Source organism: Rhodophyticola sp. (assembly GCF_965284195.1).
Lineage (GTDB): Bacteria > Pseudomonadota > Alphaproteobacteria > Rhodobacterales > Rhodobacteraceae > Rhodophyticola.
Genome location: NZ_CBDIRM010000001.1, coordinates 2927501 through 2983373 on the forward strand (window position 1 = coordinate 2927501; position 55873 = coordinate 2983373).

The 55873-nt window shown below is 64.6% G+C and carries 56 protein-coding genes, 1 tRNA gene and 1 pseudogene (2 of these 58 cut by a window edge); 22 read left to right on the plus strand and 36 right to left on the minus strand.

Annotated elements, in window-relative coordinates; all coding sequences use genetic code 11:
- Nucleotides 1–263, minus strand: the start of a protein-coding gene (gene msrP / locus ACQ651_RS14700; protein WP_430449687.1) for a protein-methionine-sulfoxide reductase catalytic subunit MsrP. The gene continues 640 nt to the left of window position 1, outside the view; the window shows 263 of its 903 coding nt (coding positions 1–263); its start codon is at nt 261–263; the stop codon falls past the left edge of the window.
- A 71-nt stretch (nt 264–334) separates the two neighbouring features.
- Nucleotides 335–1822 carry an FMN-binding glutamate synthase family protein gene (locus ACQ651_RS14705; RefSeq protein ID WP_430449688.1) on the minus strand — a complete coding sequence of 496 codons (1488 nt, stop codon included), beginning with the start codon at nt 1820–1822 and terminating at the stop codon, nt 335–337.
- 255 nt (nt 1823–2077) lie between these two features.
- Here ACQ651_RS14705 and ACQ651_RS14710 point away from each other — a divergent pair, with 255 nt between their 5' ends.
- Together ACQ651_RS14710 and ACQ651_RS14715 are read left to right on the plus strand one after the other, a co-directional pair.
- Entirely contained in the window at nt 2078–2560 is a 483-nt protein-coding gene (locus ACQ651_RS14710; RefSeq protein WP_227285903.1) for a fasciclin domain-containing protein, read from the plus strand.
- Nucleotides 2561–2654: 94 nt separating this feature from the next.
- The gene (locus tag ACQ651_RS14715) at nt 2655–3164 is read left to right on the plus strand and encodes a fasciclin domain-containing protein (RefSeq protein ID WP_227285902.1); all 510 of its coding nucleotides are present in this window, start codon (nt 2655–2657) and stop codon (nt 3162–3164) included.
- Nucleotides 3165–3238: 74 nt separating this feature from the next.
- On the opposite strand, the gene clpB is transcribed toward ACQ651_RS14715, so the two are convergent.
- Nucleotides 3239–5854, minus strand: a complete 2616-nt coding sequence (gene clpB, locus ACQ651_RS14720) for an ATP-dependent chaperone ClpB (protein ID WP_227285901.1) — start codon at nt 5852–5854, stop codon at nt 3239–3241.
- Nucleotides 5855–5955: 101 nt separating this feature from the next.
- Nucleotides 5956–6474, minus strand: a complete 519-nt coding sequence (locus ACQ651_RS14725; RefSeq protein WP_375551342.1) for a hypothetical protein — start codon at nt 6472–6474, stop codon at nt 5956–5958.
- 6 nt (nt 6475–6480) lie between these two features.
- Here ACQ651_RS14725 and ACQ651_RS14730 point away from each other — a divergent pair, with 6 nt between their 5' ends.
- On the plus strand, nt 6481–6840 hold the full coding sequence (locus ACQ651_RS14730; protein WP_430449689.1) for a hypothetical protein: 360 nt from the start codon (nt 6481–6483) through the stop codon (nt 6838–6840).
- A 331-nt stretch (nt 6841–7171) separates the two neighbouring features.
- Complete coding sequence (pyrF, locus tag ACQ651_RS14735; RefSeq protein ID WP_227285898.1) at nt 7172–7888, plus strand: orotidine-5'-phosphate decarboxylase; 717 nt, start codon at nt 7172–7174, stop codon at nt 7886–7888.
- A gap of 57 nt (nt 7889–7945) precedes the next feature.
- On the opposite strand, the gene ACQ651_RS14740 is transcribed toward pyrF, so the two are convergent.
- Together ACQ651_RS14740 and ACQ651_RS14745 are read right to left on the minus strand one after the other, a co-directional pair.
- On the minus strand, nt 7946–8230 hold the full coding sequence (locus tag ACQ651_RS14740) for an NfeD family protein (RefSeq protein ID WP_227285897.1): 285 nt from the start codon (nt 8228–8230) through the stop codon (nt 7946–7948).
- Nucleotides 8230–9123: an SPFH domain-containing protein gene (locus ACQ651_RS14745; RefSeq protein WP_227285896.1), complete on the minus strand. Its 894-nt coding sequence runs from the start codon at nt 9121–9123 to the stop codon at nt 8230–8232. Before ACQ651_RS14745 ends, ACQ651_RS14740 begins: the two co-directional genes overlap by 1 nt.
- A gap of 94 nt (nt 9124–9217) precedes the next feature.
- On the opposite strand from ACQ651_RS14745, the gene ACQ651_RS14750 reads away from it, so the two are divergent.
- A complete protein-coding gene (locus ACQ651_RS14750; protein WP_227285895.1) occupies nt 9218–10471 on the plus strand; it encodes a DNA polymerase IV in 1254 nt (417 codons plus the stop codon).
- 36 nt (nt 10472–10507) lie between these two features.
- Here the strand turns inward: ACQ651_RS14750 and ACQ651_RS14755 are convergent, their stop codons facing one another.
- On the minus strand, nt 10508–11368 hold the full coding sequence (locus ACQ651_RS14755; RefSeq protein ID WP_227285894.1) for an N-formylglutamate amidohydrolase: 861 nt from the start codon (nt 11366–11368) through the stop codon (nt 10508–10510).
- 162 nt (nt 11369–11530) lie between these two features.
- On the opposite strand from ACQ651_RS14755, the gene ACQ651_RS14760 reads away from it, so the two are divergent.
- Together ACQ651_RS14760 and ykgO are read left to right on the plus strand one after the other, a co-directional pair.
- Nucleotides 11531–11605 (plus strand) — tRNA-Val (locus ACQ651_RS14760).
- A gap of 67 nt (nt 11606–11672) precedes the next feature.
- Nucleotides 11673–11798 (plus strand): type B 50S ribosomal protein L36, encoded by a 126-nt coding sequence (gene ykgO, locus ACQ651_RS14765; RefSeq protein WP_010141322.1) that lies wholly within the window; start codon nt 11673–11675, stop codon nt 11796–11798.
- 75 nt (nt 11799–11873) lie between these two features.
- On the opposite strand, the gene ACQ651_RS14770 is transcribed toward ykgO, so the two are convergent.
- From ACQ651_RS14770 to ACQ651_RS14780, 3 genes are read right to left on the minus strand one after another with little or no spacing between them, the layout of a single operon-like run.
- Complete coding sequence (locus tag ACQ651_RS14770) at nt 11874–13307, minus strand: cobyric acid synthase (RefSeq protein ID WP_430449690.1); 1434 nt, start codon at nt 13305–13307, stop codon at nt 11874–11876.
- Between the two features lie 35 nt (nt 13308–13342).
- A complete protein-coding gene (locus ACQ651_RS14775; protein WP_430449691.1) occupies nt 13343–13882 on the minus strand; it encodes a DUF4329 domain-containing protein in 540 nt (179 codons plus the stop codon).
- 27 nt (nt 13883–13909) lie between these two features.
- Entirely contained in the window at nt 13910–15598 is a 1689-nt protein-coding gene (locus ACQ651_RS14780; RefSeq protein WP_430449692.1) for a peptidoglycan-binding protein, read from the minus strand.
- Nucleotides 15599–15762: 164 nt separating this feature from the next.
- On the opposite strand from ACQ651_RS14780, the gene ACQ651_RS14785 reads away from it, so the two are divergent.
- Nucleotides 15763–16092: a hypothetical protein gene (locus ACQ651_RS14785; protein WP_227285890.1), complete on the plus strand. Its 330-nt coding sequence runs from the start codon at nt 15763–15765 to the stop codon at nt 16090–16092.
- A 2-nt stretch (nt 16093–16094) separates the two neighbouring features.
- Here the strand turns inward: ACQ651_RS14785 and ACQ651_RS14790 are convergent, their stop codons facing one another.
- The 10 genes and pseudogenes from ACQ651_RS14790 to ACQ651_RS14835 form a co-directional block, all read right to left on the minus strand.
- A complete protein-coding gene (locus tag ACQ651_RS14790) occupies nt 16095–17306 on the minus strand; it encodes a phenylacetate--CoA ligase family protein (protein WP_430449693.1) in 1212 nt (403 codons plus the stop codon).
- 2 nt (nt 17307–17308) lie between these two features.
- A complete protein-coding gene (locus ACQ651_RS14795; protein WP_430449694.1) occupies nt 17309–18238 on the minus strand; it encodes a phosphatase domain-containing protein in 930 nt (309 codons plus the stop codon).
- 86 nt (nt 18239–18324) lie between these two features.
- Complete coding sequence (locus tag ACQ651_RS14800; RefSeq protein ID WP_121897658.1) at nt 18325–19179, minus strand: ABC transporter ATP-binding protein; 855 nt, start codon at nt 19177–19179, stop codon at nt 18325–18327.
- Between the two features lie 101 nt (nt 19180–19280).
- The gene (locus tag ACQ651_RS14805) at nt 19281–20564 is read right to left on the minus strand and encodes an ABC transporter substrate-binding protein (RefSeq protein WP_430449695.1); all 1284 of its coding nucleotides are present in this window, start codon (nt 20562–20564) and stop codon (nt 19281–19283) included.
- Between the two features lie 74 nt (nt 20565–20638).
- Nucleotides 20639–21716 (minus strand): annotated as a pseudogene (locus ACQ651_RS14810) (branched-chain amino acid ABC transporter permease).
- Nucleotides 21716–21976, minus strand: coding sequence for a hypothetical protein (locus ACQ651_RS14815; protein ID WP_430449696.1), 261 nt, complete (start codon nt 21974–21976; stop codon nt 21716–21718). Before ACQ651_RS14815 ends, ACQ651_RS14810 begins: the two are co-directional and overlap by 1 nt.
- Before the next feature lie 151 nt (nt 21977–22127).
- Nucleotides 22128–23114, minus strand: a complete 987-nt coding sequence (locus ACQ651_RS14820) for a branched-chain amino acid ABC transporter permease (protein ID WP_121897659.1) — start codon at nt 23112–23114, stop codon at nt 22128–22130.
- A 131-nt stretch (nt 23115–23245) separates the two neighbouring features.
- Nucleotides 23246–24067, minus strand: coding sequence for an ABC transporter ATP-binding protein (locus ACQ651_RS14825; protein ID WP_430449697.1), 822 nt, complete (start codon nt 24065–24067; stop codon nt 23246–23248).
- On the minus strand, nt 24060–24503 hold the full coding sequence (locus tag ACQ651_RS14830) for a hypothetical protein (RefSeq protein ID WP_227285883.1): 444 nt from the start codon (nt 24501–24503) through the stop codon (nt 24060–24062). The genes ACQ651_RS14825 and ACQ651_RS14830 overlap by 8 nt, the downstream gene beginning before the upstream one ends.
- On the minus strand, nt 24500–26473 hold the full coding sequence (locus ACQ651_RS14835; protein WP_227285882.1) for an AMP-binding protein: 1974 nt from the start codon (nt 26471–26473) through the stop codon (nt 24500–24502). Before ACQ651_RS14835 ends, ACQ651_RS14830 begins: the two co-directional genes overlap by 4 nt.
- 206 nt (nt 26474–26679) lie before the next feature.
- Between ACQ651_RS14835 and ACQ651_RS14840 the strand changes: the two genes are divergently transcribed.
- On the plus strand, nt 26680–28605 hold the full coding sequence (locus tag ACQ651_RS14840; protein ID WP_430449698.1) for a PAS-domain containing protein: 1926 nt from the start codon (nt 26680–26682) through the stop codon (nt 28603–28605).
- On the plus strand, nt 28602–29300 hold the full coding sequence (locus tag ACQ651_RS14845; protein WP_227285880.1) for a response regulator transcription factor: 699 nt from the start codon (nt 28602–28604) through the stop codon (nt 29298–29300). The genes ACQ651_RS14840 and ACQ651_RS14845 overlap by 4 nt, the downstream gene beginning before the upstream one ends.
- 66 nt (nt 29301–29366) lie before the next feature.
- Here ACQ651_RS14845 and ACQ651_RS14850 read toward each other — a convergent pair whose 3' ends face one another.
- Together ACQ651_RS14850 and ACQ651_RS14855 are read right to left on the minus strand one after the other, a co-directional pair.
- Entirely contained in the window at nt 29367–29834 is a 468-nt protein-coding gene (locus ACQ651_RS14850) for a DUF2383 domain-containing protein (RefSeq protein WP_430449699.1), read from the minus strand.
- A gap of 126 nt (nt 29835–29960) precedes the next feature.
- Nucleotides 29961–31163, minus strand: a complete 1203-nt coding sequence (locus ACQ651_RS14855; protein WP_430449700.1) for a hydantoinase/carbamoylase family amidase — start codon at nt 31161–31163, stop codon at nt 29961–29963.
- Between the two features lie 65 nt (nt 31164–31228).
- Here ACQ651_RS14855 and ACQ651_RS14860 point away from each other — a divergent pair, with 65 nt between their 5' ends.
- Nucleotides 31229–31390, plus strand: coding sequence for a hypothetical protein (locus ACQ651_RS14860; protein WP_227285877.1), 162 nt, complete (start codon nt 31229–31231; stop codon nt 31388–31390).
- A gap of 75 nt (nt 31391–31465) precedes the next feature.
- Here the strand turns inward: ACQ651_RS14860 and ACQ651_RS14865 are convergent, their stop codons facing one another.
- Entirely contained in the window at nt 31466–32296 is an 831-nt protein-coding gene (locus ACQ651_RS14865) for a DUF481 domain-containing protein (protein ID WP_375551327.1), read from the minus strand.
- A 268-nt stretch (nt 32297–32564) separates the two neighbouring features.
- Nucleotides 32565–35348, minus strand: a complete 2784-nt coding sequence (gene fdhF / locus ACQ651_RS14870) for a formate dehydrogenase subunit alpha (protein WP_430449701.1) — start codon at nt 35346–35348, stop codon at nt 32565–32567.
- A 255-nt stretch (nt 35349–35603) separates the two neighbouring features.
- Here fdhF and ACQ651_RS14875 point away from each other — a divergent pair, with 255 nt between their 5' ends.
- Complete coding sequence (locus tag ACQ651_RS14875) at nt 35604–36653, plus strand: saccharopine dehydrogenase (RefSeq protein ID WP_430449702.1); 1050 nt, start codon at nt 35604–35606, stop codon at nt 36651–36653.
- Nucleotides 36654–36681: 28 nt separating this feature from the next.
- Here ACQ651_RS14875 and ACQ651_RS14880 read toward each other — a convergent pair whose 3' ends face one another.
- The 5 genes from ACQ651_RS14880 to ACQ651_RS14900 form a co-directional block, all read right to left on the minus strand.
- The gene (locus tag ACQ651_RS14880; protein ID WP_227285911.1) at nt 36682–36999 is read right to left on the minus strand and encodes a DUF3775 domain-containing protein; all 318 of its coding nucleotides are present in this window, start codon (nt 36997–36999) and stop codon (nt 36682–36684) included.
- An 84-nt stretch (nt 37000–37083) separates the two neighbouring features.
- The gene (locus ACQ651_RS14885; protein WP_430449703.1) at nt 37084–37815 is read right to left on the minus strand and encodes an SDR family NAD(P)-dependent oxidoreductase; all 732 of its coding nucleotides are present in this window, start codon (nt 37813–37815) and stop codon (nt 37084–37086) included.
- A gap of 6 nt (nt 37816–37821) precedes the next feature.
- Nucleotides 37822–39060, minus strand: coding sequence for an MFS transporter (locus ACQ651_RS14890; protein WP_430449704.1), 1239 nt, complete (start codon nt 39058–39060; stop codon nt 37822–37824).
- Nucleotides 39057–39821 carry a DUF1365 domain-containing protein gene (locus ACQ651_RS14895; protein WP_430449705.1) on the minus strand — a complete coding sequence of 255 codons (765 nt, stop codon included), beginning with the start codon at nt 39819–39821 and terminating at the stop codon, nt 39057–39059. The genes ACQ651_RS14890 and ACQ651_RS14895 overlap by 4 nt, the downstream gene beginning before the upstream one ends.
- Nucleotides 39818–41110, minus strand: a complete 1293-nt coding sequence (locus ACQ651_RS14900; RefSeq protein WP_430449706.1) for an NAD(P)/FAD-dependent oxidoreductase — start codon at nt 41108–41110, stop codon at nt 39818–39820. The genes ACQ651_RS14895 and ACQ651_RS14900 overlap by 4 nt, the downstream gene beginning before the upstream one ends.
- A 120-nt stretch (nt 41111–41230) precedes the next feature.
- Between ACQ651_RS14900 and ACQ651_RS14905 the strand changes: the two genes are divergently transcribed.
- The 5 genes from ACQ651_RS14905 (at nt 41231) to tdh (ending at nt 45473) form a co-directional block, all read left to right on the plus strand.
- Nucleotides 41231–41872: a sigma-70 family RNA polymerase sigma factor gene (locus tag ACQ651_RS14905; RefSeq protein ID WP_430449707.1), complete on the plus strand. Its 642-nt coding sequence runs from the start codon at nt 41231–41233 to the stop codon at nt 41870–41872.
- Nucleotides 41873–41877: 5 nt separating this feature from the next.
- On the plus strand, nt 41878–42531 hold the full coding sequence (locus tag ACQ651_RS14910) for a ChrR family anti-sigma-E factor (protein WP_227285869.1): 654 nt from the start codon (nt 41878–41880) through the stop codon (nt 42529–42531).
- A gap of 94 nt (nt 42532–42625) precedes the next feature.
- The gene (locus ACQ651_RS14915; protein WP_430449708.1) at nt 42626–43831 is read left to right on the plus strand and encodes a glycine C-acetyltransferase; all 1206 of its coding nucleotides are present in this window, start codon (nt 42626–42628) and stop codon (nt 43829–43831) included.
- A complete protein-coding gene (locus tag ACQ651_RS14920; RefSeq protein ID WP_375551320.1) occupies nt 43828–44439 on the plus strand; it encodes a class I SAM-dependent methyltransferase in 612 nt (203 codons plus the stop codon). The genes ACQ651_RS14915 and ACQ651_RS14920 overlap by 4 nt, the downstream gene beginning before the upstream one ends.
- Complete coding sequence (gene tdh, locus ACQ651_RS14925; RefSeq protein WP_227285858.1) at nt 44436–45473, plus strand: L-threonine 3-dehydrogenase; 1038 nt, start codon at nt 44436–44438, stop codon at nt 45471–45473. Before ACQ651_RS14920 ends, tdh begins: the two co-directional genes overlap by 4 nt.
- Here tdh and ACQ651_RS14930 read toward each other — a convergent pair.
- From ACQ651_RS14930 to ACQ651_RS14940, 3 genes are read right to left on the minus strand one after another with little or no spacing between them, the layout of a single operon-like run.
- The gene (locus ACQ651_RS14930) at nt 45435–46208 is read right to left on the minus strand and encodes a maleate cis-trans isomerase family protein (protein ID WP_430449709.1); all 774 of its coding nucleotides are present in this window, start codon (nt 46206–46208) and stop codon (nt 45435–45437) included. The two genes, tdh and ACQ651_RS14930, sit on opposite strands and share 39 nt — an antisense overlap.
- 12 nt (nt 46209–46220) lie before the next feature.
- Complete coding sequence (locus ACQ651_RS14935; RefSeq protein ID WP_227285856.1) at nt 46221–47345, minus strand: M24 family metallopeptidase; 1125 nt, start codon at nt 47343–47345, stop codon at nt 46221–46223.
- Nucleotides 47338–48417: a pyridoxal-phosphate dependent enzyme gene (locus tag ACQ651_RS14940; RefSeq protein WP_430449710.1), complete on the minus strand. Its 1080-nt coding sequence runs from the start codon at nt 48415–48417 to the stop codon at nt 47338–47340. Before ACQ651_RS14940 ends, ACQ651_RS14935 begins: the two co-directional genes overlap by 8 nt.
- A 132-nt stretch (nt 48418–48549) precedes the next feature.
- Between ACQ651_RS14940 and hmgA the strand changes: the two genes are divergently transcribed.
- The 4 genes from hmgA to ACQ651_RS14960 all read left to right on the plus strand — a co-directional run bounded on the left by hmgA (nt 48550) and on the right by ACQ651_RS14960 (nt 51106).
- Nucleotides 48550–49911, plus strand: a complete 1362-nt coding sequence (gene hmgA, locus ACQ651_RS14945) for a homogentisate 1,2-dioxygenase (protein WP_227285855.1) — start codon at nt 48550–48552, stop codon at nt 49909–49911.
- 69 nt (nt 49912–49980) lie between these two features.
- Nucleotides 49981–50196, plus strand: a complete 216-nt coding sequence (locus tag ACQ651_RS14950; RefSeq protein WP_227285854.1) for a hypothetical protein — start codon at nt 49981–49983, stop codon at nt 50194–50196.
- 8 nt (nt 50197–50204) lie between these two features.
- Nucleotides 50205–50459 carry a hypothetical protein gene (locus ACQ651_RS14955; RefSeq protein ID WP_227285853.1) on the plus strand — a complete coding sequence of 85 codons (255 nt, stop codon included), beginning with the start codon at nt 50205–50207 and terminating at the stop codon, nt 50457–50459.
- The gene (locus ACQ651_RS14960) at nt 50456–51106 is read left to right on the plus strand and encodes an RluA family pseudouridine synthase (protein ID WP_227285852.1); all 651 of its coding nucleotides are present in this window, start codon (nt 50456–50458) and stop codon (nt 51104–51106) included. Before ACQ651_RS14955 ends, ACQ651_RS14960 begins: the two co-directional genes overlap by 4 nt.
- A gap of 57 nt (nt 51107–51163) precedes the next feature.
- Here ACQ651_RS14960 and ACQ651_RS14965 read toward each other — a convergent pair whose 3' ends face one another.
- The 3 genes from ACQ651_RS14965 to ACQ651_RS14975 form a co-directional block, all read right to left on the minus strand.
- Nucleotides 51164–52009: a crotonase/enoyl-CoA hydratase family protein gene (locus ACQ651_RS14965; RefSeq protein ID WP_430449711.1), complete on the minus strand. Its 846-nt coding sequence runs from the start codon at nt 52007–52009 to the stop codon at nt 51164–51166.
- A 63-nt stretch (nt 52010–52072) separates the two neighbouring features.
- A complete protein-coding gene (locus ACQ651_RS14970) occupies nt 52073–52834 on the minus strand; it encodes a hypothetical protein (protein ID WP_227285850.1) in 762 nt (253 codons plus the stop codon).
- 117 nt (nt 52835–52951) lie between these two features.
- Nucleotides 52952–54385: an aldehyde dehydrogenase family protein gene (locus tag ACQ651_RS14975; protein ID WP_430449712.1), complete on the minus strand. Its 1434-nt coding sequence runs from the start codon at nt 54383–54385 to the stop codon at nt 52952–52954.
- 201 nt (nt 54386–54586) lie between these two features.
- On the opposite strand from ACQ651_RS14975, the gene ACQ651_RS14980 reads away from it, so the two are divergent.
- The gene (locus ACQ651_RS14980; protein ID WP_375551312.1) at nt 54587–55240 is read left to right on the plus strand and encodes a peroxiredoxin; all 654 of its coding nucleotides are present in this window, start codon (nt 54587–54589) and stop codon (nt 55238–55240) included.
- Nucleotides 55241–55374: 134 nt separating this feature from the next.
- Here the strand turns inward: ACQ651_RS14980 and ACQ651_RS14985 are convergent, their stop codons facing one another.
- Nucleotides 55375–55873, minus strand: the 3' portion of a protein-coding gene (locus tag ACQ651_RS14985) for a rhodanese-related sulfurtransferase (RefSeq protein WP_430449713.1). 410 nt of this gene lie beyond the right edge of the window; the window shows 499 of its 909 coding nt (coding positions 411–909); its start codon lies off the right edge, out of view; the stop codon is at nt 55375–55377.

A 55873-nucleotide genomic window follows, 5' to 3' on the forward strand; every position in this document is an offset into this window, starting at 1 on the left:
ATCTGGATCGACCAGGGCTCTGTCGTCATCATATGTGCGTTTCGGGCGGGGTCGTCCTTGCCCGTGCCGAACTCGTAGAAATTGTTGTAGTTAGTGATCTCTTCCCAGCTGTTGGGCTGCAGATCCTGCGCCTGTGCGCGGCCGCCGATCAGCCCGGCCCCCAACAGCGCCCCGCTGCCGGCCATGATCTGGCGACGGTTCAGATAGAGGCTTCTGGGTGTCACATCATCCCATGTGAGCGGGGAGCGATATCGTCCGGCCATGTCAGTCTCCGTCTTGTTTGGCGGCACACTGCCCTAAAACATTGCGCGCGCCCAAGCCAAAGCATGCGACCTCACGAAACTGTTTGCGGCGCGCGATCTGTCGGGAACAATTCGTTCATCGGGATTGACGTGCCATCCGGCTGGACAAGCCGTACATGCCGGCGGCGCAGCAGGCGCGGCTCAGACACGCCGACCGAATGGGCAATCGTCTCGACTTCCTTGACGATGGATTTGCCGTACATTGCGACGCGCTTGTCCTTGTCTTCGACGACCAGACCGGCCTGAAAGCGCGGATCATGGGTCGTGATGCCGGTCGGGCAGGTGTTCTTGTTACATTTGAGCGCCTGAATGCAGCCAAGCGAGAACATGAAACCGCGCGCCGATGTTACAAAATCCGCACCTGCCGCCAGCGCCCAGGCCACATCGCCCGGATTGACCAGCTTGCCCGATGCAACGATGCGGATGCGGTCTTTCAGACCGGCCCTGTTGCGCAGATCGGTCAGAAGCGGCAGCGCCTCGCGGATCGACATCCCCACAAGATCCATCAGCGGCATGGGAGAGGCGCCGGTGCCGCCCTCCCCTCCGTCAAGGGTGATGAAATCCGGCGCGGTTTCCGCGCCCCGCTCGTTGATCAGGTCGAACAGTTCCCGGAACGGCTCCAGACCGCCCATGACCGTTTTTATGCCCACGGGCTTGCCGGTGACGTCACGAATATGGCCGACCATATCCAGCAGATCGGCAAAGTTGCGGATCTCCTTGTGCCGGTTCGGCGACAGGCTGTCCTGCCCGGCGCTGATGCCACGGATCTCGGCGATCTCCGGCGTGATCTTCGCGGCGGGCAGAATGCCGCCCTTGCCCGGCTTGGCCCCCTGCGCCAGCTTCAGTTCGAACATCTTCAACTCGGGCTTTTCGGCAATCGCCCGCAGTTTCTCGTCGTCGAGATTTCCGTCCGCATCCCGCACTCCGTATTTGGCGGTGCCGATCTGAAAGACGATGTCGGCCCCGCCTTCCAGATGATAGGGCGACAGACCGCCCTCGCCCGTGTTCATCCACATGCCCGCCTCGCGCGCGCCACGGCTCAGCGCGCGAACCGCCGGCTGCGAAATCGCACCATAGCTCATGCCCGAAATGTTGAAGAACGACCGAGCCATGAAGGGAATGCGGGCATGCGGCCCGATCTCCATCGGCTCGGATTTGGCGAATTGGTCGTCCAGCGGCGGAAACGGGTCAGGTGTGAAAAGCGGCGTCCCCACCACACTGATGTTCCGGCTCGATCCGAAGGCAAGTGTGTTGCTGCCGCCCTCGGCCGCGTGTTTCACCCAATCCCGCTGCGCCCGGTTGAAGGGAAGCTCTTCACGGTCCATCGCGAAGAAGTACTGCCGGAAGAATTCGCCCAAGGTGGTGAACAACCCGCGGAACCGGCCGATCACGGGATAATTGCGCCGGATCGCGTCGCTTTTCTGGAGCCGGTCGAGCACGCCCACGACAAGGACGATCAGCACGCCGAGACCGATCACCAGCCAGAAAGCCAGCGCCATCGCTTCAAGATACCAGGTCATACACCCCTCCAGCGTTCATCAGGTCATCTTTCCCATCGAGGGGGCCGAGGCAAGTAAAGACGACCTGATCGCCTCACCAAAGATAACGCCCGATAACATCAGTTTTACTGGATTTCGTTAACCACGGCGGCTTAGGGCCGAATCCCTGTTCGTCAAGCCCGCCGGCAACGGATCGCTTATCTTGCCGCGCGTCGAAACGCTTCCATCTGGCAAAGCGCGGGACAACACCCGTTCGATCTTATGGGAGACACTAAGATGATGAGACGTACCCTGCTGGCCCTCGTGGCATCAACCGCCTTGGCCGCACCGGCATTCGCAGACAGCCATTCCATGGACATCGTCGACACCGCCGTTGGCGCAGGTTCCTTCACCACGCTTGTCGCCGCCGTCGAAGCGGCGGGCCTCGTGGACACGTTGAAAGGCGAAGGGCCCTTCACTGTGTTCGCACCCACCGATGATGCGTTTGCCGCGCTGCCTGAGGGCACGGTAGATACGCTTCTTCTGGAAGAAAACCGCGATCAGCTCGTGGCAATCCTGACCTATCACGTCGTTCCGGGCGCGGTCATGTCGACCGATCTCAGCGACGGCATGACCGCGACGACCGTTCAGGGCGGTGACCTGACGATCGGCACCGAAGGCGGTGTGACCGTGAATGGCGCCAATGTCGTGACTGCCGACATCGAAGCCTCCAACGGTGTGATCCACGTGATCGACACGGTGATCATCCCCGAGATGTAAGGCTCATCTCCTTGCTCGACCGGACAGCGGCATAGTGTGCCGCTGTCCACATTTGCACAACACGACTTCAATACACCAGGGAAGGAAAACAACCATGCTTCGCCGTCAATTCCTCACGACCGCTCCGGTCGCACTCACCGCCGCCGCCGCGGGTGCCGCACTTGTTCCCGCGGTCGCGCGCGCGCAATCCGCCACGATCGTGGATCTGGCCGTTGCCACGCCCGATTTGTCCACACTGGTCACCGCGGTGACCGAGGCCGGTCTTGCCGAAACGCTGTCCGGGCCTGGACCGTTCACGGTTTTCGCGCCCACGAATGACGCTTTCGCGGCGCTGCCCGCCGGGACCGTCGAGAGCCTGCTGCGGCCGGAAAACCGCGATCAGCTGGTCTCGATCCTCACCTATCACGTCTCGCCCGCCAGCTATCCCGCCGAAGCGATCGTCGGACAGCGCGGCCGTATTCCGACCGTTCAGGGCGATTTCCTGCGTGCCGACGGCACGGGCGGTGGCGTGATGCTGAACAACTCGGTGAACGTGACGACTGCGGATATCATCGCCTCCAACGGCGTGGTGCATCTGATCGACGCGGTTCTGCTGCCCCACTGATTTACGACCAAGGCATAATGGAAAGCGCCCCCCGCCTGACCGGCGGGGCGCTTTTCTGTCAACCTCCGCGGGATCTAGTGCACAACCGCGTCATCCGGCTTGGGCCGGGTCGACGCACTGACCCGATCACCCACGATCAGACCATCCACTCCCGAGCTGACATGCACGGTGTCGCCATCCCTGACATCCCCGGCCAGGATCATCTCGGCCAGCTGATCCTGCAGGCTGCGCTGGATCACACGCTTGAGCGGACGCGCCCCGAATACCGGGTCATACCCCTCATCGGCCAGCCAGGTCCGGGCACCGTCATCCAGATCCAGCGAGATCTTGCGATCCGCCAGACGTTTCTCCAGACGTGCCATCTGGATCGCGACGATGCCATCCATATCCGCGCGCGACAACCGGTCGAAGATGATCGTCTCGTCCAGCCGGTTCAGGAACTCGGGCCGGAAATGCGCCCGCACCGCATCCATCACGTCGCGCTTGGCGTCCGAGGCATCGGCCCCGTCCGGCAACTGGCTCAGCGCCTGAGCGCCCAGGTTCGACGTCAGCACGATCAATGTCTGCTTGAAATCGACTGTGCGCCCCTGCCCGTCGGTCAGCTGGCCGTCATCAAGCACCTGCAACAGCACGTTGAACACGTCGGGATGGGCTTTTTCCACCTCGTCGAACAAGACGACCTGATAGGGCCTGCGCCGGACCGCTTCGGTCAGCTTGCCGCCTTCGTCATAACCGACATAGCCCGGAGGCGCGCCGATCAGCCGGGCGACAGAGTGCTTTTCCATGAACTCGGACATGTCGATCCGCACCATCGCCTGGTCGTCGTCGAAAAGATACTCGGCCAGCGCCTTGGTCAGTTCGGTCTTGCCGACGCCGGTCGGCCCGAGCATCAGGAACGAGCCAAGCGGCCGGTTCTCGTCATTCAGACCTGCCCGCGCCCGGCGCACCGCATTGGACACGGCGGTGACGGCGGTTCTCTGGCCGATCACACGCTTGCCGATCTCCTCCTCCATGCGGAGCAGTTTCTCGCGCTCGCCCTCCAGCATCTTGGACATCGGAATTCCGGTCCAGCGTTCGACCACGGCGGCGATCTGCTCAGGGCGTACGGCTTCCTCGACCATCACGTCATCCTCGGCCTGCTCCGCCGTCGCCAGTTCCTTCTCAAGCTGCGGGATCACGCCATAGCTCAGCTCCCCGGCCTTCGCCAGATCGCCGTTGCGCTTGGCCTGATCCAGTTCCGCCCGGGCATGGTCCAGCTTTTCCTTCAGCCCGCGCGCGCTTTCCAGCTTGTCACGCTCCGACTGCCATTGCGCCGTCATCTCGGCGGATCGCTGCTGCAAATCGGACAGCTCCCTTTCCAGCTTCTCCAGCCGGTCCTTGGAGGCGGCGTCGTCTTCCTTCTTCAACGCCTCCGCCTCGATCTGCTTTTGCAGGATGTCACGATCCAGCGCGTCCAGCTCCTCTGGCTTGCTGTCCACTTCCATCCGCAGGCGGCTGGCGGCCTCGTCCATCAGATCGATGGCCTTGTCCGGCAGGAAACGGTCGGTGATGTAGCGATGGCTCAGCGTCGCCGCCGCAACCAGGGCCGCGTCGGAAATACGCACCCCATGGTGCAACTCGTACTTCTCCTTGATCCCGCGCAGGATCGATACGGTATCCTCCACCGTCGGCTCTTCCACCATCAGCGGTTGGAAGCGCCGGGCCAGCGCCGCGTCTTTCTCGACATATTTGCGATACTCGTCCAGCGTCGTGGCCCCCACGCAGTGCAACTCGCCGCGCGCCAGCGCCGGTTTGATGAGGTTTGCCGCATCCATCGCGCCATCGGTCTTGCCCGCACCAACCAGCGTGTGCATCTCGTCGATGAAGAGGATGATCTCCCCCGCGGCCGCGGTGATCTCGTTCAGAACCGCCTTCAGCCGCTCCTCGAACTCGCCACGATACTTCGCACCGGCGATCAGCGCGCCCATATCAAGCGCCATCAGCGTCTTGTTGCGCAGGCTCTCCGGCACGTCGCCATTGACGATCCTCAACGCCAGGCCTTCCGCGATCGCGGTCTTGCCCACGCCCGGCTCACCGATCAGGACCGGGTTGTTCTTGGTGCGCCGCGACAGAACCTGCATCGCGCGGCGAATCTCCTCGTCGCGGCCGATGATCGGGTCGATCTTGCCCTCGCGTGCGGCTTCGGTCAGGTCGCGGGCATATTTGCCAAGCGCCTCGTAATTGTCCTCCGCGGAGGCGCTGTCCGCGGTCCGCCCCTTGCGGATGTCATTGATCGCCGCATTCAGGCTCTGCGCGTTGACCGCGCCTGCTTCAAGCGCGCCCTTGGCCGCCGATTTCACCATTGCCAATGCAGTCAGAAGCCGCTCGACGGGCACGAAACTGTCGCCCGCCTTTTCGGCCAGTTTCTGAGCCTCGGACAGAACCTTGGTGGTCTGCCCATCCAGATAGAGCTGCCCGGCATCGCCCGTCACCTTGGGCAGCTTGCCCATGGCGACATCCAGCGCCTCGACAACGCGTTTGGGGTCTCCGCCCGCGCGGGCGATCAGATTGGAAGCGAGCCCCTGATCATCGTCCATCAACGCTTTCAGCAGATGTTCGGGGGCCAGTTTCTGATGGTCTTCGCGCTGCGCGATGGTCTGGGCGGCCTGCACAAACCCGCGTGCGCGATCCGTGAACTTCTCGAAGTTCATCACGTCTCTCCTTCTCAAAAGCGCCTGCCTCTGCCCCGCCCTGATGCGGCACGGGGTCGTCGCAAGCCTCCAATCCTAGATGGGAAATCGTCGACGCGATCTCAAGATTTCTGCTGCACTTTCACGCCAAATTCCCGCGCCAGCGCCCGGGCGCGCGCCTGCATTGCCTTGGAGCGATCTGTCAGGCCCTGTTCGATACGGGCTGTCACATCCGCCATCGGTCCATTCAGGGCCGCGACCCGGCAATAGGCATCGAAGGTCCACACCCGCAGAAAAAGCTTGTCAGACCCGGCCAATCGCACGAAATCAGGCAGATAGGGTTCCGCCGCTCCGGGCGCATATTGCACCGATTGCAGCAGATGCAGGATCGCGTCCGGCTCCGTCAGTTTCGGAAAATTGGCGAAGGCCTCCGCCAGTTGCGCCTCCGACAGGCGCCCGGCCTCGGCCAGCGCCTTGACCATCCATGTGGCCCCCACCTGATCCGGCCCGGCCAACGCATCCAGAATGGCGGTCTCCGCCTCCGGGGTCAGGGGCAGGCCGACAGCATCCTTCAATGGCGCGACGCGCCGCCCGTCAAATGCGGTCAATGCCCTTTGAATATCGTCTTTCCTGCGCACCATCCACACATGCTGCGCCAGACCGGCCCGCTTGCCAAGGCCCGCGCGGGACAATCGGCGAGGGAGGGGCAGGGCAAAGGCCCGGCAGATCCCGTTGGCCGGAAGACCTCGAAGCAATTGGCAAGGGAACTGGAGGGCGCGCCACGCGCCATCCTGCGCGATGTCGATGCGATGACCGAAGCGGGCCTGCCGATCATCGTGCATCGGGGCAATCGGGGCGGCATAGAGTTCGGGTTCAACAACCGGGCCCGCCTGACCGACCTGAATTTTTCCGAGGCCGGGGCGCTGGCTTTGGCGGCCAAACCTGTTCCGTCACCGATGACCGGCGTCCCGAAATGCCCATTCCACAGGCCGATTGAGGCGATCTGAAGATCTCCTCCCGCCGGTTCCAGAAAAGATTGAACCCTCCGCTCTCTTCGCCCGTCCCATGGAGGCACTGAAGGCGCACCCGAGTAGCGGCTCCGAAGATGCACCGAATTTGCAGCCCTGCAGGTGTATCGAGGAGTTCGCTCAGGATGCGCGCGGCCCTGTTCCGGTCGCGTGCATCCACCAAGGCCCGGCCCTCAGCACAGCCGGGCTTTCCAACTGGCCCGGATCTCGGCCGTCACCCCCGAGATCCGGGTATTTTTCGGCCAACCCGATGGACAGGCCCCGCCGCTGCCCGTAATCACCGGACCGAAACCAAACGGGGGGACCAATCGTGACCGATGACAGACTGATCGTTGCCCTGGATGTGCCCGATGCGCTCTCGGGCCTCAGACTGGCCGAGGAGATCGGCGATGCGGTGGGGTTCTACAAGATCGGCCTCGGCATGCTGGCAACGGGCGGGCTGGGTCTTGCCAATGAACTGATACAGGATCACGGAAAGCGTATCTTCCTCGACATGAAGCTCTTCGATATCTCCGCCACCATCGAGGCGGCGGTCAGCCGGCTGGCGCGCTTCGACCTGGATTTCCTGACCGTTCACGGCGACCCGCATGTGGTCCGCGCCGCCAAGGAGGGCGCTTCGGGCACGGAGCTCAAGATCCTTGCGGTCACGGTGCTGACCTCGCTTGACCGGGCCGATCTGGATGCCTGCCTGATCCGCTCCGGCGAGATCCCGGATCTGGTGGTTGACCGCGCAGGCCGTGCCCTTGACGCGGGCGCCGACGGTGTCATCGCCTCGCCGCAGGAGGCCCGGCTGATCCGCGCGCTGCCGGAGGCGGCAGGCCGGTTGATCGTCACGCCGGGCGTCCGCCCGTTCGGGTCCGATCTGGGCGATCAGAAACGTGTCGCGACACCTGCCGAGGCCATTGCGGACGGGGCCGATCATATCGTTTTGGGGCGGCCCGTCTGGCAATCGGCGGACCCAAGGGGCGCCGCACAGTCCATTACCGCCGAAATGAACTCGCCCCAGGCAAGGGCACCCAACAGCTGAGCCGGAGGCGCCACCGAAGGTTGTCCCGATCAGCAGGGCCCGCGCGGCAGCGCGGCGTCAATTGTCATTGATGTCGTGATCGAAGGTTTTCACCGGCCCGTAACGCAGACCGATGAACCGCCTCAGCAAAAGCCACGCAATCAGCGACGTCACTGCGAAAGCCAGCAGCATCACCGGGATGGAGGCCGAAAGCCACAAGGCCAGCGGCCCGCCGACCAGCAGGATAAGTCCCAAGACCGCCGCGCCGATGGCGAAACCCAGCAACACGAAAGACGGGAGCAGAACCTCGCCCACGGCGAGGATCAGGGCCGCCGCCATCCAGGCCCACCATTCGCCCCACATCAGACGCGCCCCTTCAGCATCTGAAACGCCTTGCCGAAGGCATCGACCGCATCCGCCGGCACCACGATCGTCTGTGTTCCCTGGCCTTGCGCAACCTGCGCAATCGCCTTCACCTGTTCCAGCGCGATGTTGTACTGCACCGCTTCCAGACCGCCTTTGCCGATCGCCTCGGCCACGACCCCCGTGGCATAGGCCTCGGCTTCTGCCTCGACACGGCGCGCCTCGGCCGCCTGCCGGGCGGCATAGAGCTCCGCATCGGCGGCCAGTTCCACTGCGCGCCGTTTGCCCTCGGCCTCCGTCACGGCCGCACGCCGCGCGCGTTCCGCGTTCAGCTGCTGCAACATCGCGTCGCGTGTGGCCTGATCCAGCGCCACATCCAGTATCTCGGCGCGTGTAACCTCGATCCCCCAATCGTTCACGGCCGTCTCGACCATGGATTTGATCTGTTCGATCAGCTGGTTCCGGTTGGACTGGACCTCGTCCAGTTCCATCTTGCCAATCTCCGCACGCACGATCCCGGCCACGGTGGTGGAAATGGCCGCATCCACATCGCGGATCCGGTAGACGGTCTTTTCAGGCTCCAGAACCCGGTAGAACACGCTGGTTTCCACCTGAAGCAAGACGTTGTCCGAGGTGATTGCGTCTTGGCTCGCATTGGGCAATTGCCGCTCCAGCACGCTGACCTTGTGGGCCACCCGGTCCAGAAACGGGATGATGAAATTGATCCCCGGCCCCAGCACGGCTTTCAACCGGCCGAAGCGCTCCACCACATGCTGCTCGGATTGCGGAACGATCCGAATGCCAAGGAAAATGCAAAGAATGATGAACCCTGCTAGAAGCAGGATCACGATATTGCCGCCAAGAAGCTCCGAAATCAGTTGATCAAAATCCATTGTGTTATCCTCGGGTTTCATACGGCTATATAGGCCTGCGAGGGGAGATTTGCCTAGATCGGATGTTCTTCCCGTCTGCCAAGGGTGATCCATCATGCCCGCGCTTTGCCGCGACTGTCTGACCATGTTCGAGACCGGCACCCGCTGCCCGGCCTGCGCGCGCCCGCGCATCATCTCCCATCCCGAGCTTTTCGATCTGTCCATCGCCCATATGGATTGCGATGCGTTCTACGCGTCGGTCGAAAAGCGCGATAATCCGGAGTTGCGCGACAAGCCCGTGATCATCGGCGGCGGCAAGCGCGGCGTGGTCTCCACCGCCTGCTACATCGCGCGCATCAAGGGGGTGAAATCCGCGATGCCGATGTTCAAGGCGCTGAAGCTCTGTCCCGAGGCGGTCGTGGTGCGGGGCCGGATGGAGGTCTATGCGCAGGTGTCGCGCCAGATCCGCGCGATGATGGAAGAGATGACGCCCGCCATCGAACCGCTTTCCCTTGACGAGGCGTTCATGGACCTCACCGGAACCGCGCGGCTCCATGGTAAACCCCCTGCCGCGATGCTGGCCGGGCTGGTCAACCGGATGCGGGCCGACCTCGGCATCACCGGATCCATCGGGCTTTCGCACAACAAGTTTCTGGCGAAGCTCGCCTCCGATCTCGACAAACCAAGCGGCTTCTCCATCATCGGCAAGGCCGAAACGATGGCGTTCCTGTCGGACAAACCGGTGCGCATGATCTGGGGCATTGGCCAGGCCGGCCAGGCCTCCCTCGACAAGGCCGGGATCCGCACATTCGCCGATCTGCGGCGATGGGATCGCAAGGCGCTGGCCGACCGCTTCGGCACCATGGGCGACCGGCTTTATTTTCTGTCGCGCGGCGAGGATGCCCGACGTGTCAAACGCGACAGGGCCGTCAAGAGCATTTCCAACGAAACCACGTTTTCCGACGACATCGCCGACCCCGATATTCTCGACGGCCATATCTGGCGCATGACCGAAAAGGTTGCCGCCCGCGCCAAGGCAAAGGCCATCGCGGGGCGGGTCGTGACGCTGAAACTGAAACGCGCCGATTTCACACAGATCACCCGCCGGGTCTCTTTGGGCGATGCAACCCACATGGCGGACCGTATCTACCGGACTGCGCGGGGGCTTTTCGATACCGTCGATCACACCAGACCCTACCGCCTGCTCGGTGTCGGCCTGTCCGATCTGGTGCCGTCGGATCAGGCCGACCGTTCGGGCAACCTGCTCGATCCCGATCAGGCCAAGCGCTATCAGGCCGAACGCGCCGCCGACGCCATTCGCGACCGCTTCGGAAAGGACGCCATCGTCAAGGGCCGGGCCCTGCGCTGATCGGCGGGCGCCGCGCCCACGCGCGACCGGGCCGGATCACTCCGCGGCCAGCGGCATCTGCCCGGCCTGCGGCCCGATCACGCGGTGCAGAACCTCGGTGATCAGGGCCTTGACGTTCTGGAAGTTTCCGTTTGGACGGATCAGCCGCTCATTCATGTAAAGCGACCGGTCGATCTCGATCTGGACCGCGTGCCGCCCGCGCGACGGCCGCCCGTAATGCTGGGTCACGAATGCGCCCGCGAAAGGCGCGTTCCGGCTGACCACAAGGCCCGCCTCTTCGAATGCCGCTTCGATTTCCTCCACCACGGCGCTGTTGCACGAGGCTCCGAACCGGTCGCCCAGAACCACCTCGGGGCGCCGCTGGCCGGGCCGGGAAATCGCATCCAGCGCCTCGTGCGGCATCGAGTGGAAATCAAGCAGGATGGACTGGCCGAACACCGCCTGCGCGCCGCTGACCAACTCTTCCAGCTGTCGGTGATAGGGCCGCCAAACCTGTGAAATCCGCGCCTCCGCCTCATCCAGACTCAGCTTGCCGCGATAGATCACGCGGCCATTGGCCACCACGCGCGGAATAACCCCGAGGCCCGAACTGATCCGCGGGTTCTGCGAGGCGCGTTTGACACCCGCCACCACCCCGGGGTCCAGTTCGTCGGCATTTCGGTTCAGATCCACATAGGCGCGGGGGAATTCAGCAGCCAGAAGCGGCGCCCCAAGCCTCGGCGCATCGGCCACCAGCATGTCCATGAACGCATCTTCCGAAGACCGGATCGCACGTTCGTCAAGCACCGTTCTGCGGGTAAAACTCCACGGATAATGACGCCCGGAATGGGGCGATGCGACAATCACCGGCGTCGATCGGCGATCCGGCATATCAAGGCGGTAGGCGTGACGCGGCATGAAGACCCTTTCCTTCCTTCGAATATAGGCGGATTCTCACAATGACCAAAAGCCTTTGAAAGCTCTTGAACCACCCCCCGACTCCTTTTATAGAGCGGCTTCACTGTGCGGCGGGTGCCGGACCGGGCCGTCCGTCGGCCTGAGCCCATCTCGGTGTCACACGGGCGATTAGCTCAGCGGTAGAGCACTTCGTTGACATCGAAGGGGTCACTGGTTCGATCCCAGTATCGCCCACCATTCACGCCCTTTTCTCAAGGGCTTAACCCCAAGGCGCATCGCCGCGCCGCGACGAAGGAGACAGGCCATGAAGGTCAGGAACTCGCTCCGCTCGCTCAAGCAGCGCCATCGCGATTGCCGCGTCGTGCGCCGCAAGGGCCGCGTTTATGTGATCAACAAGACGCAGCGCCGGTTCAAAGCCCGCCAGGGCTGAGCCATATGCGCATGAGCTGAAAAGGCCGCCCCCCGGGCGGCTTTTTGTTGTTTTGTCCCGTCGTTTGACGACCCGTTACCGCGCCAGGCCCAGCAAGCTGCCGATATCCAGATGCGCCTCCATATGGTCGGCGAGGGCATCCAGCGTCCGTTCCACGGCCTCTCCATGGACAAGGCCCGAAGTCGCAGCCCCGAACCGCCCAAGCCAGGCCGCGCGGAACCTGTCATCGCGGAACATCCCGTGAAGATAGCTTCCCTCCACCCTCCCATCGGCACTGATCGCGCCTTCGGCGGCCCCGGCCACCGTGGCAAACGGCCTTGCCCGGTCGGAACCGTCGCTTTGCCCGATATGGATCTCATAGCCGCGAAACGGCACCCCGCTGGCGCCATGCACGGCCTCGACCTCGCAGAGCCGCTTTTCCGGGGTCATGACCGTCTCGATCTCCAGAAACCCCAACCCCTCGGTCTCCCCCGCCGGCCCTTCGATCCCATCCGGGTCGGCGACCACACGGCCCAGCATCTGGTACCCTCCGCAGATCCCGAGGATGTGCCCGCCCCGCCGGTGATGGGCCGCCAGATCCAGATCCCAGCCCTGCGCCCGAAGGAATGCCAGATCGCCACGGGTGGATTTCGTGCCCGGCACGATCACCAGATCGGCATCCCCGGGAAGGGCCCGGCCCGGTCCCAGCATCGTCACCCGCACCCCCGGTTCCTGCAGCAACGGGTCAAGGTCGTCGAAATTCGCGATCCGCGACAGCGCGAGGCACACAATGTGAAACCCCTGCTCCCGCTTCGGTGCGTGCAGCGACAGCGCGTCTTCCGCCGGCAGCTTCCAGGCATCGCCAAACCACGGCAACACACCAAAGCCGGGCCATCCCGTCCGGTCGGCGATAAACCTGTACCCGTCGTCGAACAGGCTGACATCGCCGCGGAACTTGTTGACGAGAAACCCCGCCACCAGCGCGGCGTCCTCTGGCTCGATAACCGCCTGCGTTCCCACGATCTGGGCGATCACGCCGCCACGGTCGATATCGCCGACCAGCACCACCGGCACATCCGCCGCCCGGGCAAAGCCCATATTGGCGATATCGCCAGCCCGCAGGTTGATCTCGGCGGGGCTGCCCGCCCCTTCCACGATCACAAGGTCATGGGCCGATGTGAGGCGCCGGAAACTCTCCATCACCGCCGCCATCAGCGTCGGTTTCAAGTCGCCATAGCCGCGCGCGGAGGCGGACGCGATCCGCCGCCCCTGCACGACGATCTGCGCGCCCACATCCGTTTCCGGTTTCAGAAGAACCGGGTTCATGTCGGTCAGCGGCTCCAGCCCGCAGGCCATCGCCTGCAATGCCTGCGCGCGCCCGATCTCTCCGCCATCGCCGGTGACGGCGGCATTATTCGACATGTTCTGCGGCTTGAAGGGCGCCACCGACAGGCCGCGCCTGCGGGCCGCCCGGCACAGCCCCGCCACCAGCATCGACTTGCCCACATCCGAGCCGGTGCCCTGTATCATCAGCGCGCGGCCAGCGGACCCGGTTCCGCTCCGCCCTACCATTGGCTTTCCCGCTGCCGAAGCTCCTGCAAGGTATAGCGTTGTGCGATCGGCCCCGCGTCTCCGGCCACGAAATCCGGATCCTGCCCCATGCATCCCGGCCCGCAGAGCTGCGTCGCCACGCCTGTGCGCCCGTCGATGAACCAAAGCCGCCCGCCCGGCGTGGCGACATAGCCGTTCACCCCTTCGGACATGTCGCCTTCCACATCCGTGCTCGACGGCACCTCGCTATCGGCACCGGGGTCGAACCCCGCATGGGTGTGGAAGGAGGCCGTCACCCCGACGAACCGGCTTTCATCGGCCCGGGAAAGGCAGCTGTCATTGCGCCCCCGGGTGACATCCGTCGCCATGTAGCGGCCATCGCCCAACACGCCGATATAGCCGCAATACTCCCGGTTCTCGGCGAATGAGCGCGGCTGAAGCTGGTTCAGGATCGCACGCGCCGCAGCCAGTTCAGCGGCAGGTTGCGCCTGCGACGCGGTCGGATGCGCAACCAGAACACCGGCGACAAGCGCCACAGATTTCCAATTGCGCATCGCCGGGGTCCTTGCACGGATTACACCTCATTGCCGGATAATGGCGCCTACGGAATCCGCCAGCAACCGCACAACGGTCCCCTGATCCAGAAAACCCGTGACCTCCAGATTGCGCGCCTGCTGATACCGACGCATCGCACGCCGGGTGTTCTCGTCGAACTGGCCGTCGACCCGGCCCGGGTCCAGGCCCAGCGCCGCCAGCCGCTGCTCGATCAACTGCCGCGTGACCGTCGGCAGGTTCAGCGCCGCCTCGCGCGCCTCCCACTGGGCCAGCAATGCGGGGTCCTGCCCGCCGCCCCGCAACTCGGCGATCCGCGATTGGGCCGCAGCTGCAAACGATCCGTCGGGATAGGTCTGCAGATAGGTCCGGTAGGCCTCCACAGTGTCGGCGTCCCGGGCCCGGTCCCATGCCGCGCCTTCCTCCGCCGCTGCAGCCTGGCGCGCGGCGGCTTCGATATCGTCAAGTCTTGCGGTGGCGATATCGGCGAACACCCCATCGGGATAGCGTTCCAGATAGGCCCGCAATCCGACCTCGTCGCCGCCCTGCCCGGTCGCATCCCAGAATGCGCGGTCGTTGCGTTCCTGTTCCTCCGCCCGCAATTGCGCCTCGCGCTCCAGCTCGGCCGCGCGCAGATCGCTCATGTCGGACAACCGGGCAATCTGTTCGCGGGTCAGAAACCCAGTCGGGTCGTATCCCGTGGCCTGTTGCCATCCCCGGATCGCGGCGCGGGAGCCGGGTCCGAAGATACCGTCGATCCCGCGCGGATCGTAATCGAGGATCGACAGATCGCGCTGAATGTCCTGGCGCGCGGCGCGGTTCAGCGACAATTCCGCCTCCGCACGTTCGGCACGCTGTGCTGGATTCAGCGCCCGGGCGACCATCCGCGCCTGTGCTTCGTTGGCATTCGGGCCGTTGGGATAGCGTTGCAGATACGCCCTGTAGGACGCTTCGGTATCCAGCTCCGTCGCCGCCGCCCAAAGCGCCATCTCCGCCTCGTCCGAAACCTCGACGGAGGCAGGCGGCACGATCGCATCGGCCGCGCCCCCCTCCGCTTCGGGCGCATCGATGAACGCAAGGCCCGTGGGCAGGAACCCGAACCCGATCAGGTTGTCGGAATCCCACAGCATCGTGGCCACTGCCATGCCGGGTTCCAGCAGGTCCCCGCGCAGGAACCGGGCGATCTCGCGCGCCTCGCCGGTTATCACGGTGACACCCTGCGGCACATCCAGATCGCCGATCCCCGGCTGCAGCCCCGCGCCCAGTTCGATCGCGCGGTCCTCGGTGCCGAGCAGCACCACCGCACGGCCTGCGGCCATCGCCGCGATATCCAGTATCGTGCTTACCGCGATCCCCTGCCCGCCGACGGTTGCCAGATCGGGCGCATCCGTCTCGCGGCCCAGAAACCAGCTTTCGCCGTCCGTGGCTTCCGATTGCGCGAAATGTCCGCCCAGCGCAATGATCATCCGGGCGTCCTCCCCGGTGGCCAGCAAATCGGAGCCCAGCGCGCGGATTTCGGCGGCCGACAGATCCTCCCCCTCGATCACGTCGAAGCCGGCGGTCGCCAGCGCCCGCGTCGCATCGAGCAAGTCGTCCGCCGCGCGGATCGTGGCGGCCTCGTCATAGCGGCTGTTGCCGACAACCAGTGCTGTATCCCCCGCAGCCATGGTTGGGGCGATTGCAGCCAATGCAAAAAAAATCAGGTAATTCGATCTCATTTTTTGAACCTCTTGGACAGTTTGGCCAACCCATAGCATGACGGCCGATGTTACCCGATAACATCGGCTATCAAGCGGCTTCTCGCCGATGTTTGTGCATTTCGAAACCGGACAAGCCGAATCGCTTTAAGTTCCGTTGTCTGCATCTCTGGTGGAGTAATCCGATGCCAATCCAAGCCCAAATCCCTTACGCCGCGGCGGCCCTTCTCGCATTTGGAACACCGGCTCTGGCAGAGAGTGAAGGGCCCTTCAGCGAACGCGCTGTCGCCACCTTCATTGCTGCCGACATCAACAATGACGAGCATCTCAGCTTCGATGAATTCGGCAACTTTATCCGCATCATGGCCGCTTATGGTCAGCCGACGTCGCGACGGATTCGCACCTTTGGCGCCTACCGGATGGCTTTCAACAGGATCGATGTGAATGATGACGGCTATGTCAGCCCGAACGAGATGCGTAGCGCAGACCGCTCTCACCGGGCCGAGGGTGGATAGATCTAGTCGTAAACCCGCTGATCGTCGATCACCTTGCCGTCGTTCGGCAGACTTCCCGGGGCGACCAGCTCGATCCTGGCCTTCAGCTTCAGGCTGTCCACGATGCTGCCCGCATAGGCATCGGCGGCCCCGCCCTCGGCCTCGATCTGAACGGTCATCGCGTCCATCTCCCCCTCCCGGGTAGCGATGACGCGGGCCTTGGCGATCTCGGGGTGCTTTGCCACGAAATCGGCCACCTGTTCGGGGCGCACGAACATCCCCTTGATCTTCGTGGTCTGATCGGCGCGGCCCATCCATCCCTTGATCCGCATGTTGGTGCGCCCGCACGGGCTTTGCCCGGACATCACCGCGCTCAGATCGCCGGTGGCGAACCGGATCAGCGGGTAATCGGGGTTCAGCGTCGTTACTACGACCTCGCCCACCTCGCCCTCTGCCACCCTGTCACCGGTGCCCGGGCGCACGATCTCCACGATCACGCCCTCGTCCACGATCATCCCCTCGATCGCGGGGCTTTCATAGGCGATGTTGCCCAGATCCGCCGTGGCGTAGCTTTGCAGACAGGAAATGCCGCGATCCGCATAATCCTGACGAAGGCTGGGAAACAGCGCACCGCCGCCCACGGCCGCCTTGGTGATGCAAAGCGTCACACCCATCTCCGCTGCCTTGTCGAGGATCACCTTGAGATAATCCGGCGTACCCGCATAGGCGGTGGAGCCCACATCCCTGGCCGCGCGCACCTGCAATTCCGTCTGGCCCACACCGGCGGGCAGCACGGTGGCGCCCACGGCGCGCGCACCGGACTCGAAGATCATCCCCGCAGGGGTCAGGTGATAGCCGAAGCAGTTCTGCACCACATCGCCCGCGCCGATGCCGGCCGCATGCAGAAACCGCCCCATGCGCCACCAGTCATGGCTTATCCCTCCGGGTTCATAGATCGGCCCGGGCGACTGGAACACATGGGCGACATTGGCCACCGGGATACCGCCGAAGGGCAGCGCCGCCGCCTGCCAGTCGCTCAACTGCGATTTTCGCAGCACCGGCAGGCGCGCCAGATCGTCAAGGTCCTTGATCGGCGCGATCCCGGGCAGGCAGCTCTCCGGCGCGCTCAGCACCCGCTCGATCTGCGCCTGCACCGCCGCCAGCTGATCGGCCAATCGTTCGTCGGCGCTGCGCGTCTCCAGCCGGTCGAAAAATTCTTGCGCTTGATCTGCCATGGTCACGCCTGCCTTTGTTCGTCTTCGGGGGTCAGCCCCCAGTATTCCAATGCGCCGCCGAAACCGGGGCCATGATAGCAGGGCACGCCTGCCGCTTCGATCTGGGCCATGGCGGCGGCATCATCCGCGCCAACACCGGGGGCGGGCTCACGCAGCGCCACGCCACGCACCCGGCCCGGATGCCGCCTGATCGCATCGCGATAGACATGCGCGTCCTTCTGTCCGCTGTCGCCCAGCAACAGCACCGGCAGATCCGGCGTGGCGGAAAGGATCGTGTCGATCGCGGCACTCTTGTGGTCCAGATGCCCCGCCCCGATACCGCCGGAGGGCGACACGCCGAGATCGCGCAGGAACATCGGCCCCCGCGGCAGATCGGCCCGGGCGAACAGGCCTTCCAGAAAATCATGCAGGTTCCACGGGGAGGAGGAGACATAGAAGACCGGGTTGCGCCCGCCTTCGGCCAATGTCGCCATCAGCTTCACCGCATCGGGATGCACCACCCGGGTCAATGCCGAGCCGGTAAAGGTCGTCCACAGGTTCCGGGCCAGCGAATGGGCGCCTGTTTCGATCATCGTGTCGTCGACATCCGAAATGACCAGCCAGCGCGCGGTCTCGCCTGGCACCTGCACCGGGCAGATAACCTCGCTGTCCGGTCGCCCGGCAATCCGCATCGGCACATCGTCCCACGGCCCGGCACCAGCGCCGGGCAGCGTGAGCGTCACATAGCCTTCGGCATCGCTCAGCGCTTCCACCCCTTCGGACAGGACGGCCACACCGGCCACTTCATCGGTTATGAACAGCGACGCCATCTGCCGCAGATTGGTCAGGCGGGACTGCTCCGGATCGGGCTCGGAGGCCCGCAGATGGGTCAGAACACGGGCCCGCAGCACCCGGCCCTCGGGCGTCGCATAGCCGATATACGGGTCCAACACCGGTGCGCCCTTGCGGCGCCCGATCCGTTCGAGCCCTCTTTCGGCAACCCTGGCCGCAGATACGAACGCATCCCGTAACACGAGGCTCAGCTCAGCCAGCGTTTGCGACGGCGATAGGACCGCACGTCGCGAAAGCTCTTGCGCCCGTCATCGCCGACACCCAGATAGAATTCCTTCACATCCGGGTTTTCGCGCAGATCGGCGGCGGGTCCGTCCATCACCACGCGCCCGCTTTCCAGAATATAGCCGTAATGGGCAAATCTGAGCGCGACATTGGTGTTCTGTTCGGCCAGCAGAAAGCTCACGCCCTCTTTCTCGTTCAGGTCTTTCACGATCCCGAAAATCTCTTCGACAAGCTGCGGGGCCAGCCCCATGCTCGGCTCGTCCAGCAGGATCGTCTCGGGCTTCGACATCAATGCCCGGCCAATCGCCGTCATCTGCTGCTCTCCGCCGGATGTATAGCCCGCCTGGCTCTTGCGCCGCTCTTTCAGGCGCGGGAAATAGGTATAGACCTTCTCAAGATCCGCATCGATCGCGGCACGCCCGTCCTTGCGGGTATAGGAGCCGGTCAACAGGTTCTCCTCCACCGTCAGATGTTCGAAACAATGGCGGCCTTCCATCACCTGGATAACGCCGCGCTCCACCAGATCGGAGGGGTTCAGATCCTGCACCCGCTCTCCGCGATAGTGGATCGAGCCCTTGGTCACCTCGCCGCGTTCCGAATGCAGCAGGTTGGAAATCGCTTTCAGCGTCGTGGTCTTGCCAGCGCCGTTGCCACCCAGCAATGCGGTGATGCCACCCTTGGGCACGTTCAGCGATACGCCTTTCAACACCAGGATCACATGGTTGTAGATCACCTCGATATTGTTGACTTCCAGAAGCGTCTCCGCCCCATCCAGTTCCGGGGCTTTCCCGTCCCCATGCAACTCGGTGTCCAGCATCGCGTGGCTCTCCCACTCCAAGCTGCGGAAAACCGCGGCTTCCTGTTCCAAATACGCAAATCCCGGCGGCAGCGGCTGCGCCGCCGCCGGGCTCTCTCAGATCAGCTTTCGTTGCAGCGCAGCTCGATGTTGTTTTCCGCTGCGAATGCGGCGCTGTCCTCGGCGACCAGCGGGTCGGTCACGCTGTCATCGGGGGCGATGAAATCGGTCAGCGTCACCCACTCGCCGGCTTCCGCATTCCACTGCTGCATCCGCGCCATGCCCGATCCGCCGTGATCTTCGCAGGTCACGGTGAACTCCGGCCCGATACCCGGCATGCCGAGCTCTTCCATCCGCGCGTTGGTCATCACCAGCGCTTCCATCCCGTCCCGCATCATCGAGGCGTCGATATCGGCGACACCGTGGATTTCCTGCGCGGTACGGGCCGCTTCGGCCGCCAGCATCGCGGCATACATCCCGCGGGTGTAGAGCACCGAACCCAGATTGGTGCCGTCGCCTGCGGCCAGACCCGCATTGATCACATACTCCTGGATTTCGTCGAAGACCGGCAGATCGCCCAACACATTCATGTTCAGCGCGCGGTAGCCGTTGGCGTCCATGCCTGCGGGTTCGACATCATGCTCGGCCCCGGCCCACCAGTTGCCGATGAAATTCTCCATCGGGAAACGGATATTGGCGGCCTCCTGAATCGCGACCTGGTTCATCACGCCCCAGCCCCACATGATCACGTAATCCGGGCGCTCGCGGCGGATGGTCAGCCACTGGTTACCCTGCTCCTGACCGGGGTGGTCCACCGCCAGCTGGCTCAACTCGAAACCATGCATCTCGGACAGCGTTTCCAGCGTACGGATCGGCTCCCGGCCATAGGCCGAGTTGTGGTAGAGAAGCGTGATGGTCTTGCCTTCCAGCGAGCCGCCGTTTTCCTCCAGCAGCTGGTTGATGATCACCGATGCCGCATCCCAGTAGTTCGCGGGATAGTTGAACACGTGGCTGAACACCGTGCCGTTCGAGGCCGAGGTCCGGCCGTAGCCCATGGTGTGAAGCGGAATGCCGTCTGCGGTCGCGCGCGGGATCAGCTGATAGGTGATGCCGGTGGACAGCGGCTGATAGACAAGCGCGCCCTCGCCCTTGGTGCTCTCGTAGCATTCCACGCCGCGCTCGGTGTTATAGGCGGTTTCGCATTCGACCACCCGCACCTCGACACCGCCGATGCCCCCGTCGCGCTGGTTGAGCAGGGTCATGTAGTCCTGATACCCGTCCGAGAACGGGATACCGCCCGCGGCATAGGGCCCGGTCCGGTAGCTGAGATCGGGGAACACAAGGTCCGCCAGCGCGGGCCCTGCGGCCATCACCGTGGCGACGGCAAGGGTTGCTAATGTCTTCATCGGGTATCCTCCCATTTGGTTGATCTTTGTTGGATGCCGGGGTTGTGCCCGGTCGTATGGTTCAAGGCCGCGCCCTAATGCGGGAAGGGCCAAAGTCGCAGTTTCTCCTTGGCCAGCGCCCAGAGGCGGGCCAGCCCGTGCGGTTCCACGATCAGGAAGATCATGATCATCGCGCCGACGATCACGAACTCGAAATGCGTGGCAAGGGCCGTGTCCCAGCCCATCCCGTCGGTCAGGATGTTTCTCAGCAGCACCGGCAACAACACCATGAAGGCCGCACCGGCGAAGGCGCCGAAGATGCTGCCCAGCCCGCCGATGATGATCATGAAGAGCACAAGGAACGACTTGGTGATGCCATAGGCCTCGCCCACTTCGACGGCGCCCAGATAAACGGTGAACAGAAGCGCGCCCGAGACACCCACATAGAAGCTCGACACCGCAAAAGCCGTCAGCTTGGCCTTCAGCGGGTTCACCCCGATGATCTCGGCCGCGATATCCATATCCCGGATCGCCATCCACTGCCGCCCGATCGACCCGCGCGTCAGGTTGCGCGCAATCCAGGCCAGCACGAAGACGAAAGCCAGGCAGAACAGGTATTTCACCCAGCTTTCCGCGTTCGGCCCGGTAACGGCCATGCCAAACATCGTGCGTTCCGGCGCGTTGATCTGGCCGGAGGCGGAATAGTTGTAGAACCACGGCACCTTGTTGAAGAGCCAGACGAGGAAGAACTGCGCCGCCAGCGTGGCCACCGCCAGATAGAATCCCTTGATCCTCAGGCTTGGCAGGCCGAACATCACGCCCACGATTGCGGTCATGAAACCCGAGAGAAGGGTGATCGTGACCATGTCCAGCCCGGGAAACGCCGTCATCAGCTTGTAGGAGGTGTAGGCCCCCACCGCCATGAACCCGCCCGTGCCCAGCGACACCTGCCCGCAATACCCGGTCAGGATGTTCAGGCCGATTGCCGCGATCGCATAGATCAGGAACGGCAGCAGGATCGCATTGGCCCAGTAATCGTTGATCACGAAGGGCACGATCGCCGATCGCCACGAACAGGACGAAATAGTACCGGTACCGGTCGAAGGCGATCGGGAAGGTCTGGTTGTCCTTGGCGTAGGTGGTCTTGAAATCACCGGCTTCACGATAAAACATCAGGCACCCTCCCGAGCCATCAACACCCGACCGATCAGCCCGATCACGAGACCGACCGGTGTCAGGATCGCGGGCCAGATCGTGAGATCGCGGGGCCCGAATACCTCAGCGGCCAGAAACAGGCCGGAAAACCAGAAGATCGCAAAGCCCACCGTGGTCACGATGGCCCACATCTTCTTGGCCTGGGTTCCCCCCTTGACGAAGGCGGGCCTGCCGACATTGGCAAAGGGATTGGGCGGATCCGGCTGCTTGTCGATCATGCTCTCTGCTCCCTGCTTGCCATGGCGCCCCTGGCCGAAGCCGCGCCCTGCGGATGCGACGCACGGGCCTGAGGGCCACCGGATGCAACCGGCCACTCAGCGGTCTGAAAGGCGGCGCGGCCCGCGCTCCCGCCGGATCGATCTGCCATGGTCACACCCTCTCGATGATTTTTTCGCCGAACAGGCCTTGCGGTCGGAACACCAGGAAGACCAGTGCCAGCACATAGGCGAACCAGTTTTCCGTCGCGCCGCCGATCAGCGGGCCGATGGAGAACTCGAAAAGCGCCTCGCCCACCCCGATGATCAGCCCCCCGACGATGGCCCCGGGGATCGAGGTGAACCCGCCCAGCATCAGTACCGGCAGCGCCTTCAGCGCAATCAGCGACAGCGAGAACTGGACACCTGATTTGGAGCCCCACATGATCCCCGCAACCAGCGCCACGATACCCGCCAGCGACCAGACGAGGATCCAGACATAGTTGAGTGAGATACCCACGCTCAGCGCGGCCTGATGGTCATCGGCCACCGCGCGCATCGCGCGGCCGTTCTTGGTGTATTGCGCATAGGCGATCAGGCCCGCCACCAGCACCGCGGCAATGCCCGTCGCCCAAAGATCCAGATTGTCGATGAAGAACCCATAGCCGAAAATCTCGAACGTCACCTGATCGATGGTGTCGTTGATCCCCTGCGGCAGGCCGACGTCCAGATTGCGGATCTCCGACCCCCACATCAGATCGCTCACCCCTTCGAGGAAATAGGCCAGCCCGATCGTCGCCATGAACAGAATGATCGGCTCCTGCCCCACCAGATGCCTGAAGATGAATTTCTGCACGAAAAGCGCGAAGCCGATCATCACCAGCACGGTCAGAAGAATGGCCAGCAAGGCCGGCACCTCCCACCCGAAATAGTGAATGTCCGTGCCCAGAACTTCGTTGATGATATGGGCAAACGGCACCCGTCCGTCCTGAATCCCGACCAGCGTCATCGCCGCGAACAGCGCCATGACCCCTTGGGCATAGTTGAAGATGCCGGACGCCTTGAAGATCAGCACGAAACCGAGCGCCACAAGCGAATACATCACCCCGGTCATGAGGCCGTTCAGCGTGACCTCCATTGCGAAGACGAGTTGTTCAGGCATCGTGTCCCCCTGAGATCAAGATAATCGAGCGCTCGGATGATTGCTGTGCAGTGATCCGTGGCAGTCGGCTTGGCAAGGAAAGCGGGAGAGACCGCATCCTGGTGAGGATCGACGTCCTGTGCGCGGCCAGCTCAGTCATGCGCCACCCCTAGATAGGCGTCGATCACTTGCGGGTTGTTGCGCACCTCGTCAGGGGTGCCGTCGCCGATCTTCTTGCCGTAATCCATCACCACCACGCGGTCGGACAGGTCCATGACCACGCCCATATCGTGCTCGATAAGCGCGATGGTGGTGCCGAACTCGTCATTCACGTCGAGAATGAAGCGGGACATGTCCTCCTTCTCCTCGACATTCATGCCTGCCATCGGCTCGTCCAACAGCAGGATGCTGGGCTCCGCGACAAGCGCGCGCGCCAATTCGACCCGTTTCTTGAGCCCGTAAGGCAGCCGTCCCACCGGCGTCTTCCGGATATTCTGGATTTCGAGAAAATCGATGACCTCTTCGGCGACCCGCCGGTTCTTAACCTCTTCGCGCTGCGCCTTGCCCCACCAGAGCGCCTGATCGAGGAAGCTCGCCGACATGTGGTTCAGCCGCCCGGTCATGATGTTGTCGAGCACGCTCATCCCGTCGAAAAGCGCGATGTTCTGGAAGGTCCGTGCGATGCCCTGCCGGGCCACCTGAAACGGCTTCATCGCCGGGCGGCGCGCGCCGCGATACCACACCTCGCCCTCTTGCGGGTGGTAGAACCCCGAAATGACGTTCAGCATCGAGGATTTGCCCGCGCCGTTGGGCCCGATGATCGCGCGAATCTCGCCCTCGCGAATGTCGAAGGAGATATCCTTGATCGCAACGACCCCGCCAAATCGCAGGGTGATGTTGCGCATCTCCATGACCACGCCGCCGATCTTGCGACCGTCTTCGGTGACGTAGCTTTCTGATGCGTTATCAAGCATTTATAAGATCCTCACAGCTCATCCCGGCGTACAAAAAACGGCTGGTCGAAGCGCGCCTACCTTCGTCGAACCAGTCCCGCCCAAGAATTTCTCGCACCTCACGCCGAACAAATTGCCGAGCCGCCTCATAGACCCGTCCCGCCGTAAAATCCGTCGTCGGTCCAACCCAAAGCGTTGAGAGTATGGCGGGTCCGCCAATATCAGAAATGTCCAGTTCATTGACATCCAGTTCTGCCGCGAGGCTTAGAACTGAGGAGTAGCCCAAATCAAATAACGTCGCAGCAGTCTCTTCATCTCCGAAGCCCGCTGCGAGTTCAGAGCATTGAAAGCCATTGAATGCGTGAAACGCCATCAGAGACAATCGATCTTCCTCCTGTTGCCCGAGTGCCGGCTGCCAGCAGCCGATTAGGGCGAGAATGATCGAAAGCAGCCTCATTCTGCGGCGATCCGGTCTTGCGCCACGTCCACCGTCGCCGCATCACGGATTTCCAAAGTGGCCTTGATCTTGCCCTTCCGGCCGTCCTCATAGGTCACTTCGGTCTCGGTGTAGACGCTGTCGGACCCGCCATAAAGCGCTGCGATCAGGTCGGCGAACTTCTCCTCGATGATCCGGCGGCGGACCTTCCGGGTGCGGGTGAGTTCGCCATCATCCGCGTCCAGTTCCTTGTGCAGCACGAGGAAGCGGTGGATCTGGCAGCCCGAGAGCATCTCGTCTTCGGCAACGCTCCGGTTCACCTCTTCGACATGGCCCTGGATCGTCTCAAGCACCTGGGGGTGCTGCGCAAGCTCCTGATAGGAGGAGTAGGAGATGTTGTTGCGCTCGGCCCAGTTTCCCACCGCCGTCAGGTCGATATTGATGAAGGCGGTGCAACAATCGCGGCCCGAGCCGAACACGACCGCCTCAAGGATATTGGGGAAGAACTTCAGCTTGTTCTCGACATATTTCGGCGCGAACAGGCGGCCGTCGGCCATCTTGCCCACATCCTTCGCCCGGTCGATGATCCGCAGATGCCCGGTATCGGGCTCGATGAAGCCCGCATCGCCGGTGGCAACCCAACCCTCGGCATCCTTGGTGGAGGCGGTGCTTTCCGCATTCTTGTAGTATTCGACAAAGACCCCGGGCGAGCGATAGTAGACCTCGCCATTGTCGTCGATCCGGATTTCCACGCCCGGCGAGGGGACGCCGACCGTATCGGGGCGCACCTCGTTATCGGGCTGCTGCGTGATGAAAACGCTTGCCTCGGTCTGGCCGTAGAGCTGTTTCAGATTGATCCCCAGAGATCGATAGAAATCGAAAATCTCCGGGCCGATCGCCTCGCCGGCGGTGTACCCCACGCGGACCCGGCTGAAGCCGAGCGTGTTTTTCAGCGGCCCGTAGACCAGCGTCTCGCCAAGCTGATAGATCAGCTTGTCCATGAACCCGACCGGTTTGCCGTCGAGCAGTTTCGGGCCAACCTTCTTGGCGTGATCCATGAAGTAGCGGAACATGCGCTGCTTGAGCTTGCTGGCATCCTCCATCCGGATCATCACATTGGTCAGTTGCGTTTCGAAAACCCGGGGCGGGGCGAAGTAGTATGTCGGCCCGATCTCGCGCAGGTTGGTCATCATCGTCTCGGGGCTTTCGGGGCAGTTCACGCAAAAGCCCGTCCACATCGCCTGACCGATGGAAAAGATGAAATCCCCGACCCAGGCCATGGGCAGATATGCCAGAACCTCGTCCCCGGGGCGCAGATCGTCGAACTCGGCGGAGTTCTTGGAGGTCGCGATGATGTTCTTGTTGCTCAGCACCACGCCCTTGGGTTTGCCGGTGGTGCCCGACGTGTAGAGCATCACACAGGTGCTGTCCCATCCAAGCTCCGCCTCGCGGGTCGCCAGTTCCTTCTCGAACCGCTCATGGGCGGCGCGGCCCTCGGCCTGGATCGCCTCCAGCGAATGCAGCTTGGAATGGTCGTATTTGCGAAGGCCGCGGGCATCCTGATAGATGATGTGTTCGATGCAGTGGACGGTCTCCTGCACCTCGATGACCTTGTCGACCTGCTCCTGATCCCCGGCCACCACGAAACGCGCGCCGCAATGCTCCAGCACATAGGCCATCTCTTCGGCAACCGCATCCTGATAGAGCGGTACCGGGATTGCGCCCACCTTCTGCGCGGCCACCATCGACCAGTAAAGCGCCGGGCGGTTCTGCCCGATCACCGCGATATAGTCGCCGCGGTCCACACCCAGGGCCAGCAAACCGTAGGCAATCGCGTCGATCTCTTCGGCGGCCTCCGCCCAGGTCCAGCTTTGCCAGATCCCGAATTCCTTTTCCCGATAGGCGGGTTTCGAGCCAAACTGCGCCACGTTCCGCGCCAAGAGTGCCGGAACGGAGGCAGGAATTCCCGCAGCCGCGGTTACGTCAGCCAATTTTCATCCTCCCTTCGCCGGTTTCATCCGGCGCTCACGGATCGCTTGTCTGCGCGACTCTCGCAGCATTACCGTGGCACGAAATATGTCGACGTCAACTTTTGCCTGACTTTTTCCCAAACCTAACGAATTGTAACAGCGCCCCGACGGGCTTGACGACAGGCCCGCCACAGTGCCAGCGATGGGACAGGGGAGGCGCGAGAGACATGGCGCGAGCCGATATCACGAACCAGATGACCCGCGCGGGCCTGAACCTGATCCAGCAGGCGCTGACCATTTATGACGCCGAGCTGAAACTCGCCGTGTGCAATCGGCCGTTTCAGACGATGTTCGGCCTGCCCGCGGAACTGGTGACGCCCGGCGCGCGCTTCGAGGACACGATCCGCTATCTGGTCGGCCACGGCGAATATGGCGATGTGGAGGACTCGGAGCGGTTCGTGCTGGACCGGGTCGAACAGGCGCGCGCCTTCGTGCCCCATTACATGGAGCGCCAACGCTCCAACGGGCGCACGATCAGCGTCGAGGGCTCGCCCCTGCCCGAAGGCGGCTGGGTCACGGTCTATACCGACATCACCGAGATCAAGCGGCAGGAAAAGCTGCTGCGCAGCCGGTCGGAGGAGCTGTCGGACCAGCTTCTGACCCATGCGGAACGGCTGGCGCAGACCAACCGGGAACTCGCGGCGACCAACGCACAGCTTGAAGAGGCGAAGCGCGGGCTTTCCGAGATGGAGGCGCGGATCCGCCTGACGACCGAGATGATGCCGGCCCATATCGCCCATGTCGATCGGGATCAGGTCTACACCTATACCAACCGGCGCCTGTCCGCGATCCTGCCTGGACGGGCCAGCGACATCGTGGGCCTGCACATGGCCGAGGCGCTTGGCCCGGCCACCGCCGCGCGGCTCTCGTCGCAGGTGGCCCGCGCGCTGGAGGGCGCGGCATCGGTGCTGGAGTTCACCGAACCCGAAAGCGGCCGGCGCATCCGCACCGCCTTCACCCCCGACGAGGGCGCGGGGGGCGAGATCGAGGGCGTGTATCTGTTGTCCACCGATGTCACCGAAGAGGCGCAGGCGCGCGCGGCGCTCAGCCAGACCCACAAGCGTGAACTCGCCGCGCAGCTGACCAGCGGGCTGGCCCATGATTTCGCCAACCTGCTGACGATCATTCTGGGGCTTCAGGGCCGGCTGGAAAAGCTGCCCCTGCCGCCCGGTGCGGCGGAACTGACCGGGGCCACCAAATCCGCGGCGCGGCGGGGCGGCATGCTGCTGGACAAGATCGCCCGGATGTCCGGCCCGCGGGAAATCCACCCGGTGCCCACGGACCTGTCCGAGATGCTGGCCGCCTTCGCACCGCTGGCGGGCGCGGCATTGCCCGATACGATCACGCTCGTCATCGATGTGGATCCGGACCCGCAGCCCCTGCTGCTGCTGGATGCGGGCTCGTTGCAGGACAGCCTGCTCAATCTGGTCCTGAACGCACGCGATGCGATCGGTCAGGAGGCCGGCGAGATCGCGATCCGGGTCCGTGCCGTATCGGAAACATGGCTGGAAATCACCGTGCTCGATACCGGGCCGGGCTTTACGGAGCAGGCGCTGAAGGCCGCGCTTGATCCGTTCTTCACAACCAAGGGCGAACATGGCTCGGGCCTTGGCCTCTCGATGGTCTATGACCTGACGCAACTGGCCGGCGGAACCGTGAAACTTTCCAACACGCCCCGCGGTGCCGCGGTCAGCCTGCGGCTGCCCCTGCGCCATGCCAGCGGCGATACCCGCGCCCATCTGGTGCTTCTGGTAGAGGATCAGACGGAACTGCGCGCCACTATCCGCGACATGCTGACCGGTCTTGGCCATCAGGTGATCGAGGCCGCAAGCGGCGCGGAGGCGCTCGCGCTTGCCGATCTGCCGGGGCTAGACTGGGTGCTTTCGGATATCAATCTGGAAGGCGATATCACCGGCGTCGACCTGCTGACGCGAATCGCGGATCGTCATCCGCGCCATCGCCTTGCGCTGATGACGGCGCTGCCGCATGGCGACCCGTTGCGGCAGAAGGGCGCGGCGCGCTGGCCGGTTCTGTCGAAGCCGCTGGATCCCGCCGCGCTGACCCATCTTTTCCACGCGGAGGCCGTGGCATGAGCGCGCTTGTCACCATTCTCGATGACGAGCCGCAGATCCGCACGATGCTGTCCGATGCGCTGAGCGAGGCGGGGTTTCGCACCGCGGCCTACGCCCGCGCGACCGAGTTCGAGGCCGCGCTTCGCAGCGCCACGCCCGATGTCTGCCTTGTCGATCTGGGGCTGCCGGATCGCGACGGGCTGGCCGTCGTTCATCGGCTGGCCCTGGAATCCGGGGCGGCGATCATCATCATTTCGGGCCGGGCGCAGGTGCAGGACCGGGTGACCGGGCTGGAACTCGGGGCCGATGACTACATCATCAAACCCTTCGACCCGGCCGAGGTGGTGGCCCGTGTCCGAGCCCGGCTGCGCCAGTCGAAACCCCGCGAACACGCGGGCAACACCGCCACCTTCCGCGGATGGACCGCCCATTTCGACCGCTACGTGCTGGTCGACGAAACGGGCGAGGAGATCGGGTTTTCCCATGCGGAAGGTGAAGTGTTGCGGCTTTTTCTGGACAGCCCCAAACGCCTGATCTCCCGCCAGCAGATGCAGGAGAGCCTTGGCGGCGCGGCGGGCGAAAGCTTCGACAGGGCGATGGATGTGCGGATCAGCCGCCTGCGCACAAAACTGCGCGAAGACCCGAAGAACCCGCAACTGATCAAGACGATCTACGGTGCGGGCTATATCTTTCTGGGCGATGTAAGCTGGAGCTGACGCGCGGCGCCTCCTGCGGTGCCGGGCCGAGGTTCGCACCCGGCCCGGGCGGGTGACGGTGCGGGTTCAGTCCAGATGCCGGGTTTCGTCCAGCAGGTCCTGAATTTCTCCGCGCATGCGGACAAGGGCCCCCTTGTCGTGGCCTTCCGTCATGGCCGCGATGGCCTCGTCGAAGGCTTCCAGCACATGGCCCTCGCCGTCGCGGATGCTGTCCATGACGTCTTCGTCGATCTCGTCAAACAGTGCCCGGATCGAAACGACGGCCGTGTTGACGCTGGACATCAGCGTGCCGCTGACATCTGGCTCGCCGCCGCGCGCCGCGATCAGCGCGGCGATCTGGTCGGTATGCGCGTGATGCGTGCCGTGGAACTTCTGCACGACCGGGCGAAACTCGGGCTCGGCCTTTTCGCGCATCGTGTCGAACCCGGCCTTGGCATCGACCGTGCGGTTCAACAGCGCCTGCAGCGCTTCGCGTTCGGCCTCGGTATCCGGGCCGCTCAGAGGATCGGGAGAATAGGAGATCGGGTCGGTCATCGGCGCTTTCCTATTTTGACAGGTTACAGAGGTCTTGCCGGATCAACGCAGGCCGCGCGGCGCGGGTTCCGCCGCGGCCCCCCGCACCCGGCGGCTTTCAGCCACCTGCTGTCAGGCGCGCCGATCTCAGGCCGGGGCCAGGACCCCGGCGGCATCGGCCAGAACCCGCAGGCCCAGCACCAGATCCGCCTCCGCCGTATCCTCCTCGAAACTGTGGCTGATCCCGCCGATGGAGGGTACGAACAGCATGCCCACCGGCATCAGATGCGACACGTTGGAGGCGTCGTGAAGCGCGCCCGACGGCATCGCGCGCCACCGCCCCGGCGCGTGTCTGTCCGCCGCCGCCCGCAACGCGGCCTGCATCCCGTCATCCATCGGCACCGGCGCCAGATCGTTGCGCAGGCGCCCGGCATCGACGGTCAGGCCCGTTTCCCCGGCGACCTCCGTCAGCACCTCTTCGATGATCCGCTCCATTCGGTCCAGCCGGTCGACCTCCCCATCGCGCCACTGAATGGTGAAAATTGCCCGCCCCGGCACGATGGAGGAGGCATTGGGGTGCAGACGGATATGGCCGATGGTCCAGACCGATTGCGGCGTTACCACATTGGCGAACCGCTCGTTCAGCAGCATTGCGACCCGGGCCGCGCCCTGAAACGCATCCCGGCGCATATGCATCGGCGTGGTGCCGGCGTGGTTCTGCTGCCCTGTGACGGTGATCTGAAGCTGACGAAGCCCGACGATGGAGGTGACGACCCCCACCCCTTCGCCCGCGGCGTCCAGCACCGGCCCCTGTTCGATATGGGTTTCCAGAAATCCGGTGAACCGGCCGGGATCGACGAAATCTTCTTGCATAAGATGTGCAAGGCCACGGCGCGCATCCGCGAAGCTTACCCCGTCGGTGTCGGTGTAGCGATCCGCCTCGGCCAAAGTGGTGCGCCCGGCCCAGAGATCGCTGCCCGTGAGCGCGCCGAAGCGGCCCTCCTCGTCCTGAAAGCTCACCACCGAAATCGCAGGGCCGCCCGATTCAGCCGCGGCGCGCGCAATTTCCAGCCCCGCGATCACGCCGTAGGCGCCGTCCAGCCAGCCACCCTCGGGCTGGGTATCGGAATGTGACCCGATCAGCAGAGACAGCCCGCCGCTCAAGCCGAACACATTGCCCGCCGGGTCCACATGAGGGGTCAGACCGATCGCCTCGATCCGGCTCACCAGCCACTCCCGCGCGGCGATATCGGGGCCGGAGAACGCCCGGCGCATCACGCCGGTGCCCTCGGCGCCGAAGCTCCGCAGATGGCGAAGGTCAGACAGAAAGCGGTCGGGATCGGGGGACATGGGGCGGCACTTTCGGCAGGTGAATTCCCGCAAGACATGCCAGCCCGATATGCTAAGGTCCAGCGATGGACCTCATGGCGATGATCTTCTACGCGGTTATCTGCGGCCTGCTTGGTCTGGCCGGTCCACGTCTTGGCGCGCCGCTGCTCCGGCTTGGGATCGGCGCGGGCGTCGGCATCGCCGCGGCGGCGATCCTGCCGGTCATCCGCGGTATCATGGGCGGATAGTGGATTCCCAACAGAGAAAGGCAGAGGTCTCGCAACCCCTGCCGTTCCCGTGCACCTTCCCGAAACGGGAAGTTCTCAGTTGAAGGTATAGACCAGCGAAACGCCGAAGGTCTGATCGGTATCGCTAAAGCCCGGCAACGGATCGGTATGGTATTCGGTCTGGATGCTTGTCCGCAGCGCCAGCATATCTGTCATCGCCACGGTCAGACCCAGATCGCTGAAAACAGCGGTGTCAAAGTCTGAGATAACCACGTCGATGTCGGACGTGAAGAACACGTTTTCGTTCAGGCGGCGAAGCAGGTTGGAGCCGATGCTGAAAGCAGCCTCATCCACGCTGGTCAGGTTGGAAAGCTCTGCAATCCGATACCCGGGCCCAGCCTGAACTGACCATTGGAAATCGTTCGTGTTCGAGATGCGGTAGCCAAGACCGGCGCCAATGAAAGTGTCGCTTTCGAAGCTGGAGAACTGATCGACGGAGCCCTGGACCGTGGCAAAGCCGAAGAGCGCGGGGTTCAGGTCGCGGCGGTATTCCAGATCGTAGAGCAGGCTTTCCTCGGAGGTTACGTTGTTCTCTTCGCCAAACGCATAGCTGAGCGCGAGCGTGTAGCCATTGGTGCCGTCATAATAGCCAAGGCTTGTGCCGATACCGAGATTGGCAGTGTCGGTGTTGCCGTCACTGGCTGTGCCGCGCAAGGCGAGCGAACCGGAGAAGCCGAGCGGTTGGCCTTCGTTTCCGAACCGGTCGATGTCACGGTCGAAATCGTCATCGATATCGTCCCGAAGGTCTTCGATCTGATCATCGACAGTTTCGGTGCCGCTGAAGATGTTGGTCTGCGCCGCGGCGGCGGAAACGATAACCCCGGTCATCATGGCTGCAAGAAGTAGGGGTTTTGCGAAGGGTGTCATCGCGGTATCCTGAATGAACTGTCCGGCACAATGCCGAAGCAAGATGTGCGTTTACAACAACGCTGGAACACGTTGTGGAAAATCCGACGGGAGAATGTGTGAACCCCCGCAAAACAACAAAAATGAGACAACGGCCAGAAAGCGCCGACAAATCTCCAAGCAATTACAATTGGGGCGTCTAAATCACGCTGACACGCGCAAGAAAATTTACGCCGCCACTTGAAAAACTCGCCTGCCGACTTGGTCCGGCAAAGCCGGGTCGACTGGATTACTCCGCCGCCACCTGCTCCCCGGCCGCCTCGACCTTCACCGCCGAAAACTTGAACTCCGGGATCTTGCCATACGGGTCGAGCGCGGGATTGGTCAGGATGTTGGCCGCCGCCTCCACATAAGCGAACGGCACGAAAACCATGTCCGGGGCCACGGCCCTGTCGGCGCGCGCCATGATCTCGATCGAGCCGCGCTTGGTCGTCAGCCGCACCTTTGCACCGGGCTCCACCCCCAGTTTGCGCAAGGTGGAAGGGTGAAGCGAGCAATTCGCCTCCGGCTCTACCGCATCCAGCACCGTCGCGCGCCGGGTCATCGAGCCGGTATGCCAGTGCTCCAGCTGGCGGCCGGTGATCAGGATCATCGGAAACCGCTCGTCGGGCAACTCGGCGGGCGGCGTCACCCTGGCGGGCGTGAACTTGGCGCGCCCCGCCCGGCGGGGAAACCCGTCGCCGAACACCACGGACTGGCCCGGATCGGTGTTCGAGAGGCTCGGATAGGTCACGGCGGATTCGGTCTCCAGCCGTTTCCAGGTGATGTGATGCAGGCTTCGCATCGACATCTTCATCTCGTCAAAGATCTCGCGCGGATCGTCGTAATCCCAGTCAAGCCCGATGCGGTTGGCCAGCGCGACGATGATCTCCCAGTCTTCTCGTGCCTCGCCGGGCGGCTCGACTGCCTTGCGCGCCATCTGCACCTGCCGGTTGGTGTTGGTCACGGTCCCGGATTTTTCCGGGAACGCCGAGGCCGGCAGGATCACATCGGCGAAATTCGCGGTCTCGGTGACGAAGATATCCTGCACCACAAGATGATCCAGCGTCGCCAGCGCCTTGCGGGCATGTTCCACATCCGGGTCCGACATCGCCGGGTTCTCGCCCAGGATATACATGCCCTTGATTTCACCGCGGTAGACCCGGTCCATGATCTCAACCACGGTCAGGCCGGGTTCGGCGTCGATCTCGGTGCCGCCCCAGATATGGCGAAACAGCTCGCGCACCTCGTGGTCGGTCACCGACTGGTAATCCGGCAGGACCTGCGGGATCAGCCCGGCGTCGGAGGCGCCCTGCACATTGTTCTGGCCGCGCAGCGGATGCAGGCCCGTCCCCGGGCGCCCGATCTGTCCGCAAAGCAGCGCCAGCGAGATCAGGCAGCGGGAATTGTCGGTGCCGTGGATATGCTGGCTGACGCCCATGCCCCAGAAAATCATCGCCCGGTCCGCGGCCGCGTAATCACGGGCCACGGCCCGGATCACCTCTGCGTCGATGCCGCAAAGTTCCGCCATGCGCTCGGGCGTGAAGGCGCGGATATGCTCCCGGAACTCGAAAAAGCCCTCGGTGAAGCCTTCGATATACTGCCGGTCATAGAGCTTTTCCTCCACGATCACGTTCATGATCGCGTTCAGAAGCGCGACATCGGTTCCGGGCCGGAACTGAAGCATGTGCCTGGCATGGGGCTTGAGCGCCTGCCCGCGCGGGTCCATCACGACAAGCGTGCCACCGCGCTTGGTGAACTGCTTGAAGAAGGTCGCTGCGACCGGATGGTTTTCCGCCGGGTTCGCGCCGATCACGATCGCCAGATCCGCATTCTCGATCTCGTTGAATGTGGCAGTCACCGCGCCGGAGCCTACATTCTCCATCAGCGCCGCCACCGAGGACGCATGGCAAAGCCGGGTGCAGTGGTCCACGTTATTATGGCCGAAACCCTGACGGATCAGCTTCTGGAACAGATAGGCCTCCTCGTTCGTGCATTTCGCGCTGCCGAACCCGGCAACGGATTTGCCACCGTAGAAGGAGCGCAGATCGGCCAGCCCGTGGGCGGCCTTTTCCAGCGCCTCGTCCCATGTCGCCTCCCGGAAATGGGTCCAGGGATTGGCCGGGTCGACATTGAGACCCTTTTCCGGCGCATCGGGCCGGCGGATCATCGGCTTGGTGATCCTGTGGGCATGGTGAATGTAATCGAAGCCGAACCGGCCCTTCACACATAAACGGCCCTCATTGGCGGGGCCGTTGATCCCCTCCACATATTTGATGCGGCCGTCCTTGACCTTGACCGACACCTGGCATCCCACGCCGCAGAACGGGCAGACGCTTTCGGTTTCGCTGTCGAAATCGGCCCGGTCGCCGACCTGATGGTCATCCACCACCGAGGAGGGCATGAGCGCGCCCGTCGGGCAGGCCTGCACGCATTCCCCGCAGGCCACGCAGGTGCTTTCGCCCATCGGATCGTCGAAATCGAAGACCGGAAAGCTGTCATGCCCACGGCCCGCCATCCCGATCACGTCATTGACCTGCACCTCGCGGCAGGCCCGCACGCAAAGACCGCACTGGATACAGGCATCTAGATTGACGGACATGGCGATATGGCTGTCATCCAGAAGCGGGATCCGCTCCTTTTCCAGCTCAGGCAGACGGCTTTCGGTGACGCCATTGGCCTCCGCCATGTCCCAGAGATGGGCGGATTTGTCATGGGCCATGTCGCGGGGCGGCTGATCGGCCAGCAGCATCTCCATCACCATCTTCCGCGCGGTCGTGGCTCGGCCGGAGGCGGTGCTGACGACCATGCCCTCCGCTGGCTCCCGAATGCACGACGCCGCAAGGGTGCGCTCACCCTCGATCTCCACCATGCAGGCGCGGCAATTGCCGTCCGGGCGATAACCGGGCGCGGGCTTGTGGCAGAGATGCGGGATCACCAGACCGCGGCCATTCGCGACCTCCCAGATGGTTTCTCCGGGCCGGGCCTCGACGGCTTCGCCATCCAGCATGAAGCGGATCCTGTCGGTGGTCATGCGCATGTCTCCCTGATCCATGGACACCCTATCGCAGATTTCCGTGGTCGACAGTCCCGGATTAGCGACGGCGTCGGGTCCAAATCCGGCATTCCCCCATCGCGGCGCGCGCGTCGGACGGGGGACAGACATCTGCCGATGCGCGATGTCCTGCACCCTGTCCGGCGGCGTCGCCCGGGCGGCCGCGGCCCGCGTGCACGCTTGCCGCCACTCCACGCTGAGCCTACAACCACCCCGCAAGAGGGAGATCGCCGGATGACACATCTTTGGGTCCGCGCCGAACAGCGCCCGAACGAAAAGCGCGTCGGTCTGACGCCCGGGGGCGCAAAGGCATTGCTGGACGCGGGCCTGCGCGTGACCGTGGAAGACAGCTCCGTCCGGGCGATCCCGACCGATCTTTACCGCGACGCAGGCGCCAGGATCGCCGCCGAGAACAGCTGGCCCGACGCGCCCGCGGATGCCATCGTCTTCGGGCTGAAGGAACTGCCGGAAGACGGCACACCGCTGACGCATCGCCATATCATGTTCGGCCATGCCTATAAGGGGCAGGCGGCGGGGCGGGACTTGCTGCGGCGCTTCCGGGCGGGCGGCGGCACGCTCTACGATCTGGAGTATCTTGTGGATGATGCGGGGCGGCGGGTGGCCGCCTTCGGCTACTGGGCCGGGTTCGCCGGCGCGGCGGTGGCGCTCAAATGCTGGGCCGCGCAACAGACAGGTGGCGTCTGTGGGCCCGTCGGGGATTATGGCGGCAGGGACGCGCTGCTTGGCGACCTGACCGCCGCGTTGCCCCAAGACAGGCGGCCGGACGCCCTGATCATCGGGGCGCTTGGCCGGGTGGGGACGGGTGCGGCCGATTTCTGCGACAGCATGGGGGTGCCGGTCACCAGATGGGACATGGCCGAAACCGCCTCGGGCGGGCCATTCCCCGAGGTGCTGGCCCATGACATCTTCCTCAACTGCATTCTGGCTCGACCGGGAACACCGGTTTTCGTGCCCGACACCGCCAGAACCGCGCCCCGCAAGCTGAGCGTCATCGGCGATATCGCCTGTGATCCGACCTCGGATTTCTCACCCGTGAAAGTCTATGACAGGACAACCGACTGGAACGCGCCCGCCTTGCGGGTTCACGAAGATCCGGTGCTGGATGTCACCGCAATCGACAACCTGCCCTCGATGCTGCCGCTCGAAAGCTCCGAGGATTACGCGGCGCAACTGCTGCCGTCCCTGACGACACTGACCGACCTGCAAGGCGGCGTGTGGGCGCGCGCGAAGGCGGAGTTCGACCGGCACTGCGCGGATCTCTGATCGCGCCACCCGTCGCCGGGCGACCTGCCTACATCAGATCGTCTTCCTCATCCGTGGCACTCACGCCCAGCATCTCCAGCCCGGCCTCCAGATGGTCCGACATATGCGGCGTGCCGATCAGGTAATCCGCCGTGGGCGTCGTGGCCTCCTCCCGCGCGGTGGCCAGCGCTTCGGCGAAATCCTCGGGCTCGAAACTGCCGCGTCCGATCCACATGATCGCGACCAGTTCGGCCTGCTCATCCTCGTTCAGGGTCTCGACCAGACCGCGCAATTCGCCCTCGGCCCGGTCAAGCTCATGTCCCATCAGGATTATCTGCGCCACCTTCCGTGTCGATATCGCCAGCATGGTCTCTTCCTCCTCGCGCGCTGTCAGAATGCCGTTATCCGCCCATGACAAGACGCGCGTCTTTGATCTTGCGCAAGGTTCATCCTAGCCGAACAGGCGGAAATAGAGCCAGTTTGGCAGAAACACGCTTCCCCGGAAAATCAGGCTGAAGAGGCGCGGAAAGCTGCGCTGGAACTGGTCCGTGCCCATATGCTCGAACACTTCCGCCGCGGCCTCTTCGGGTTCCATGATGAAGGGCATGTCGAAGTCGTTCTTTTCCGTCAGGCGGGTCTTGATGAAACCCGGGTTGACGCATTGCACCTCGACCCCGGTCTTGCGCAGATCCATATACATGGATTCCGCCAGCGACATCAGCCCGGCCTTGGATGCGGCATAGCCGATGGCCCCGGGCAGACCCCGGAACCCGGACAACGAGCCGGTCAGAACGATGTGGCCCCGGTCGCGCGTCACGAATTGCGGCACCAAATGAGCAAGGCAGCGCGCGGCTCCGGTCAGGTTGATGTCGAACATCGCCTCCACCTGATCGGCATCCCATTCCTGCGCGGCCTGCGGCCAGTAGACCCCGGCAAGGAAGACGAAACCGTCGATCTCCCCCACCTCCGCCGCGGCGGCGGCGACCGATGCCGTATCGGCGATGTCAACCGGCACATAGGACGCCCGGCCCGGCAATTCGGCCACCAGATCCTGCAACCTGTCCTCGCTCCGCGCGCTCAGGATCAGATCGACACCGGCCCGGCTGAGGTGATGGGCCACGGCCCGGCCGAGACCTTCCGAGGCTCCGACCAGCCAATAACGTTTTCCGGTCCAGTCGCGCATATGTGGTCAGCTCCTTGGTTCGTCTTCGGGCAGCGGGGTGGCTGCAAATAGGCCAATCGCAACCAGTTTCAACACACATGGGACAAGCGCGTAAAGATAGGTGAGCAGCGACAAAGCCGCCGGGGTGTTGTCGGCGCCGGCGATGAACCCCGCGGCGTCGAGCGCCGGCAGCAGGGTGACGGCGGCAAAGGCGAGGGTGAATTTCGACACGAAGGACCAAAGACCGAACGCGGCGCCCGCCTCCGGCGCGACGGTGGCCATGCGGCGGGCGAAGATCGCGGGAAGAAGCGTCAGGTCCGCGCCCAGCGTCGCGCCCGAGATCACGCAGATGACCGCGAACAGGATCGTGTCGCCGGGGCCAAGCGCCAGCACCGTGGAGAAGGAGAGGATGGCGGCGACCATCGCCATCAGCAGCGCCTTGCGCGCACCGATCTTCTGCGCGACGCGGGACCAGACGGGCGCGGAGCCGGCGGCGGCAAGAAAGAACAGCAGCAGCAGCGGCCCCTCCCATCCCGGCGCGTCCAGTGCGCTTTCCACGAAGAACAGGAACAGCGTGGAGGAAACCGCGACGGGCGCGGCATTGACCAGCGCGATCAGCAGCAGCCTGCGCGCGATCGGATCGGCCAGGACACGGCGAAACCCGCCCCGCGACGCGAGCGGGGTCGGATGCCACTCACCCCGCATCATCATGATCGCGACAAGGCACAGACCGGCGAAGGCGATGGCGAAGGCCGCGAAGGGCGCGCCGGTGAAAATCAGGACGGTCGGCGCGACCGAGGCCAGGCAGACACCCAGCAAAGCGCCGCTTTCCCGCCACGCCGCAAGCCGGAGATGGCCTTTCCGCCCCAGCGCGGCGGCGGTCTGAACGCCCTGGGCGTAGAAACAGATGGTGAGGAAGGAAAAGGCGGAAAAGAGCCCCGTCAGTGTAAGCCCGAACCACCACAGCGGCGCGACCGGGGGGGTGATCGCGAAAAGGCCGATCATGGAAAGCCCGAGCAGCAGGGTTGCCGCCGTCACTGCCACTGCGCGGCGGTTGCGCGTCGTCTGCGCCAGCCAGCCAAGCGCCGGATCCTGCACCACGTCGAACAGGCGCAGCCCGAAAAGAACCGCGGCCAGCGCCGTCAGCCCCACCCCGTATTCGTCGACGAAGAACTTCGGCGCGTGGATGTAGATCGGCAACCCTGCGGAGGCGAGCATCGCCGCGAAGACCGCGTAGCCCGCCAGGCGGGCGGGTGGTTGGCTCACCGCGAAACCTCGTCGGCGGGCGGGGTCGGGCGCGGCCTGTAGGTGCCCCCCTTCCACCACAGCTTGAAGGCCTGCCAGTGGATCAGGCCCAGCACCCGGCGCGACCCGAACGGGCGGCGAAGCGCGGCACGCAGGAGACCGGCCGAGGTGAGCGGCCGTCTCTTGCCCGTCAACGTCGCGATCAGGCCCTCGTTCCCGTTGGAATAGTCGATCCAGATCCCGATGCGATCCTCGCGAATGTCGAACCGGAAGGCATAGCCGCCGGAGATCGGCTGAAACGGGGAGACATGGAAGATCTTGGTCGCGGTCAGGGTATCGGCGCGGGTGATTTCCGCATGGTCGGGACGGGCGCAGAGATAGGAATGGCGGTCCCCGAACGTGTTCGTGACCTCGGCAATGACGGCGCGCAGGACATGATCCGCATCATGGGCCAGCCAGAAGCTGACCGGGTTGAACACATGGCCCAGCATCCGGGGTTGCGCCAGCAGGTAGAGCGGCCCGCCCGTCACCCCGGCCAGACCATGCGCGGCCAGGACCTCGCGCGCCCATGGCGCGCCGCGGCCCTTTTTCGGCGCGCCGCCGTGATCGGTATCCCACAGCGAGGCCAGACCGCCGCAGTTGCGCCCGAACAGGCGCGGCGTTGGCGTCTCATCCTCGGGCCGGAGCATCACGTAATCGATGCCGTATCTGAACGCATTCTCGACCGCACCGCGGCGACCGTGAAAGGTCTCGCCCGCAATATGATCGATGCGCGGCGTCACGCGGCCAGCGCCAACCTGTCGCGCTCGGCCATCGCCTCGATCACGTCGATGGCGCTGGCATAGCCGTCTTCGTGAAAGCCGTTTTTCATCCAGGCCCCGCAGAACCACGTGTTGTTCGTGCCGTTCATGGCCCGGATCCTACCCTGTGCGTCAAGCGCCGCAAGATCATAGACCGGGTGCCGGAACGTGGTCTGATCGTAGATCAGGGCCTCGTCGATCGGCCCGCGGCTGTTCAGCGTCACGAAAAGCGGGTCGCTTTCCGGGATCGGCTGAAGGCAGTTCATCCAGTAGGTCAGGTCGATCGGCCCGCCGCCGTGGCCCGGCCGTTCGGTGTAATTCCAGGAAGACCATGTCGCGCGGCGCTGCGGCATCGCGCGCCTGTCCGCATGAAGGATGGCCGTGTTCGGCTGATACCGCACGGCGCCAAGCGTTGCGGTCTCCTCGGGCGACGGATCGGCCAGCATGGCCAGCGTGTCATCCGAATGGGTGGCGAAGATGACCTCGTCGAACCTCTCCCACGCGCCTTTCCGGCAGATCTCGGCACCGCCCGCAATGCGCCGCACGGCCTCGATCCGCGCACCGAGGCGGATATCGACACCCCGGCCCAGCATCGCGCTTTCGAGCCGTTTGACATATTCGACGGAACCGCCCTGAACCGTCCACCACTGATGCTGCCCCGACGCGCTCAACAGGGCATGGTTGCGGAAGAACCGGATCAGCGCCTGCGCCGGAAACGCCATGATCTCTTCCTTGGGTGTGGACCAGATCGCCCCCGAGATCGGCGTGAGGTAATAGTCGCGGAACCACCGGCCCATCCGCATCTGCTCCATCAGCGCGCCCAGCGTCACGGTGCTGTCGGTCGCAACCCGTTCGGCGCGGGCGTTGAAGCGCAGGATGTCGCGGATCATGCAGGCGAAACCGGGCCGCAGCAGGTTCGATTTCTGCGCGAAAAGCGCCGGCAGGTTGCGCAGCCCGTATTCGATCGCCCCGCCGCCGATGGAGGCCGCAAAGCTCATGTCGCTGCGCGCCACCGGCACGTCAAGTTCCTTGAACAGGGCAGTGAGATGCGGGTAATTCGCATAGTTGAACACGATGAACCCGGTATCGACCGGCTGATCCCCGGTCTTGCCCGCCAGAACCGTTCTCGCATGCCCCCCAAGGCGCGGCTCCGCCTCGAACAGGGTCACCGCATGGGTCGTGGACAGATGGTAGGCGGCGGCCATTCCGGAGATCCCGGCGCCGATCACGGCTATGCGGCGCGGTGCGGCGTCGGTCGTTTCGAATGGCATGCAAACCCCTTTGTCAGATCCTTGACGGTTATCTGGGTTTACGGCCCATGTCCCGTCGCGGATGAAAGAAAAAAGATTGATCCACGCTAGGTTATCCCGCGTAGCCCTTGTATGCTTTTGATGAACGACCATGCTGACACAATTGACGCGCTGCCGCCGGGGGTGTTCCTCGCGCCATCTGCGATGGTCTGGGGTGCGGCGCGTGGGAAAGACGTGACGATCGTACAGAATAGTGAAGAGCACTGGGTTGCACGGGTTCAGGCCATTGCCACCGCTCAGGATCAGACGGCCTTCGCCGAGCTGTTCCGGCATTTTGCGCCCAAGGTCAAAGCGTTCCTGATCAAGTCCGGGGCGGATGCCGGCCTGGCTGAGGAATGCATGCAGGACGTCATGGCGACGCTGTGGCGCAAGGCGCACATGTATGACCCGTCGCGCGCAAGCGTGGCGACGTGGATCTTTACCGTCGCCCGGAACCGCAAGATCGACCTGCTTCGGAAATACGCACGACCCGAACCCGAGGATCTGCCCTGGGGCCCCGAACAGGCGCCGGATCAGGCCGATGTCCTTGCCCTTCAGCAGGAAAGCCACCGCCTCGCCGAGGCGATGAAGACACTTCCCGAAAAACAGCGGGTTCTTATCGAACGCGCCTATTTCGGCGACCTGACCCATAGTGAAATCGCCGCAGAAACCGGCCTGCCCCTTGGCACGATCAAGTCGCGCATTAGATTGGCGCTGGATCGGCTGCGGCACAACATGACGTGAAAGATATGCAAGACGTGAACCATCATATTTCAGACGATCTCCTGATGGGGTATGCCGCCGGCGCCCTGCCGCAGGCCTTCGATCTGGTCGTCGCCACCCATGTGTCGCTGAGCGACGAATCGCGGGCCCGCCTGGAAAGCTTCGAGGCGCTTGGCGGGGCGGTTCTGGACCATGTCGGCACCGCCGATCTGGACGAAGACAGCTTCGAGGCCACACTGGCGCGGATCTCCGCCGCGTCCGCGCCCGAACAGGCCCCCGCCCCCGAACCTGCCGAAACGGGTATTTTCCCGGCCCCGCTGCGCGATGTGGTCGGTGGCGATCTCGACGCCGTGAAATGGCGCGCTGTGGGCATGGGCGTCAAGCAATGCGTGCTGCATTCCGGCAAGGATGCCAGCGTCCGGCTGCTCTACATCCCCGCCGGGCAGGCCATGCCGATGCACAGTCATCGCGGCACCGAGATGACGCTGGTGCTTCAGGGCGCCTATTCCGACGAAGAGGATCGGTTTGCGCGCGGCGACGTGGAAATCGCGGGCGAGGAAACCAACCATACCCCCACCGCCGACCCGGGTGAGGATTGCATCTGCCTTATCGCCACCGATGCACCGCTGAAGTTCAACGGTCTGCTGCCGCGCATCGCGCAGCCTTTCGTGGGCATCTGACGGTTTTTTCCGACAAGATTTTCGAATTGCACGTCGCGCGCCGGTGACCCCGGCGCGCGACCGTGTTTATGGTGCCTGCGAGGAGGTGCCATCCATGTCTGACGCTTTTCTTGCCCATGTCTCGCGTACGCTCGACGAAATCCGCGCGGACGGGCTCTACAAGATCGAACGCCCGATCACATCGCCCCAGGGCGGCCACGTGTCGGTCGCGGAGGAGGGGGGAACGCGGGAGTTCATCAATCTCTGCGCCAACAACTATCTCGGGCTGGCCAATCATCCCGATCTGATCGCGGCAGCACGCGCGGCGATGGACAGTCATGGCTACGGCATGGCGAGCGTCCGGTTCATCTGCGGCACGCAGGATCTGCATCGGGAGCTGGAGACCGCGCTGGCGCGGTTTCTGGGCAAGGAGGATTCGATCCTCTTCGCAGCCTGCTTCGACGCCAATGGCGGCCTGTTCGAGCCCCTGCTCGGGCCCGAGGACGCGGTGATCTCCGACGCGCTGAACCATGCCTCGATCATCGACGGGATCCGCCTCTGCAAGGCGAGACGCTATCGATATGCCAATGCCGACATGGATGAGCTGGAAACGCAGCTGAAGGCCGCGCGGGCCGAAGGGGCGCGAACCATCATGATCGCCACCGATGGCGTGTTCTCCATGGACGGATACCTGGCGCCCCTGGCCGAGATCACGGCGCTGGCCGCCGCCTATGACGCGGTCGTCATGGTGGATGACTGCCATGCAACGGGGTTCATGGGGCCGCAGGGCCGCGGCAGCCCGCACCATGCCGGCGTGGCCGACCATGTGCCTATTCTGACAGGAACTCTGGGCAAGGCGCTTGGCGGCGCGATCGGCGGCTATATCGCCGGGCCGCAACCCGTGATCGACCTGCTGCGCCAGCGCGCGCGCCCGTATCTGTTTTCCAACGCCCTGCCGCCCGCGGTCTGCGCGGCCGGTATCGCGGCGCTCAGGCTGGTCGAAAACGGCGACGGATTGCGGAAGGCGCTGTCTGACAACGCCGCCTTCTGGCGGGCCGGGCTGACCGATCTGGGGTTCGATCTGCTGCCCGGCGAGCATCCGATCATCCCAGTGATGCTGGGCGATGCGCGGCTGGCGCAGGAAATGGCGCGGGCGCTGTCCGAGCGTGGCGTCTACGTCGCGGGGTTTTTCTTTCCCGTCGTCCCGAAGGGCAAGGCGCGGATCAGGACGCAGATGAACGCGGCCCTGACGCGCGACGATCTCGACCGCGGCTTGCAGGCCTTCGCAGAGGCGGGCCGCAAGCTCGGGGCGATCGGATGACCACGCTCAGTGACCGGGCCATCGCGGGGTATGACGCCGCGGCCGACGAGCTGATCGCCCGTTACGGCGACCTGTGCCAGGATACCCTTTTCGCGCCGGTCGCACGCCATCTGCCCATAGGCCCGATCCGCGTTCTGGATGTGGGGGCCGGGCCGGGACATGGCGCCCTTTGGTTCGCCGCCAAGGGCCATGACGTGACCGCTGTGGAGCCGGCGGCGCGGTTCCGCGCTCACATGGCAGCCTGCGGGTCCCAGATCACGATCCGCCCCGGCCGCCTGCCGGCTCTGGACGGCGTGGATGGCCCGTTCGATCTGATCACCTCGACCGGGGTCTGGCAGCATCTCGACCCGGCGGACCGGCCGCGGGCCTTTCGCCGGCTGTTCGGCCTCCTGCACCCCGACGGCCGGTTGATCCTGTCGTTGCGGCATGGGCCGTCCCACCCGGCCCGGCCGGTTGCGGCCTGCGATCCGGAAGACCAGATCGCCCTGGCGCGGTCGCAGGGCCTCGATCTGTGCGACAGGATCGACACCGCGTCGCAGCAGCCCGCCAACAGGGCCGCCGGTGTGACCTGGACCTGGCTTGTGCTCACCAAAGGGGCAATCTCATGAAAAACGACATGCGCGCGCTGGTGAAGACCGGCCCGGTTCAGGGGCTGGAGATGCGAAATGCCCCGGTGCCCGAAATCGGCCCCGACGAAGTGCTGATCCGGATCAACAAGACCGGCATCTGCGGCACCGACATCCATATCTGGAACTGGGATGACTGGGCCGCCAGAACCGTGCCGACGCCGCTTGTGACCGGCCATGAATTCGCGGGCCGGATCGTCGAGCTGGGGCGGCATGTCGAAGGCCTTTCGCTTGGGCAGCGCTGCTCGGGCGAGGGGCATCTGATCGGCAAGACCTCGCGGCAGTCGCGGGCGGGCAAATTCCACCTGGACCCCGAAACCCGCGGGATCGGGGTGAATGAACAGGGCGCCTTTGCCGAATATCTGGCGCTGCCCGCGTTCAACGTGGTGCCCCTGCCCGATGCGATCGATGACGAGATCGGCGCGATCCTGGACCCGTTGGGCAATGCGGTCCACACGGCGCTGAGCTTCGATCTGCTGGGTGAGGACGTGCTGGTCACCGGCGCGGGGCCGATCGGGATCATGGCCGCCGCCGTGGCGCGCCACGCGGGCGCCCGCCACGTGGTGATCACCGATGTGAACCAGGCCCGGCTCGATCTGGCCGGGCAGGTCGCCGATGTCCGGCCGGTCAATGTGACGACCGAGGATCTGGCCTCGGTCTTCCCCGAACTGGGGATGAAACAGGGGTTCGATGTTGGGCTGGAAATGTCCGGCAATCAGGCGGCGCTGGACCAGATGGTCGAAACGATGGTGATGGGCGGGCGCATCGCGCTTCTGGGCATCCCGCCGGGCAAATCGCCGGTCGACTGGAGCCGGATCGTCTTCAAGGCGATCACGATCAAGGGCGTCTACGGGCGGGAGATCTTCGAAACCTGGTACAAGATGATCGCGATGCTGGAAAACGGGCTGGACGTGCGCCGGGTGATCACGCACCGGTTCAGCGCTTCGGAGTATCGCGAGGGGTTCGCCGCGATGTTGTCAGGGACCAGCGGCAAGGTGGTTCTGGACTGGACCTGACACACGGAACAATCGGCCGGGGCCACGCCCGGCCGGATCGACGCCCGCCAGCCGCAGCATGTGCCAGATCATCGCCTGGTTGGAGGAGATGACGGGGATATCCAGCATCGCCTCAGCCCGATCGAGAATGCCGAAGCTGCGCAGGTTTGTGCAGCTGACAAACACCGCATCCGGCCCCCCGGCACCTCCCGCCTCCGCAATCGCGGCAAGGGTCGAGGCTTCGGTGATCCGGGCGACGGTCCGTTCCTCCTTGCAGGCGAACGAGACATCGGCCAGCACATCGATGCCGGACCGGGCAAGGGCCGCCCGGATCGGGGCCGTCACCTCCGGCACATAGGGCGTGACCACTGCGATCCGGCGCGCACCCAGAACGGCCAGCGCCGAGAGAACCGCGCTCAGCGGGTCGGTCACCGTGGCGCGGGGATGGTGCCGCCCGATCAGCGCGGCCACCGTTTCCGGCCCGATGACCGTCGCCCCCGAGGTGCAGGCATAACCGATCACGTCCAACCCCGCCGGCAAAAGCGCCGCGGTGTCCGGCAGCGCGGCCTCCATCAGGCGCAGCGTTTCAGGTGTGACCTCGGGGTGGGACGGAATGCGCGCATGAAACAGGTTGATCTCCGGGTCGCGGAGCGTCGTGCGCGCCTCGTGCTCCAGCGTCTCGTCGGCCGAAAGTACGATAAGGCCAAGCCGTGCCGCCGCACCGGCACCGTCGTCAAGTTCGCAGGCAACTGGCATCGGCCGCCCCCTTCAGATAACCGGCAAGTCCGGCGGTGTCCGTTCGGACAGAAGCTCAGGGCCCGCTTCGGTGATCAGGATGTTTTCCTCATGCACCATCATCCGGCCGCCGGGCAGCGGCAGGCTCGGCTCCAGCGTCAGCACCATGCCCGCACAAAGCACCGTCTGGTCATGCGCCGCGACGGAAGGCCATTCCGTCAACTGCATTCCCAGCCCATGCCCCATGCGCCCGATATCCGCGCCGTCGCCCAGCCCGTCGGCCATCGCGGCAAAGAGCCCGGCGCAGGTGATGCCCGGCCGCGCGGCGGCCAGGCCGCGTTCCACCGCCTGCCACAGGGCCGCATGGCCCTGCCGCGCCGCGGCGCTTGCCCGCCCGATGGCCCAGTTCCGGTCGAAATCGCAGAAATACCCGGCCCGGGTGGCACCGGTATCCAGCATAAGCACGTCGCCCGGCTGCAACGGCCTGTCGGACGGCGGGGAGATCACATCGCGGTAGCCGCCCGGGCCCGCGCCCCCGACCAGATAGGGCACATCCTCGGCCCCGGCTTCCAGCAGCGCGATGCGAAAGCGGCGGAACACGTCCTCCAGCGGCTGGCCTGCGTGAAAAAGATCCGGCGCGCGGGCAAAGGCCCGGCTGCCGATGGCGCAGATCTCGCGGATCACCGCGATCTCGGCGGCGGATTTCACCATCCGAAGCGCCTTGATCAGGGGCGTCCCGTCGACCCAACTGGCCGAGAGCCCGGCGCGCAGCCGGTCGAACTCCGCCAGCGGCATCCGCAGCGCGGCCTCCTCGCCCATCGGCAGGGCAATGGTCTGAAACGGGGACAGGGCGCGGGCCAGCAATGTCAGCCCCTCGTCGCCGCCGCTCGGTGCAGGGAAACTGCGGATATCGGTGACCCATGTGGTTGCCATCAGGTCGGCGCCGATGCCCGGGATCACCGCGATCGGCGCACCGCGCGCGGGCACGATCAGAAACCAGGCCCGTGTCGGGCTTTGCCAGAACGGCGTGCGGAAGCCGGTGAAGTAGCGCATCTCCGCCTCGGTGCAGACCAAAAGGGCGTCGATGGACTGTGCGTGCATCGCGCGCTGCACCGCTTCGGTGCGCGCCTGAAACTCCTCGGCCGGGAAATCAGGCATCGACGGCCCCTTCGGAGAGATAGATCACCACGCGGGAGGTCGCCGAAAGGCCCGCCGCCTTCCGGTCGATCAGGGCAAGTCCCGCAAACCCGGCCCCGCCCGAGGGCGAGGTGGCAAGACCGTGTGGCGGCAGCGCCTCGATGGCGGTTTCGACCTCGGCATCGTCAAGGGTCAGGAACGCGTCCGCGTTCCGGGCCAGCGTTTTCAGGGCCATCAGCGAGGGTTCCTTGCAATCCAGCCGCCCCATGCGCGACACCGGACCGTGTGCCACCACCGGGGCGCCCGCGCGAATGCTCTCCTGAAGCGCGGGTGCGGCGGTCGGCTCGACGACGATGATCCGCGGAGCGTCCCCCCACACGCGCCGCGCATGGGCCGCGCAGGCCGCAGCCAGCCCGCCGACACCGGCCTGAAGAAACAGATGCGTCGGCGGAGTCTCAAGGCCCGCCGCGACCTCCGCCGCCATGGCCAGATAGCCCTGCATCACCGCCTGCCCGCCATCGTATCCGGGCCATGTCGAATCGGACAGGAGCGTCCAGCCCTCGGCCTCCGCGCGGGCGGCGGCAGCGGCCATGCTGGCCTCGTACTCCGCCCCTTCGACAACCACCTCCGCGCCGTATCCTTTCAACCGGTCCGCAAAGGCGGCCGGGACGGTTTTGGCCAGATAAATCACCGCGCGGGCCCCGAACACCCGCGCCCCCGCCGCAACCGACAGCCCGTGATTTCCGGCCGAGGCCGCGACATAGGTCCTGCCCCGCAGGGCCGCGGCCGTCCTCTCCGGCGCATCGGGCGAAGGCCCCAGAAGCAGGGCCGCGTCCCGCGCGATGACATGGGCCGCGCCAAGCGCCTTGAAACTGCCCAGTCCCATGCGGTCCCGCTCATCCTTGATATGGATCGCGCCGATCCCCAGCGTGGCGGCAAGAGCCGGCACCTCCAGCAGCGGGGTCGGCGCATGGGCCGGGCAGCGGTCCAGAAGTGCCGTCACCGGGGCGGGGTCCGACAGGGCCTGCCCGCAGATGGCGGCAATCGCCTCGGGCAAGGCGGCCCCGCGATAGGGGTTCGGCAGCAATCTCACACCCGGTCCTTTCACTCAACGCACCCGCCACAGCCTGACCAGGCGCCGGCAGAATGCAAGTCGCCTTGACTTCGTTGTAATTGCAACGATACTCTCCGCCAACGCTTGAACAGGGCACCGGAGGAGACATCGATGAACACGCAGACCACGCCGCGCGGGATGGTGCAGGCCGCCACGCCGGTCGGCACCACCGAAGGCTACATGCCCGGCTTCGGGAACGATTTCGAGACCGAGGCGCTGCCCGGCGCCCTGCCGCAAGGGATGAACAGCCCGCAGAAATGCAATTACGGGCTTTACGGTGAGCAACTGACCGGCACCGCCTTCACCGCGCCGCAACACCAGAATGAACGAACCTGGTGCTATCGCATCCGCCCCTCGGTCAGGCATTCCAGCCGCTACACCAAGATCGACCTGCCCTACTGGAAATCGGCCCCGCATGTGGACCCCGACGTGATCAGCCTCGGCCAGTACCGGTGGGATCCGGTGCCGCATACCGATACCCCGCTGACATGGCTGACCGGCATGCGCACGATGACCACGGCGGGCGATGTGAACACGCAGGTGGGCATGGCCAGCCATATCTATCTGGTCACCGCCTCGATGGAGGATGCGTATTTCTATTCCGCCGACAGCGAATTGCTGATCGTGCCGCAGGAGGGCACGCTCCGGTTCTGCACCGAACTGGGGATCATCGACCTCGCGCCGCAGGAAATCGCCGTGATCCCGCGCGGGCTGCTCTATCGGGTGGAGGTGATCGACGGCCCCGCCCGCGGCTTCGTCTGCGAAAACTACGGCCAGAAGTTCGAGCTGCCGGGCCGCGGCCCGATCGGGGCCAACTGCATGGCCAACCGGCGTGATTTCAAGACACCCGTCGCGGCGTTCGAGGATCGCGAGGTCCCGTCCACGGTGACGGTCAAATGGTGCGGCCAGTTCCATGAATGCGAAATCGGCCACAGCCCGCTGGACGTGGTCGCCTGGCACGGAAACTACGCGCCGGTGAAGTACGATCTGAAAACCTACTGCCCGGTGGGCGCGATCCTGTTCGACCACCCGGATCCGTCGATCTTCACGGTCCTGACCGCGCCGTCGGGCGTGCCGGGCACCGCGAATATCGACTTCGTGCTGTTCCGCGAGCGCTGGATGGTGGCCGAGGATACGTTCCGCCCGCCGTGGTATCACAAGAACATCATGTCCGAACTGATGGGCAACATCTATGGCCAGTACGATGCGAAACCCCAGGGCTTCGTGCCCGGTGGCATGAGCCTCCACAACATGATGTTGCCCCACGGGCCCGACCGGACCGCGTTCGACGGCGCCTCCAACGCCGATCTCAAGGCGGAGAAGCTGGACAACACGATGTCCTTCATGTTCGAAACCCGCTTTCCCCAGCATCTGACCGGCTTTGCCGCCAACGAAGCGCCGTTGCAGGACGACTACATCGACTGCTGGACCTCGCTGGAGAAGAAGTTCGACGGGACGCCGGGCAAGAAGTAGTCCGACCGGGGGCCTTGCCATCCACACCCTGCCTCGCACAGACTGCGCGGGAGGGGGATGCGGCGGAACATGACCGACGGTCGGAACAGATACGGCCCGCCAAGGGCGGAATTGTGGTTTCGGCTGGTGTTTTCACTGGCCGGGCTGGCCTTCATGGCCGTGGCCGTCTTCTATCGGGGCATCGCCGGTCTGGCTTGGTTCGAGATCATGATCTTCGGCGGGCTTTTCTTCGGCGGCACAACCGTCTGGTGCATTCTGAAACTGTTGCGGAGAGACCATCCATGAGCACGGGCATGATCATTCGTTTGGTGTTGATGGGGCTGGTGTTTCTGGTCTGGGCGGGAATGATGTTCTCCACCCTGTTCACCTTGCGCGCGCGCGCGGAGACGCGGACCGGCCGGGCCCTTTCGGGACCGCGCGTCTTTCTGCAGGAGCTGGGCGTCTGGCTGCGGTCTCCCGAGGACAAATCCAGCCGCCGCACCCTGTTTTTCCTGACCTTCGTCCTGCTCGTGATGTCGGTGCAGAACGCCTTCGCCTCCGGGTCATGATCGCGCTCGACTACCGCCCGCCCGACACGCCGCTGACCATTCTCCACGAAGACCACGAACTGATCCTGGTCGACAAGCCCAGCGGGTTGCTCAGCGTTCCGGGCAAGGGCGATCATCTGGCCGACTGCCTGCTGAGCCGGATCCAGGCCGCCTTTCCCGAGGCGCTTCTGGTGCATCGCCTGGATATGGACACATCCGGGGTGATGGTCTTTGCCCGCAGCCCCCATGCGCAGCGGCATCTGGGCCTGCAATTCGAAAAACGGCATGTCAAAAAGGTTTATATCGCAAGGGTTTGGGGGCATGTGGCCGAAAAGGAGGGGCATATCGACCTGCCCCTGATCGTGGATTGGCCGAACCGCCCACTGCAACATGTGAACCATGAAACCGGCAAGCCCGCACAGACCGACTGGCGCGTGGTGCGGCATGAGGAAACCTCGACGCGCATAAGGCTTTACCCCAAGACCGGGCGCTCCCATCAGCTTCGTGTTCACATGAAGGAAATCGGCCACCCGATCCTCGGCGATCCGTTTTACGCCAGCGGCCCGGCGCGGGATTTCCCAAGGCTGATGCTGCATGCGGAAAGCCTGAAACTGCGCCATCCCGATGGCGGGAAGGGCATGAGCTTCCGCGCAACGGCACCGTTTTGAAGTCGCCGGATCATATCGCGGCCCGCGCCCGCCCTCGGGCAAGCGGGTCTCCGCGCCTCAGTCGTCGAACGGGCGGTCGGCGCTCCAGTCATAACGGCCGCTGTCCCGCTCCTCGACGGCCTGTTTCCAGCCCACCTGCTCGGCCCGCGCCTTGAAGGCGAGACCTTCGGGGGAGTGGCGCGTGATCCCGTCGAAAACCGTGGCAAGGCGCTGGCTCGCGGTCAGCGCCGCCTCGAACCCCTGATTGAGAACCATCTTGTGCATGGCAAGCTGGTTGATCGGCACGCGCGACATCCGGTCGGCCAGCGCCTCCACCTCCGCATCCAGATCGGTAGCAGGCACGGATCTCAGAACCAGCCCCATCCGCGCCGCCTCCACCCCGGTGATCCGGTCGCCGGTGAACAGCATCCGCTTTGCCTTCTCCGGACCCAGCCGAAACCCCCACATCGCCGTGGTCGGGCTGCCCCAGACGCGGGCGGGCATGTAGCCGATCTGCGCGTCATCGGCCATGATCGTCAGATCGGCACAAAGCGCGATGTCGGAGCCGCCTGCCACGGCATAGCCGTGAACCTTGCAGACCACCGGTTTCAACGCCCGGAACAGCGACATGAAATGCTGCGTGTTGGCCCACATGAACTGATAATCGCGGATCGGATCCCAGGGCATCTCCTGCGTGATCCTGTTGTCCGGATCGGCGGCGTAATGGGCCAGATCATAGCCCGCGCAAAACGCCGTCCCCGCCCCTGACAGCAGCATGACATGCACATCCGGATCGGCATCGGCGCGGGCCACGGCCGCGGCCAGATCGCCCGGCATGTCGTCGTCGATCGCGTTCATCACCTCCGGCCGGTTCAGCGTGATCCGCGCAATGCGGCCGGTCCGTTCATAAAGGACTGTCGGCATCCGAACCCTCCCCCTGACTTCGGGGGCAACCGTGGCAGAGCCGGCGAGCCGCGGCAATCCTCCCTAGCCCAGCCGCCGCATCCGGCTGTCGCCTTCGGCCCCGGCCATCGCCCGCGCGTGGGCGGCAAGCCACAGATCGTCCAGCGCCCGCAGCTCGGCGGCATCGAACCGCTCCGCGATCTCCCAGTAGCGGCCCGAGGGCACCATGTAGCCCAGCGCCCGTTCCCGGGCCTCCGCCGCCGCCATGCTCTCCGGCTCTGGCGTGAGCATCGGCACCGTCGAAAGCGTATCAGGTGTGCCGCGCGGAAACAGCAGCCGGCTCTCACCCCTCGAAAGCGTCACGCAGGCGCAACCGCGCGCCCCGGCGATCAGCGCAAGCCGCGCCGATTTCGCCTCCAGCGACTGCAAGGTGATATCCTCGCGCAGCGGGTCGGCATCGCCCCGGCCATAGAAATGGGTCTTGCCGGTGGCAGGGTAGATCATGTTGCAGCCGACAAAGGCCATCACCTCGGGCCGCAGCGTGGCCAGCGCCCAGTATCCGGCGGTAAACGCCATGGTGCCCCCGGCATAGACGAAACCGCCAAGACTGTTCTGCACCGGCACATACTCCGCCGCGTCCACCATCCGCTGGCCCGGTGCCATGTCGGTGGGGCGGCGTTCGGGCGGGAAATCCTCCGGGTGGATCGTGAAATCCCAATCCGGGCGGATCGCCCAGGCGTTGTTGATCGCAACGATATGGGTGAAGGGGCCCCGCGCCCACCCGGCGGCCTCGGTGGCGTCGGGGCCGCTCCCGATGATCAGAACCCTGGTCGGTCTTGCGGTCATGGTTCCCGGCTCCTGCGGATCTCGCGCAGGTCGCGCGGGCGTTCCCTGCACGACATAGGGGCCTTTCCGGCGGCGGCCACAAGAAAACGCATGTCACCAAAGACCGGCGCCGGCGGCTCAGCCCCAGCCGCTGACCGCCTTGACCTCAAGGAACTCATGCAGGCCGAAGGCACCGCCTTCCCGGCCGTTGCCCGATTGCTTGAACCCGCCAAAGGGGGAGCCCTGCCCGAACCCGGTGCCGTTGCCCTCCACCATGCCGGAGCGCAGCTTGCGCGCCACCCGGCGGAGTTTTTCCCGATCCGGGGTCTGCACGTAATTCGTCAGCCCGTAGGGCGTGTCATTGGCCATCTGCACCGCATGGGCCTCGTCCTCGAAGGGCAGTATCGACAGAACAGGCCCGAAAATCTCCTCGCGGTAGATGGTCATGTCCGGGGTGACGTCGGCAAAGACCGTCGGGCGGACATAATAGCCCCGGTTCAGGTTTCCGGGCCGCCCGGTTCCGCCCGCAACCAGACGGGCCCCTTCGTCGATCCCTTTTTGTATAAGATCCTGGATCTTGTTGAACTGCGTCTCGCTGACAGCGGGGCCGATATGGCGGCCCTCCTCGCTTGCGGGGCCGACGGTGGTGGCCTTCGCGGTGGCCTCCGCGATCTCCACGGCTTGCTCATACCGGCTCCGCTCGACCAGCATCCGCGTGGGGGCGTTGCAGGACTGCCCGGTATTGCGGAAACACCGGATCACGCCGGATTTCACAGCCTTTTCATCGGCATCGGCGAAGATGATGTTCGCGCCCTTGCCGCCAAGCTCCAGACTGACGCGCTTGATCGTATCCGCCGCGGCGATGGAAATCAGGCGGCCGGCCCGGGTGGAGCCGGTGAAGCTCACCATGTCCACATCCGGATGCGCCGACAGCGTGCTGCCCACGCCCGGCCCGTCGCCATTGACCAGATTGAAGACACCGGGGGGCAGATCGGCCTCGTCCATCATCTCGGCGAACAGCAGGCCCGAAAGCGGCGCAATCTCCGACGGCTTCAGAACCATGGTGTTGCCGGTGACAAGCGCGGGCGCGCATTTCAGCACGATCTGGTTCATCGGCCAGTTCCACGGCGTGATCAGCGCGCAGACACCGACCGGCTCGTGCACGATGCGCTCGGACGGCGCGTGATCGCCAAGCGGATGATCCCAGGCGAAGGATCTGGCCGCGTTCAGCGTCCCGTCAAGATGCCAGATGCCCGCGCCGACCTGCTGCTGCCGCGCCAGATCGATGGGGGCGCCCATTTCGGTGCTGATCGCCTCGGCCATCTCGTCGCCGCGTTTCTTGTAGACATCGCGCAGGCGCTCCAGCGCGGCGATGCGGTCGGCCACCGGGGTCGCGGCCCAGCCGTCGAACGCGGCCTTCGCGGCGGCGACCGCGGCATTCGTGTCGGCCTCCGAGCCGAGCGAGATGGTCGCGCAGACCTCCTCGTTGGAGGGGTTGATGACCGGGTGGTCGTCGGGCTGGCTCGGGTCCACCCACTGACCGTTGATGTAGAACTGTGTCGAGACTGGCATGGTGCGGCTCCCTTCGCTGTCGCCGCGCACCAAAGCACCGGGGTTCGCCCGGCGCAAGGGGGGCGGGAACAGCCGTTCGCGCCACGCCCGGAAGGGGCGGAAACCGGCCTTAATCGTCCCCTGCGACGCCGCGCGCCCGTGAATCTTTCTCCGCGCGATCCTATCTGCGGATATACGACGGCAACGAAGAGGGAGCCTGCTATGGGTTTGCGTATCAATGACACTGTGCCCGATCTGACGGTCGAGACCGATCAGGGGCGTTTCAGCCTGCATGAATGGATCGGCGACAGCTGGGCGATCCTGTTTTCCCACCCGAAGGATTTCACGCCCGTGTGCACGACCGAGTTCGGCGCGGTGGCGCAACTGGCCGATGAATGGGCCGCGCGCGGCACCAAGGTGATCGGCGTGTCCGTGGACGGGGTGGAGGATCACAAGAAATGGAAGACCGATATCGAGGCCGTGGGCGGCGCGAAGGCCGGTTTTCCGATCATCGCCGATGACGGGTTGGAGGTGTCGAAAGCCTTCGACATGCTGCCCGCCGAGGCTTACCTGCCCGATGGGCGCACCCCCGCCGACAGCGCGACGGTGCGCTCCGTCTTCATCATCGGTCCCGACAAGCAGCTGAAGCTTTCGATGACCTATCCGATGAATGTGGGCCGGAACTTCGCCGAAGTTCTGCGCGCGCTGGACGGGTTGCAGACCGCGGCGCGCGAGAACGTGGCGACGCCCGCAAACTGGGTGCCCGGGCAGGATGTGGTCGTGCCGGTGGCCGTGTCCGACGAGGATGCGATTGCGAAATACGGCGCGATCGAGACCAAGCTTCCCTATCTGCGGATGGCGAAACTCCCCGGCTGACCGCCGGTCCGCATGGCGGAGACCAATACCCCCCGGCTGCGACTGCCGGGGGGTTTCTTGTTCACGGGTTCACCGCCGTCTGCGTTCGTTGTCGGGCCGGGCGCACCTTCTCCGGTGCCCCCCAAGGCGACGGATCACCTTTCCGCGCCCAGATGCCGCTCTTCCCGCGCCCTCGCCAGCGCGATCTGTTTCTGCCGCTCCCGGAACCGCGCCCGGTCGGCCTCGGAATGCTCCTCCAGACAATGGTGGCAGGAAACGCCCTCCTCGAATTCCGGGCGCGTCAGATCGTCCGGCTCCAGCGCCCTCCGGCACGCGCGACACAACACATGCGGCCCCTCGGCCAGCCCGTGCCCCACCGAAACCCGCTCGTCGAACACGAAACACGCCCCGCGCCACAGGCTCTGCTCCGGCGGCACCTCTTCAAGATACTTCAGGATACCGCCTTTCAGGTGAAAGACCTCCTTCACCCCCTGCCCGATCAGATAACCGGTTGATTTCTCACACCGAATACCGCCTGTGCAGAACATCGCGATGCGTTTGTTGTGGAACCGGTCCGCGTTGGCCTCCCACCATGCGGGGAAGTCGCGGAAGCGGTCGGTTTCGGGGTCGACCGCGCCCTCGAACGTCCCGATC

Coding starts and splice junctions, on each gene's coding strand:
- ACQ651_RS14845 (WP_227285880.1), top strand. CDS start 28,602: ATGAGCGCGCTTGTCACCATTCTCGATGACGAGCCGCAGATCCGCACG.
- ACQ651_RS14875 (WP_430449702.1), top strand. CDS start 35,604: ATGACACATCTTTGGGTCCGCGCCGAACAGCGCCCGAACGAAAAGCGC.
- ACQ651_RS14830 (WP_227285883.1), bottom strand. CDS start 24,503: ATGAGGCTGCTTTCGATCATTCTCGCCCTAATCGGCTGCTGGCAGCCG.
- ACQ651_RS14930 (WP_430449709.1), bottom strand. CDS start 46,208: ATGCCAGTTGCCTGCGAACTTGACGACGGTGCCGGTGCGGCGGCACGG.
- ACQ651_RS14820 (WP_121897659.1), bottom strand. CDS start 23,114: ATGCCTGAACAACTCGTCTTCGCAATGGAGGTCACGCTGAACGGCCTC.
- ACQ651_RS14775 (WP_430449691.1), bottom strand. CDS start 13,882: ATGCGCAATTGGAAATCTGTGGCGCTTGTCGCCGGTGTTCTGGTTGCG.
- ACQ651_RS14905 (WP_430449707.1), top strand. CDS start 41,231: ATGAACGACCATGCTGACACAATTGACGCGCTGCCGCCGGGGGTGTTC.
- ACQ651_RS14950 (WP_227285854.1), top strand. CDS start 49,981: ATGACCGACGGTCGGAACAGATACGGCCCGCCAAGGGCGGAATTGTGG.
- tdh (WP_227285858.1), top strand. CDS start 44,436: ATGAAAAACGACATGCGCGCGCTGGTGAAGACCGGCCCGGTTCAGGGG.
- hmgA (WP_227285855.1), top strand. CDS start 48,550: ATGAACACGCAGACCACGCCGCGCGGGATGGTGCAGGCCGCCACGCCG.
- ACQ651_RS14755 (WP_227285894.1), bottom strand. CDS start 11,368: ATGCCGCGTCACGCCTACCGCCTTGATATGCCGGATCGCCGATCGACG.
- fdhF (WP_430449701.1), bottom strand. CDS start 35,348: ATGACCACCGACAGGATCCGCTTCATGCTGGATGGCGAAGCCGTCGAG.
- ACQ651_RS14730 (WP_430449689.1), top strand. CDS start 6,481: ATGCTGCGCCAGACCGGCCCGCTTGCCAAGGCCCGCGCGGGACAATCG.
- ACQ651_RS14850 (WP_430449699.1), bottom strand. CDS start 29,834: ATGACCGACCCGATCTCCTATTCTCCCGATCCTCTGAGCGGCCCGGAT.
- clpB (WP_227285901.1), bottom strand. CDS start 5,854: ATGAACTTCGAGAAGTTCACGGATCGCGCACGCGGGTTTGTGCAGGCC.
- ACQ651_RS14710 (WP_227285903.1), top strand. CDS start 2,078: ATGATGAGACGTACCCTGCTGGCCCTCGTGGCATCAACCGCCTTGGCC.
- ACQ651_RS14785 (WP_227285890.1), top strand. CDS start 15,763: ATGCCAATCCAAGCCCAAATCCCTTACGCCGCGGCGGCCCTTCTCGCA.
- ACQ651_RS14715 (WP_227285902.1), top strand. CDS start 2,655: ATGCTTCGCCGTCAATTCCTCACGACCGCTCCGGTCGCACTCACCGCC.
- ACQ651_RS14740 (WP_227285897.1), bottom strand. CDS start 8,230: ATGTGGGGCGAATGGTGGGCCTGGATGGCGGCGGCCCTGATCCTCGCC.
- ACQ651_RS14920 (WP_375551320.1), top strand. CDS start 43,828: ATGACCACGCTCAGTGACCGGGCCATCGCGGGGTATGACGCCGCGGCC.
- ACQ651_RS14750 (WP_227285895.1), top strand. CDS start 9,218: ATGCCCGCGCTTTGCCGCGACTGTCTGACCATGTTCGAGACCGGCACC.
- ykgO (WP_010141322.1), top strand. CDS start 11,673: ATGAAGGTCAGGAACTCGCTCCGCTCGCTCAAGCAGCGCCATCGCGAT.
- ACQ651_RS14860 (WP_227285877.1), top strand. CDS start 31,229: ATGGACCTCATGGCGATGATCTTCTACGCGGTTATCTGCGGCCTGCTT.
- ACQ651_RS14965 (WP_430449711.1), bottom strand. CDS start 52,009: ATGCCGACAGTCCTTTATGAACGGACCGGCCGCATTGCGCGGATCACG.
- ACQ651_RS14770 (WP_430449690.1), bottom strand. CDS start 13,307: ATGATACAGGGCACCGGCTCGGATGTGGGCAAGTCGATGCTGGTGGCG.
- ACQ651_RS14800 (WP_121897658.1), bottom strand. CDS start 19,179: ATGCTGGACACCGAGTTGCATGGGGACGGGAAAGCCCCGGAACTGGAT.
- ACQ651_RS14805 (WP_430449695.1), bottom strand. CDS start 20,564: ATGAAGACATTAGCAACCCTTGCCGTCGCCACGGTGATGGCCGCAGGG.
- ACQ651_RS14790 (WP_430449693.1), bottom strand. CDS start 17,306: ATGGCAGATCAAGCGCAAGAATTTTTCGACCGGCTGGAGACGCGCAGC.
- ACQ651_RS14960 (WP_227285852.1), top strand. CDS start 50,456: ATGATCGCGCTCGACTACCGCCCGCCCGACACGCCGCTGACCATTCTC.
- ACQ651_RS14865 (WP_375551327.1), bottom strand. CDS start 32,296: ATGACACCCTTCGCAAAACCCCTACTTCTTGCAGCCATGATGACCGGG.
- ACQ651_RS14885 (WP_430449703.1), bottom strand. CDS start 37,815: ATGCGCGACTGGACCGGAAAACGTTATTGGCTGGTCGGAGCCTCGGAA.
- ACQ651_RS14815 (WP_430449696.1), bottom strand. CDS start 21,976: ATGATCGACAAGCAGCCGGATCCGCCCAATCCCTTTGCCAATGTCGGC.
- ACQ651_RS14705 (WP_430449688.1), bottom strand. CDS start 1,822: ATGACCTGGTATCTTGAAGCGATGGCGCTGGCTTTCTGGCTGGTGATC.
- ACQ651_RS14935 (WP_227285856.1), bottom strand. CDS start 47,345: ATGCCTGATTTCCCGGCCGAGGAGTTTCAGGCGCGCACCGAAGCGGTG.
- ACQ651_RS14900 (WP_430449706.1), bottom strand. CDS start 41,110: ATGCCATTCGAAACGACCGACGCCGCACCGCGCCGCATAGCCGTGATC.
- ACQ651_RS14855 (WP_430449700.1), bottom strand. CDS start 31,163: ATGTCCCCCGATCCCGACCGCTTTCTGTCTGACCTTCGCCATCTGCGG.
- ACQ651_RS14825 (WP_430449697.1), bottom strand. CDS start 24,067: ATGCTTGATAACGCATCAGAAAGCTACGTCACCGAAGACGGTCGCAAG.
- ACQ651_RS14975 (WP_430449712.1), bottom strand. CDS start 54,385: ATGCCAGTCTCGACACAGTTCTACATCAACGGTCAGTGGGTGGACCCG.
- ACQ651_RS14970 (WP_227285850.1), bottom strand. CDS start 52,834: ATGACCGCAAGACCGACCAGGGTTCTGATCATCGGGAGCGGCCCCGAC.
- ACQ651_RS14955 (WP_227285853.1), top strand. CDS start 50,205: ATGATCATTCGTTTGGTGTTGATGGGGCTGGTGTTTCTGGTCTGGGCG.
- ACQ651_RS14780 (WP_430449692.1), bottom strand. CDS start 15,598: ATGAGATCGAATTACCTGATTTTTTTTGCATTGGCTGCAATCGCCCCA.
- ACQ651_RS14840 (WP_430449698.1), top strand. CDS start 26,680: ATGGCGCGAGCCGATATCACGAACCAGATGACCCGCGCGGGCCTGAAC.
- ACQ651_RS14725 (WP_375551342.1), bottom strand. CDS start 6,474: ATGGTGCGCAGGAAAGACGATATTCAAAGGGCATTGACCGCATTTGAC.
- ACQ651_RS14880 (WP_227285911.1), bottom strand. CDS start 36,999: ATGCTGGCGATATCGACACGGAAGGTGGCGCAGATAATCCTGATGGGA.
- ACQ651_RS14980 (WP_375551312.1), top strand. CDS start 54,587: ATGGGTTTGCGTATCAATGACACTGTGCCCGATCTGACGGTCGAGACC.
- ACQ651_RS14910 (WP_227285869.1), top strand. CDS start 41,878: ATGCAAGACGTGAACCATCATATTTCAGACGATCTCCTGATGGGGTAT.
- ACQ651_RS14745 (WP_227285896.1), bottom strand. CDS start 9,123: ATGGATTTTGATCAACTGATTTCGGAGCTTCTTGGCGGCAATATCGTG.
- ACQ651_RS14915 (WP_430449708.1), top strand. CDS start 42,626: ATGTCTGACGCTTTTCTTGCCCATGTCTCGCGTACGCTCGACGAAATC.